The organism is Yoonia litorea (genome assembly GCF_900114675.1).
In the GTDB taxonomy this organism is placed as follows: domain Bacteria; phylum Pseudomonadota; class Alphaproteobacteria; order Rhodobacterales; family Rhodobacteraceae; genus Yoonia; species Yoonia litorea.
The window spans coordinates 340,940-396,442 of the sequence record NZ_FOZM01000003.1 but is presented as its reverse complement, the minus strand read 5'-3'; the positions used below and the strand labels follow the sequence as shown (position 1 = coordinate 396,442).

Below are 55,503 nucleotides of genomic sequence, written 5' to 3'. Positions count from 1 at the left end.
ACATCATCGCCGCGACCGAGGCGACCATTGTCTGATCCTGAAGTCCACCACGAAGAAAGCGGCAGCAAAGGCCGCTACTTCATTCGCCACGAAAGCGGTGAAAGTGAGCTGACCTATTCTATCATGTCCGAAAAGCTGCGCATTGCTGACCATACTGCAGTGGCTGAGGGGCAGGAAGGGAATGGCATTGGCCTGATTATGTTGCGTCGTCTGATCGACGACGCACGCAAGCAGGGGTTCAAAATCGTGCCACTTTGCCCTTTCGTGAATGCTCAGCGTCGCAAGCACCCTGAATGGGCGGATGTCTTTTCGGTCTAAGCCCCGCCCATCTGGAAGACGCAAGGATCGCTGAAAAGTTCAGGTGGCGTGCGGCATAGCCCCTTCGCCACCTGCCACGCGGCAAGCACCTTGGGGACATAATCGCGGGTCTCGGCGAACGGCGGCACACCTTGATAGCGCCGCAGGTTCCCCTCTCCGGCGTTATAACCTGCCAACGCAAGTAGCGGATCATTTCCAAACTCGCCCAAGAGCCAGTCAAGATAAGCGACACCCCCGCGGATGTTCTGGCCCGGGTTGAAACTCTCGGTGACACCAAACCTCGCCGCGGTCGCAGGCATCAACTGCATGAGCCCTTGCGCACCTGCTGAACTGACCGCACCGGCGCGACCGGCACTCTCAACCGAGATGACAGCGAGCACTAAAGCAGGTGAGACATTTGTTCCAACGGTATGGCGCAAGATATCAAGGCCATGAGCATTGACGATCCTCTGCATCGACTGCAACCGCGGCGCAGGCACACGCTGACCAGCCGGCGGGTTCGCAATCTTGTCGAGTGCCATCGTAAACCTTGCAGGGTTCTGCGCGCCAAGCTGCGGAGACATCGCCAACCAGAACCATTCCAGACCGGTCACCGGCGGCAGGGCCGCCAGATCAGGCGAGACGGTTGGCTCTGTCGGAGGATCTGCATAGACAGGATCAAGGCGCGGCGCGTTAGGATCGATCTGTACTGTTATCCGGCTTCCGCTGGTTGCGGTTGGCACCGCGACCCGCTTGAAGGTGAAGTCAGGTTGTAGTCTTTCGACCTCGGCGAATCCGGCCAATGGCCAGCAAACGACGCCGAGCGCCAAGAGAAATCCCTTCAAGTGATTCATTTTTTTCTGCCCGCTCAGCCTGTTGTTTGCTGAAAAGTGGCAGAAAACCGTCATTTTTCCAAATGTAAGTAAACAATAATTAATCTTTTACACGCATTACGTGTGGTCACTAAACGATCAAAAATTTTTTTTCACTTCGGAATGCATAAGTTTTGCTATTAAATCATACACTTACGTTGAAATCGGCGTTTCAGTGAAAATTCCGGCGTGTTTTTTTGGGGATGCCAAACTACCGCCCCATTCATTAGAGTATAAAGCATTGTCCAAGGCGGAAGCGTAACGATCAGAGAGCGTGTTCCGACAAGGAAAGGAATAAACCCTGTGATTGCCCTGAGGAGGGATTTGAAAATGCGTAAGTTTATTGAAAAGTTTCGTAATGACGAAGACGGTGCTGTAACTGTTGACTTCGTTGTTCTGACCGCCGCGATTGTTGTGCTCGGTCTTGCCGTTGGTGGCGCGATCAGCCGTGGTGCTGAAGGCCTGGCAAACGACATCGAGGCAGAACTTGACGGTATGCCAACCAACTAAGAATCTGGCGTGAGCCGGTTTCTGATATTGATGGCCGTGCCTGTAGTGGGCATGGCCATTTTCATTTCGCTTGGCAACTGAAGAAGGCGTCGAAGTGCGGAGTGCCGATACGGGAGCTGAGTTCTGATGCTTCTGGACTGCGTTGTCGTTAAGGGCCCCGAAGGTCGCCTACGCTTCTTCCTTGTTCGCGGCGCCCAAGCGCTTGATCAACTCGGACGAACTGTGACCATCCGACCTGTTCAATCATTGCGTTGCCTTGTATAGAGAATGAAAAATTTAATAGAGTGCGGCCACTGCGGTCGAGCGGTAATTAATTAGAGGTTCATAGATGCGTGCACTTTTCGGTTTGGTGCTGCTTGCCGGCATGGGTCTAGCGGGTTTCGCCGTATATATGGTGAACCAGTCTTTGGAACAGAAAGACGCCGCTATTGCGCGGGAAAGAGAACGCGCCCGGCAGATCGTTCAAACAGTCGAGATCTATGCGCCTGCGCGGGACATCACATATGGTGAGTTACTTCGTGCAGAAGACGTGAAGCTGGTTCGCTATGCGGTCGACGATCTTCCTGAGGGTGTGTACCGGACCGAAGAGGAACTGTTCCCGGAGGGTTTGGATACACCGCGCGTGGTGCGCGTGCCAATGTACGTCAACGAACCCATCCTGTCTGTTAAGGTGACCGAGGCTGGCGCCCCGCGTGGTCTCACAGCACTGCTCGACCCTGGAATGCGCGCCTATCCGCTTCCAAACGGTATGACCAATGCGTTCATCAGGGATCTGCGCGTCGCCGACCGTATCGACTTGTATTGGGTCGGTGAAGTTCGCGGGCAACAGACGTCACGTCTTGTGAAGAGCGGCCTGGAGATCCTCGCCATTGAAGGTCGAGATGTCACACTTCAGGTCTCCCAAACCGATTTTGCTGACCTTCGCATCCTTCAATCTGCGGGTAGCTTGAGCCTGACACCAGTCGCATTGGTCGATGCCGAGGGTGGCGACACAACGATCGAAACGAATATCCGCGATGCCCTTGGGCTCGAAGAGATCGTTGTGGCCCCTGCCCCTGCTCCGGAGCCTACCCCCGAGATATGTACCCGGCGTGAACGCCGGGGGGTAGATATTGTGGTTATCCAGGTCCCATGCGAGTAATGTCCGGAACAGCCTCCGGATTACCGAACCAGCTTTTTGAGCGTCCCACTTGGGGCGCTCTTTTTTCTTCAACCCATGAGTGTTGCGCTTTGTCCACATCTGCTTTGACCGACAACACCTTGATTCTTGCAATAAATGTTCATCTCGCCCATGGTTCCGCCATCATGGGCAGAAAAAGACCCACAACCAGCGTGATCGGAGAGGCAGGTCACTTATGACGCAAAAAAGATTTTTGAAGGCTGCATTAGCAGGTCTGACACTGTCGCTCACCGCGGCAGCACCAACACTGGCCCCGGCCGATACGCTGCGTGTTTTGCGCGGCGCACCGTCCAGCGCCCTCAATGTCCCAATGAACAGGGCCATTATCGTTGAAAGTGAAGAACCATTCACTGAACTTTCCATCGCCAACCCCGGCATCGCAGACATTTCGTCTCTTTCGGACCGGACAATCTACGTTCTGGGCAAAGAGCCGGGTCGTACCACGCTGACATTGCTCGGCGCAGATGGCCGCCTGATCTCGAATGTCGAAGTCCACGTCGCGCCCGACCTTGCTGAGTTCAAGGAACGCCTCTCCCAGATCATTCCTGGTGAAAACATCGAAGTGCGCACGGCCAATAACGGCATCGTCCTGTCAGGGACGGTCAGTTCGATTGCACGTATGGACCGCGCGCTTGATCTGGCGCAGCGCTACGCGCCTGATCGCGTCTCCAACCTAATGATGGTTGGTGGCACGCATCAGGTGATGCTGAAAGTGCGTTTCGCAGAGATGCAGCGCTCCGTCAGCAAAGCATTGTCCAGCTCGCTTTCAATCAGCGGAACAGGGTTTGACAACACGCTCGGCATCACCGGCGGCACTGGCGCCTCGGTCACACAAGGCGGCATCAATACCTCGCTTGCCGGCAATGTTCCGGGTGGCAACGCCAACACCGGCGCTGCGATCTTTAACTTCGGCGCAGGTGGCCTTGAAGTCGGCATCCTGCTGGAAGCATTGGAATCCCGCGGCGTTGTCCGCTCCCTGGCGGAACCGAACCTCGTTGCACTCAGCGGTCAGGAAGCAACCTTCCTTGCAGGTGGTGAGTATCCTGTGCCCGTTCCGGGTGATGGTGGCGTTTCCATCGAATACAAGCCGTTTGGTGTGGAAATGAAGTTCACACCGGTCGTTGTTGACCACGATGTCATCAATCTTCAGCTTGTCGCTGCCGTGTCGGCAATCGACACAGCAAACGCGGTGCAGGCCAACGGCTTCTCAATCGATGCATTCACGCGTCGCGAAACATCGACAACCGTTGAGATGCGCGACGGCGAAAGCTTCGCAATCGCAGGCCTTTTGTCTGATGATTTCACCGATCTGAGCGGTCAGGTGCCTTGGATCGGCGATATTCCGGTGCTGGGCGCGCTCTTCCGCAGTGCTGAATACGCACGTCGCCAGACAGAGCTTGTGATCATCGTGACACCACATCTCGTGACACCCACACGTGGCGAGGCGCTTGCGCTGCCAACTGACCGCGTCCGCCCACCGACGGAACAGGATCTGTTCCTCTTTGGTCGCGTCGCGCGCAATAATGCACCATCTTCCGGTGGCGCAGGTGAAGTAGCCCGTCAGGACTTTATCGGGTCCTATGGCTATGTCCTCGACGAATGATTGGAGCGTAAGTCGATGAAAAAAGTTATGACAACGGCTATCGCCGCAGCAACCCTCGCAGCCTGTACGCCTGCTGACCCGACATTCTCTTCTTTCTTCTCAGAAGCCGGAGCAGAACTCGACTCAGGTGACTTCGGCGAAGCGACAATGAACAATCGCCTGATCCAGACAGGAGAGTTGGATTACACCGTGAACCTCGCCCGCCGCTTTGCCGCGGACGTGGACTCCACAGTGAACTTCGCCTTTGACTCGACGGTTTTGAGCCCTGAAGCACAGGCAACGCTGATGCAACAGGCTGACTGGATCCGCCAGTTCCCTGAAGTGCGCTTCAAGGTTTACGGACACACCGACCTCGTTGGCAGCCAAGCGTATAACCGCGCACTGGGTCTGCGCCGGGCACAGGCTGTTGTCCGTTTCCTGATCTCGCAGGGTGTTGAGCGGAGCCGCCTGGAGGCCGTGGCCTCCTTCGGTGAAACACAACCGCTGATCGTCACCGAAGGCCGCGAACGTCGCAACCGCCGGACTGTGACAGAGGTGTCAGGATTTGTGGAAAACAATCCAGCGCTTCTGAACGGTAAATACGCGCAGGTCATCTTCCGCGAATATATCGCGAGCGCCGTGCCGGCTTCATCACTGGCACCGACGACAATTGGCGGCCAGTAGGCCCGCAAAACACTAAAAGCAAAAACGCCGGGCCCAGCGCCCGGCGTTTTCATTTTCAGACTTTATTTTTGATCGTTGCTAATTTTCGCACAATAGCGGATTTTTTGCCTAATTCTCGACACGGTTGTCGACGATTGTTAACATTGTGACGAGTCTAGATCAAAAAACTTAATGCTGGTGCGGGTTTGTGCTAAGCTCATGCAGTTATTTGATTATTTAAACTATTTCCGACTAAGGACACCGAAAATATGAGCTCAAGTCAGGCCGTGCAAAGCGATACACCCCCGATTGTTGCCTGCACCATCAGCCGTGATGTCCAGAATTTCGATTTGCTGATCGAGGATATGGAGTCCGCGCTCGGAGATTCCTGGGGTGATCTGAATTTTGAAGACGCAAACGCGTTTTTGTCGCAGCCCGAAGCCGCCAATCTCCAATTCGTCACCATCGCGATGGACGCCGAAGATGAAAACAATCTTCATGCGATCACAGAGATCATCAAAGTCGCCAAATCGGCCGGGGTAAAAGTCATCCTCATCGCAGAGGACGTGAGCCCGAGCGCCTTGCACCAGCTTTTGCGCGAAGGTGGTGACGAATTTGTCCCCTACCCTCTTCCGGAGAATGAGCTCGCCAAGGCGATTGAACGCGTCCTGATCGAACCCGAGGTCCCTGTTGCGGCCGCGAACGATCCGAAAGCAAAGAAACTTGGCGACAAACACGGGGTCATCATTCCCGTGCATGGGATCGCTGGCGGCACCGGCGCAACGCTGGTGGCTGTCAATCTGGCGTGGGAGCTTGCCAATATCGACAAGAAGAACCCGCCAAAGGTATGTCTGCTCGATCTTGATTTTCAGTTTGGTACCGCGGCGACCTATCTTGACCTGCCGCGTCGCGAAGCCGTTCTGGAACTGCTGACTGATACTGAATCGATGGACTCAGAGGCGTTCAAACAGGCGTTGTTGTCATACGGTGACAAGCTTGAGGTGCTGACCTCCCCGACTGATATGATCCCTCTGGATATGATCACGCCGGAGGATATCTCGCGTCTGATTGAAATGGCAGCCAGCCACTTCGACTTTGTTGTGATTGATATGCCGTCAACAATGGTCGAGTGGTCCCAAACCGTTCTCGAAATGGCGCATGTCTATTTTGCGACGATTGAACTGGACATGCGATCGGCTCAGAACACGCTGCGCCTGAAGCGTGCGCTGCAAACCGAAGATCTGCCTTTTTCCAAAATCCGTTTCGTGCTGAACCGCGCGCCCGGCTTTACCGATCTGAACGGCAAAGGGCGCGTCAAACGCCTGTCGGAAAGTCTTGGCATTTCGATCGAAGTGCAACTGCCGGACGGCGGAAAACCTGTGCTTCAAAGTGCTGACCACGGCGCACCCATGTCCGAAACAATCGCAAAGAACCCCGTTCGCAAAGAAATTCTCAAGCTTGCAAAATCAATCCATGAGGTTGGCCTCGTGGCTGATGCCGAAGCCGCTTCGTGAGAGGTAACTAGATGTTCTCAAAGTACAAAAAGCCCACCAATCCACCAGCCGGCACCCCCGCGACAACGACCCCTGCTCCGCGGAATGACGGCGGCGGCGGATCAGTCGAAGCACCGCGCAAACCCCTGATGAAGGCGATGCCCGGCAAAAAACCTGCCGAGGCTGGGCCAGTCGACCGCGAAAAGCGCCGCAAGGAACGCTTGGGTGAAATCAAGCTCGAACTGCACAAGGCCCTGCTCGACAATCTGAACCTCGCCGCCCTCGACTCCGCGACAGAGCAGGACCTGCGGGCAGAGATCAATGCGATTGCCACCGAAACGCTTGAAGAGATGGGGATCGTCCTCAACCGTGAGGAACGCCAGACCCTCAATCAGGATCTTTTCTTTGAAGTTACCGGTCTGGGACCGCTCGAAACGCTCCTGAAAGACGACAGCGTCAACGATATCCTCGTCAATGGTCCGCAGCAGATTTTCGTGGAACGGCATGGCCGCCTTGAACTGACAGACATTACCTTCAAAGACGAAAAGCACCTGCTGCGCATCATCGACAAGATCGTGTCCGCGGTTGGTCGTCGTGTCGATGAATCGAACCCCTATGTTGACGCCCGTCTTGCCGACGGCTCGCGTTTCAACGCGATGGTCCCACCGATTGCCGTTGACGGCTCTCTTGTCTCCATTCGTAAGTTCAAAAAGGACAAGCTCGGTATTGAAGAGCTGGTCCAATACGGCGCATTCACCGAAGAAATGGCGGCCTACCTGCAGGCTGCCGTATCTACCCGCCTCAACGTGATCGTCTCAGGTGGTACGGGTTCTGGTAAGACAACAACACTCAATGCGCTTTCAGGCTTCATTGATGACGCAGAGCGTATCCTGACCATCGAGGACACAGCGGAACTTCAGCTTCAGCAGACGCATGTGGGCCGCATGGAAAGCCGCCCGCCAAACGTCGAAGGCAAAGGCGGCGTTTCGCAGCGTGACTGTCTGAAGAACGCCCTGCGGATGCGCCCAGACCGCATTATCGTCGGCGAGACGCGCGGCGAAGAGGTTATCGACATGCTTCAGGCCATGAACACTGGCCACGACGGCTCGATGACCACAATTCACGCCAACAGCGCACGTGATGCCGTGTCGCGTCTGGAAAACATGATCGCCATGGCGGGTATCGAAATGCCGATCAAGGCGATGCGCAGCCAGATCGCCTCTGCTGTGAACCTCATCGTGCAGGCCTCGCGTTTGCAGGACGGCTCGCGCCGCATGACATCGATCACCGAAATCACTGGCATGGAAGGTGACGTGATCTCCATGCAGGAGGTCTTCCGTTATCAGCGAGTGGGCCTCACCCCAGACAACAAGATTATCGGCCACTTCACGGCCACCGGCGTCCGGAGCCATTTCTCAGAGCGGTTCAAGCTTTGGGGCTACGATCTGCCGCCAACTATTTTTGAGCCTATGGTTGCGGAGTAGCATTCAATGATTTCAGCCGAACCGGTCATTTACGTTCTGATCTTTGTGGCGGTCCTTGCCTTGGTGCAAGGTGCCTATCTGGTGATTTTCGGCAAATCCATCAGCATGGACGGTAAGGTTAACCGCCGTCTTGATATGCTCGACAAGGGCGGGAACCGCGAACAGGTTCTCGACCAGCTGCGCAAGGAAATGACGCAGCACATGAAATCGCAGAGTATTCCGATTTACTCGCTCTTGGCGGAAAAGGCCCAGAAAGCGAACATCGCTTATACGCCAGTGCAGATCGTGATGCTGATGGTTGTGATCTCGGCGGCTGCATTCGGGCTGCTGACAGTCTTTACCGGTGCTGCCCTGCCTATTCGTATCGTCATGGCCATCGTCTTCGGGATCGGTGGTGTCTACGTGTGGATCAGCCGTCTGGCCAACAAACGGATGAGCCTGCTTAGCGAACAGCTTCCCGAGGCCGTGGAACTTATGGTCCGCTCTTTGCGGGTGGGACACCCGTTCTCTTCGGCCATTGCGATTGTGGCCAAAGAGGTTCCAGACCCACTGGGCACAGAGATGGGAATGATTTCGGACGAAGCCGCCTATGGCCGTGATATGGGTGAAACCCTCAAAGCGATGGCCGAACGTCTGGACAATCAGGATTTGCGCTTCCTTGCTGTTGCGGTGACGATCCAGCAAACATCAGGTGGTAACCTTGCTGAAATCCTCGATGGTCTTGCCAAGGTGATCCGCGCGCGCTTTCGCCTGTTCCGCCGTGTGGCCGCGATCACTGCCGAAGCCAAATGGTCAGGTAACCTCTTGTCTGCCTTCCCGTTCATCGCGCTTTTCGGGATCAACGTGGTCAAGCCGGACTATTTCGATGAAGTCATGGAAACGTCCCTGTTCATCCCAGCGGCGCTTGTCGTTTTGGCCTTCCTGATCTTGAACCTGGTCGTCATGCGCGCCCTCGTCGATATCAAAGTCTAAGGATCCACCTATGGAATATGTAGAACAGATCCAAACGCTGATCACAGACAACCTTGGCCCCTACGGCCCGCTGATGGTTGTCGGCCTTCTTGGCGTTTTTCTGATCCTGATCACCTTGCCTGTTCTGTTGCGCAAGGAAGTCGATCCACTGGACCGATTGAAGGCGAGTGCCGCTGCAGATGACAAAAAGAAAGGCAAAGGCGACAGGCTGCGTGCAGCGTCAGGCAAGGACCGGCTTGAAAAATATGCGAACTTCCTGGAGCCCCAGAACGCTGAAGAATATTCGGCTGTGCAGCTTCGCCTGCTTCAGGCAGGCTACCGCAGCAAGAACTCTGTGCGTATCTTCCATTTCCTGCAGTTTGCACTGGGTCTTTTCGGCCTTGCCATCGGTGGTGCCTATGCAATGGTCCAGTCGGCGCAGGTCACCGTCACCGCTCAAGACCTCGCACTTTGGGTGCTGGTTCCGGGCGGGATCGGTTACTTCCTGCCGCGTTACTGGGTGACGCGTCGCCTTCAGACACGTCAGCAAAACATCACCAACGCCTTTCCTGACAGCCTTGATATGATGCTGGTCTGCGTCGAAGCGGGCCAATCACTTGATCAGGCGATCATGCGCGTCGCACGCGAAATGCGCGGCGGCTTCCCCGATCTCGCGGAAGAATATGAAATCGTCAGTCAGGAAACGAAGGCCGGTAAGGACAAGACCACAGTACTGAAGGATATGGCCGACCGCTGTGGTGTCTCGGACATCTCCAGCTTTGTCACGGTGCTCGTGCAGTCACAGCAGTTCGGTACGTCGATTGCGGATGCCCTGCGCGTCTATGCATCGGAAATGCGCGACAAGCGCGTGATGCGGGCAGAGGAAGCGGCCAACAAGCTGCCGACAAAGATGACGCTCGCCACAATGATGCTGACGGTTCCACCACTTATGGCGATCCTGATCGGCCCATCCATTTACGCCATCGCGGTCAACCTCGGCCGCTAAGTGATGCGGACAACAGCATTTGTTGTCCTCACGGGGCTGTTGCTCTCGGCTTGTGCAGACAGCAGCCGAGGCAATGGGACAGATGGTGTGTTTGCCCCGGGCGTGGCTGGTGAAAGCGACATTGATGGTCTTCTTGTCGGTCATCGGCTTATGGCGGCAGGCGAGTACGAACTGGCGCTGCAGGCCTATAACCGCGCCGCTGTGCAACAAGGGATCAATGTCGATACCCTGTCGGCCATCGGCTCTGCCAACCTCAGTCTCGGGCGGTTGGGGCAGGCCGAACGTTGGTTGCGGCGCGCTGTCGAAGAGGACCCCACCTTCCCGCCTGCATGGAACAATCTGGGTGTCGTGCTCATGGAACGTGGGCAAGTGGCAGAAGCCAGTCAGGTATTTCAGCGGGCTTTCGCCGCTGACAACGGAAATTCCGATGAAATCCGCGAGAACCTGCGCTTAGCGCTCGCAAAATTGGAAAATACAGGCAATAATGAGCCTCAAGAAAATCAGAATTTCAATCTGATCCGGCGGGGCCCAGGTGATTTCGTGCTGACGTCGGAACCGTTATAGGCAAGAGCAGCAAGAGGACGCAGAACGATGCGCCATCCCATTATTGTGACGCTGAGCGCGGCTGTGATCGCGCTGTCCGCGTGCGAGCAGTCTAGCGAAGAACAGGTTCAGGAAGCTCTCGCAGACATCAATGTTATCGACGAGACAAACCTCAACGACGTGATGCTGACCGTCGCGGATGCTGACGAGGCTGTCCGCTATTTCGCCAACGCGAACGCGAATGACCCCGGACGGATCGACCTTCAACGTGGCCTTGCGCAATCATTGATCCGTGCGGGTCGTCCGACCGAAGGCATCGCCGCTTGGCAGACCGTCGTCGCAAATGAGGAATCCGACAACAACGATCTGGTTGAACTCGCAGGGGCTTATGTGCGGACCAACCAGTGGGATGATGCTGCGGCGACACTGAACACGATCCCGCCCACATTCGAGACATTCAACCGCTACCGTCTTGAAGCCATGGTCGCTGACAGCCGCCAACAATGGAGCAAGGCTGACAGCTTCTATGAAACGGCTGTGGGGCTGACCACGCGTCCGGCGTCAGTCTACAACAACTGGGGCTTCTCCAAGCTGACGCGCGGGGAATATGCAGACGCGGAACGCCTGTTCATCGACGCGCTGCGCTTTGACAGCAATCTCTTCACCGCAAAGAACAATCTGGTCCTCGCGCGTGGGGCGCAGCGGAACTACGCCCTCCCCGTCATTCCAATGACCCAAATCGAGCGGGCACAGCTTTTGCACACAATGGCACTGACCGCGATCAAGCAAAACGACATCACGATCGGAAAATCCCTGCTGGTTGACGCGATCGACACGCATCCGCAGTTCTTCGAAGAGGCAACCCGCGCGCTCGAAGCACTCGAAAACAACGTCGTCAACTGACATGGGCATGACGGCTGAGGCCGCGATCTGGTTCCTGCCGGCTGTTTTGCCAATCACGCTCTACATCGCGTGGAACGACATGCGTGCCATGAAGATCACCAATCGGTCGGTGATCGTTCTCGCCCTGCCTTTCGTGATCCTTGGACCCTTCGCTTTCGGGCTGGAAATGTACCTGTGGCAGTGGCTGCATTTTCCGGTGATGCTTGCCATCGGGATGCTGTTCTGGGCTGCTGGCGCGATGGGCGGTGGTGATGCCAAGATGATCGCCGTGATGGCCCCCTACTTTGTCTTGGGCGACCTCACACTTGTGATGATCATTTTTGCGCTGGTTCTGGTCGCATCGCTCGCGGTGCATAGCCTCTTTCGTTTCACCGGCCTGCGGAATTTCGCGCCTGAGTGGAAAAGCTGGCATGCAGGCCGCTATTTTCCAAAAGGGCTACCGCTGGGCATGACTCTGACCTTTTATTTGGCACTTGCAGTTTTTGATTGATCGCCACGGCTTGGCGCGGCTTTGTTCACTATTTCGCCACAAAAGCAGGTAGTATATACGCGAAGTGTCCCTTTAGGTGACATTCGAACGATTTGATTGGATGGCAGACACACTATGAACATGCAAACATCAGGCGTCACGGCACCTCCAGCACCGCGCGGGCTTGAAGGTATGCTGCTGCCCACAGCGATGATGCGGGATATTCTGATCAAGACGATGTTCCGGATGAACCTTGATCTGGTGTCCACAATCAGCAAGGCGATCTGCCTGCCGATCCCTGTCACGCAAGAGCTTGTTGACCTCGCACGCGGCCAGCTCCTGCTTGAGGCGACAGGCACATTGAACGCAAACAGCGGCAACGAAATGGGATACCAGTTGACCGATGCCGGTCGTGCGCGCGCCCTCGATGCGCTTGGACAGTCCGAATACTACGGCGCGATGCCGGTCCCGCTGGAAATCTACCGCCAGCAAATTCAGCGACAGTCGATCCGCAATATCCAGATCACACGTGACCAGCTTGAAACCGCGATGGGTCACCTTGTCCTGCCAGAGGATTTGTTGTCCAACCTTGGGCCTGCTGTCAGCGCAGGTCGCTCGATCTTGATGTATGGCCCTCCGGGGAATGGTAAATCCTCGATTTCCAACGGTATTCGCGACGCGCTGGGTGACAAGATCTATGTGCCCCGCGCAATTGAATACTCCGGTCAGGTGATCACGGTTTACGACCCGATCGTGCACAGCGCGGCCGAGGATGATGTTGACGACCCCACAAGCCTGCGTCGCACGTCAGGCCGGTTCGATACGCGCTATGTCCGCTGCGAACGTCCGACAGTGATCACCGGTGGTGAACTCTCGCTGTCGATGCTTGATCTTGTCTACAACCCGACAGCCCGCACCTATCAGGCCCCGTTGCAGCTGAAGTCGACCGGCGGCATCTTTATCGTGGACGACCTTGGCCGTCAGCAGGAACCGCCGCAGACCCTTGTGAACCGCTGGATTGTTCCGCTGGAAGAAAACAAGGATATCCTTGCCCTGCAATCGGGCGAGAAATTTGAGGTGCCATTTGACACGCTGGTGGTTTTCTCGACCAACTTCCACCCCAATGCGATCTTCGATAAAGCGGCCCTGCGTCGTATTTTCTACAAGATCAAGATCGACGGTCCAAATCAGGAAGACTACCTCAAAATCTTCGCCATGGTTGCCCGCAAGCGCAAAATGCCGCTCGACGAAGACACGCTCGTGCATCTGCTGAACGTCCGCTACCCAGAGATCGACAACGTCTATGCGAACTACCAGCCGATCTTCCTGATCGACCAGATGATCTCAATCTGTGAATTCGAAGGCATCCCTTATCAGATGTCGCCGGAACTGGTGGACCGCGCCTGGGCCAACATGTTCGTCAAAGAAGAAGAGATCGTCCGCTAGGGCGCTTTGCCATTCTCATTATCGGGGCTTCGCACTAGGCTGTGCGGAGCCCTTTTTCGTGGGAGGACAGCATGACAGGGATCATCGGCGTGGCCGGTTGCGGACGCATGGGGTTCGGGATGCTGACCAATCTGCGCAGGGCAGGTTTCGATGCGCGCGGGTTTGATATTCGGCAGATCGAAGGGGTCGGGCGGGATATTCATGCCTTTGCCGACGGTCTGGAAACGTTGATCACTGTCGTTCGTGACACAGACGAAACCGACGCGGTCTTGTTTGACGATCAGGCACTTGTCACGCGGGCATCAGCCCTGCAGCGGGTCGTGATCAGCTCCACGCTTTCACCTCGTTACGTCAAAGGTCTGCGTGGTCGCATGCCGGGACATATCGCATTGATCGACGCGCCGATGTCAGGGGCACAGGTCAAGGCGGACGCAGGCACGCTGACCTTCATGACCGGCGGTCCGGCAGATCAGGTGCAAACGGCGCTTGCGGCGATGGGCAGCGAAATCCACCATATGGGCGACTACGGGGCGGGCATGACTGCCAAGGTGCTCAACAACCTGCTTGCCGCCTCTCATACGGCGATGACCCGACTGGTGCTGGACTGGGCGGACGCGCAAGGCGTCGATGAAGGCAAGCTGCTTGCGTTAATCAACGCAGCCTCGGGGCAGAACTGGCTGGCGTCCGGTTTTGACGAGATCGAATTTGCAAGAGACGGCTACAGCGAAGACAACAGCATCGGTATCCTCTTCAAAGACGTCGCCGCAGCCCTGGATATCGCTGGCGCGGCCGATACGACACTTCCCCGCGCTGTTCAGGACGCCATCAGACAACTAACCCCGCGCCCCAAGCCACCAGTGCCTTGACGCCCTGCATACCAGCCGCACCTTTACCCCCATGAACGCCCTGCCCCCGATTTTCCAAGACTGGTTCGCCAAACGCGGCTGGGAGATACACCCGCACCAGCAGGACATGCTGGACCGCGCCGATGATCCGGCACTTCTGTTGATCGCACCGACAGGCGGCGGAAAAACACTCGCGGGTTTCCTGCCCACGCTTGCGGCCCTTGCGGGCGGCGGTCACGAGGGGTTGCACACGCTCTATGTCTCACCTCTCAAGGCACTGGCTGCTGATATCAAACGCAACCTGAGAACACCTGTGGAGGAGATGGGTCTGCCCATCCGGATCGAGGACCGCACCGGCGATACCTCCTACACTCAGAAACGCCGCCAACGCGCTGACCCGCCCCATATCCTGCTAACCACGCCTGAATCCCTCGCGCTACTCTTATCCTACGAGGACGCGCCGCGCATTTTTGGCAGTCTGCAACGGGTCGTGGTCGATGAAATCCACGCCCTTTCGGAAAGCAAGCGCGGCGATCAGTTGATGCTCTGCCTCAGCAGGTTGCAAAGTCTTGCGCCACAGATGCGGCGTGTCGGTCTGTCAGCAACGGTTGAGGACCCTGCCGCCATCGCAAACGAACTGGCCAGACACCCTGACCCTTGCGCGATCATCCATGCCGATCCCGGACCTGATCCGGATATTGCGATGCTCGTGACCGAGGAAAATCCGCCTTGGGCCGGTGGTGGTGCAGGCTACGCCATTCCCGCCGTCCTTGAGGAAGTGAAGAAACACACGACCACCCTCATCTTTCATAACACGCGCGCGCAGGCCGAGATCTTCTTTCATAAGCTCTGGCTTGCCAATACCGACGACCTGCCAATCGGCATTCACCACGGCAGCCTTGCCCGCGAACAGCGTGAACGCGTCGAGGCGGCCATGGTCGCGGGTGATTTGCGTGCAATCGTCTGCACAGGGTCGCTCGATCTTGGCATTGACTGGGGCGACGTCGATCTGGTCATTCAGGTCGGCGCACCCAAGAACGTCAAGCGCCTGATTCAACGCATCGGTCGCGCCAACCACCGCTATAACGCACCCTCCAAAGCGCTTCTGGTTCCGGCCAATCGTTTTGAAGTTGTTGAGTGCGTTGCGGCCCTTGAAGCGGTCAAGGAACGAGATCTGGACGGCGACCCCAAAGGCGATGGACCGAAAGACGTTCTCTGTCAGCATATCCTGATCCGCGCCTGCGCAGGCCCATTCGACGAAGACGATCTGTTTGAAGAAATCCGCACCGTCGGTGCCTACAGGACGCTGAGCCGCGCAGCCTTTGACGACTGTCTGGATTTCTGCGCGACAGGCGGCTACGCCCTGCGCGCCTACGATAAATGGAAACGGTTGCTGCAACGCCCTGACGGACAGTGGCAACTGCGTGACCCACGCGCGGCGCAACGCATCCGCATGAACATCGGCACGATTCAGGACACGGACACGCTGAAGGTCCGTCTGCGGGGTAACTTCAAACCCCTTGGCGAAGTCGAAGAAGCCTTTGCCGCCACTCTTACTCCCGGCGACACCTTTCTGATCGGCGGACAGGTCGTCCGGTATGAGGGGCTGAAGGAAATGACGGTCGAGGTCTCGCGCCGCTCTGACAAGACGCCCAAGATCGCGACCTTCATGGGCACGAAGTTTGCCAATAGCACGCAGCTGTCGCACCGTATCTTGCGGATGTTTGAACAACCGAACTGGCCGGAACTTCCACGGCACACGGCAGAGTGGCTTACCTTGCAGCGTGAGGTTTCAAAACTGCCCGAGGCTGACCGTATCCTTGTCGAAACCTTCCCACATGAAGGCAGGCACCATATCTGCGCCTACGGGTTTGCAGGCCGCAATGCGATGCAGACGCTGGGCATGCTGATGACCCAACGGATGGAGGAAGTGGGTCTTCACCCGCTTGGGTTTGTGGCGACCGATTATGCCACGCTGATCTGGGGGCTTGATCCGGTCACCGACCCTGCACCGCTTTTTGATGGCAGCAATCTCAGGGATGATTTCGAGACGTGGCTGTCCGGAAATGCCGTGATGAAAAAGACGTTCCGCGGCGCCGCCACGATCGCGGGTCTCATCGAAAGGAACTTGCCGCAAAGTCGGAAATCGGGAAAGCAGGCCACGTTTTCCTCGGATATTCTTTATGACACCTTGTCGAAGTATGACCCCGATCACCTCATGCTCAGGATTACCAAGGAAGAGGCCATGCGCGGTCTGGTGGATTTTGGACGGATCGAAGAGATGCTGTCACGCACGGCAGGGCGGATCGACCATATGCCCCTCGACCGTGTTTCGCCGCTGTCCTTCCCGATGTTTCTGGAAATGGGGCGTATTCCGGTTGCCGGTGCTGCGCAGGACCGCATGATCGAAGAAGAGGCAGCAAGGCTGATGCAATCGGCCGGTGTCAACGCAATTTAGACTTGCCCTCGCGCGCCACACGCGCAAAGAACAGAGCATGAACAATCTTCGTTTTACGTTCTGCGACATGGCGCTGATGGCGATGCCATCTGGCGCGCTTTTCCTGCCCGAAGAGGCTGTGCTGTGCGTCTCTGATCTGCATTTGGGCAAGTCTGACCGGATCGCGCGGCGCAGCGGACGGATGTTGCCACCCTATGAGGTGCAGGAAACACTCTCCAAACTCGAAGCGGATATTCTGGAATGCGCACCGCAAATGGTGATCTGCCTTGGCGACAGCTTTGATGATCTTGAGGCGGCCAATGCGCTGACAGAGGATATGCAGCTCTGGCTGGCCCGTCTGCAGGCCGGACGCCGATGGGTCTGGATAGAAGGCAACCACGATCCGGGCCCTGTTGATCTGGGCGGCGCACATATGGGCGAGATTACCGTCGGCACACTGGCATTCCGCCACATTGCAACAGGTGCCCCCGCCGAAGTCTCTGGACACTACCATCCCAAGCACCGCGTGGCGGGCCGCAGCCGCCCTGCGTTTCTCTATGATGCGCAGCGGCTGATCATGCCCGCCTATGGTACCTACACAGGCGGGCTTGCCAGTCATACCGCCGATCTGCGCAAGCTCTTTGATGCACCACCCATGGCCATTATGACCGGGCGAAAGGCCATCGCTGTCCCGACGGCCTAGGGTGTCAGACCTTCGGGTTCAGGCAAACCATTGGCGCGGCAGCACGCGGTCAGCGTATTTGCCAAAAGGCAGGCAATCGTCATCGGACCAACGCCACCCGGCACTGGTGTGATCGCACCTGCAACGGCGGCACAACTTTCAAAATCCGCATCACCGACCAGACGCGTTCCGCCCTCAGGCTTTTCGACACGGTTGATGCCCACATCAATCACAGTCGCACCCGGCTTGATCCAGTCGCCGGTGACCATCTGTGGACGGCCAACCGCTGCAACAACAATATCAGCCTGACCGACAACGGCAGGAAGGTCTTTCGTGCGGCTATGGGCAATCGTGACGGTGCAGCTATCGCCCAGCAGCAACTGCGCCATCGGCTTGCCAACGATGTTCGAGCGGCCAATCACCACTGCATTCATACCCGACAAGGAGCCGTGATAATCACGCAGCATCATCAGACAGCCCAATGGCGTGCAGGGCACCATACTTTTCTGTCCAGTGCCTAAAAGCCCGACGTTGGAAATATGAAACCCGTCAACGTCTTTGGCCGGATCAATGCTGTTGATCACCAGATCGCTGTCGAGGTGGCCCGGCAGAGGCAACTGCACCAGAATGCCGTGCACCGCAGGATCGTTGTTGAGTTGATCAATCACCGCCAGAAGGTCTGCTTCTGATGTGTCCACATCCAGTCGGTGCTCGAAGGATGCCATACCGACCTCGACGGTCATCTTGCCCTTGGACCGGACATAGACCTGACTGGCGGGGTCTTCACCGACCAGAACCACCGCAAGTCCCGGTGTGATGCCATGCGCCTCTTTCAGCTTGGCCACACCATCGGCCACTTGTCCCCGCACCTTTGCGGCGAAGGCTTTTCCGTCAATCACTGTCGCTGTCATCGCATCTTCTCATGTTCAAAATACCACCGCCGGAGGCATCCTGCGGATCACGCAAAAATCGGCGGCACATTAGCTGCGCCGCCGCTGCAATCAAGTCTAGAACAGACCTTCGATCTGGCCTTCGGCATTCAGCATGATCGATTCAGCCGATGGCACACGTGGCAGGCCTGGCATTGTCATGATCTCACCGCAGATCACGACCACGAACCCGGCACCGGCACTCAGACGCACTTCACGGACCGGCACGGAGTGCCCCGTCGGCGCACCACGGCGGGTTGGGTCAGTGGTAAAGCTGTACTGGGTTTTCGCCATGCAGATCGGCAGATTGCCATATCCCTGCTCTTCCCACTGCTTGAGTTGATCGCGGATTTTGCCGTCAGCCAGAACCTCATCAGCGCGGTAGATGCGCTTGGCGATCGTTTCGATTTTTTCGAAAAGGCTCATGTCATCGGGATAAATCGGTGAGAAGTTCGCTTCGCCCTTATCAGCGATCTCCGCCACACGGGTGGCCAGTTCCTTGGTGCCTTCCGACCCCAGCGCCCAGTGCTTGCACAGGATCGCCTCGGAGCCTTGGGTCGCAACATAGTCCTTGACCGCCTGCACTTCGGCATCTGTATCAGTGACGAAGTGGTTGATCGCAACTACGACGGGGACGCCAAAGCCTTTGACGTTTTCGATATGACGACCAAGGTTTGCGCAACCCTTCTGGACCGCCTCAACGTTTTCGGCACCCAGATCAGCCTTCGCCACACCGCCGTTCATCTTCATCGCGCGGACTGTCGCCACAACGACCACGACCGACGGGGCCAGTCCGGCCTTGCGGCACTTGATGTTCATGAACTTCTCAGCACCCAGATCGGCCCCGAAACCGGCTTCAGTGACCACATAGTCGGCCAGCTTGAGCGCCGTCGTCGTAGCGGTGACCGAGTTACAGCCATGCGCGATGTTGGCGAATGGCCCGCCGTGAACGAACGCCGGGTTGTTTTCCAGCGTCTGCACTAGGTTCGGCTGCATCGCATCCTTGAGCAGTACAGTCATCGCACCGTCGGCCTTGATGTCGCGGCAATAGACAGGGCTGCGGTCACGGCGGTAGGCAACGATGATGTCGCCCAGACGCTTTTGCAGGTCCTCAAGGTTGCGGGCAAGGCAGAGGATCGCCATGACCTCTGAGGCCACGGTGATATCAAAACCGGCTTCGCGCGGGAAACCGTTGGCCACGCCGCCAAGGGAGGCTGTGATCTGGCGCAGGGCGCGGTCATTCATGTCCAGCACGCGGCGCCATGCGACGCGGCGGATATCGATTTCGAGCTCGTTGCCCCAGTAGATGTGGTTGTCGATCATCGCGGACAGCAGGTTGTGCGCCGAAGTGATCGCGTGGAAATCACCTGTGAAATGCAGGTTCATGTCTTCCATTGGCACGACCTGCGCGTAACCACCACCAGCGGCGCCGCCCTTCATGCCAAAGCACGGACCGAGTGACGCCTCGCGGATGCAGATCGCGGCCTTCTTGCCGATTGCGTTCAGACCGTCACCCAGACCAACAGTTGTCGTCGTTTTCCCTTCACCGGCAGGGGTGGGGTTGATCGCGGTCACAAGGATCAACTTGCCATCGTCGCGATCCTGCACGCTGTCGATCAGGCGCTGGCTGACCTTGGCCTTGTCGTGGCCGTAGGGCAGCAGATCATCACTGTCGATGCCCAGCTTCGCACCAATTTCCTGAATAGGGCGTTTGCTGGCCGCGCGTGCGATCTCGATATCAGATTTATATTCCATTGGTGACTTCCCTGCGATTTGGCTCAGGCCATTCTTGTTCAAATCAGCTTCTAACCGCTGGATACAGCGGCATGCACGGTGATTACGACATTTTCGCCCTTGGAATCGTCGCCTGCGCGGCGGGCTGTTTCATATCGGAACCGTGATGACCGCAACGGAACAATTCCAACCACGCCGTGTTGTGTCGGTGAACGTATTAAACAGGAGGACCAACAATGACCACATTGAAGACACTTCTCGTCTCGACGGCGACCGCCATCCTGCCACTGGCAGCTGTTGCTGGCGGTCACGGCGCAACACCAAGCTTTTGCGAAAACGCATTCTTCCCGGGGGACCAGAATACGGACGGTTTTCTCGACCCGACTGAACTGGCCGAAAACGCACAGGCCGTTTTTGCAGAGATTGACGTCAACAAGGACGGCGCGCTGACACGCGAAGAGTACGTGGCCTGCACCGAGAAAGCCTCACCCTATCTGGAATGGGACGCAGAGACGATCCGTTCTTTGGATGAAAACCTCGACGAGGTGATCACCGCACAGGAGTATTTCGGTGAAGCCGAGAATATCCACGCCGAAACATTCCCCCAAAGCGGCGACAACAGTGACATGGCGACCTCTTTCGAGCAACCGTTTGTCTATCTGGGTGAAGGCTCCGGCGCTGCGGAATTCGACGTCGAGAACCGCGACATCTGGATCGGTCTGGCGGCTGTCAACTTTAATGCAGCCGATGCCAATTCCGACCGTCAACTGACCCGCGACGAATGGGTCGCGCGTGCAGACGACTACCAGATCGACATCAGCGAGATTAACCAGAAATTCGATATGGCCGATGCGACAACCGACGGCATGTTGAGCCTCGAAGAGTTTGTCGAAAAGTGGAACGACAGCTACGAGGAAGCGGCAACAAACGCAACGAACGACGGCTTTACTGATGCCGCGAAAGGCGTACCGGCCTACTACTTCTACATCGAAGCGATGTCCTAAGGCATCCGTTGGCGCGTCAACCGGCGCGCCACGCTCTTTGATCGGGGACATGCAGTCTGACTGCGTCCCCGATTTTTATTTTCCCTTCCCGCTCAACCCAGGCTGTCACGCCGCGCTTGTCTTTTGCGGCAGCCTTGAACTTGTCACCGGCACCCGCGTGGGCAGCGTTGATCGGTTTGGCTGGCAGGTGGCAGGGACGGTTTTCCATATCGACAACAAGTGTCGCGCCTTCGGCGATCTGCAACCGTGACGACGGCGGCAGATGGGTGAAGTCCGGGATACCACTGATCACGAGAGACGCACCAACCAAGGCAGGGTCAAGCGCATCCAGACCGCAGTCAGCCGCGATTTCCGCCAACTCCTCAGCAGATACAACAGAAAGCTGACGCGTATTCCGGATTTCCGTGCCCTTGGGATACTGGCTGACGACACGGCTACAGGATGGCCGGGTCAGACCGCCGTGCGCCTCTCCGGGGATACCGGCAAAGGTCAGCTCCGCCGTGTCCATTTTCGTGGATGACAATGCTTTGTCGCGATCAGGGACATGCCCGATCCAGACGATGGTGCCTGTAAATCCGGTCGGGGCAAGTGCGGGCATAAAGGTCTCCGTGCAGCAACAATGAACGATGGTTACCGCGCGGCGTGATAGTCAGACAACCCGAAAGATGCGCCAATGAAAAACGCCGCCCCGAGGGGCGACGTTATGGTGTCGGTTAGGTTGAGGGTTCAGGCTCCATCCCGCCATCAGAAGCACGCGGCTTCTTCGGTTTGGTTTTCGGAATGGCCGTAACCGAAGGCGTGCCACCCGATGGCGGCGTGTCATCGGCGTCAGGGCTGATGTGGGGTGGTTCACCCTTCATCACGCGCTTGATCTCGTCGCCCGTCAGCGTCTCGTATTCAAGCAGACCTTGTGCCAGTCGCTCGAACTCTTCGTGCTTCTCGGTCAGGATCTTGTGCGCTGTCTCATAGCCTTGCTGGATGAACGATCGCACTTCTTCTTCGATCAGTTCTTTGGTGCTGGCCGAAACCGAAAGGCCCGCGGTATTGCCTGAATAGCCTTCGTGCGCTTCGGCGTAGTCGATGTTGCCGACCTTGTCGGACATCCCCCAGCGCAGAACCATCGCGCGGGCCAACTGGCTTGCTTGCTGAATATCACCGGCCGGACCGTTCGAGACCTGATCCTCGCCATATTTGATGATCTCTGCCGCTTTACCGGCCATCGTCATCGCCAGACGCTGGTGGCATTCATCCTTGAACATGTTGAGGCGGTCCATTTCAGGCAGGCTCATTACCATACCCAACGCACCACCACGCGGAATGATCGTGGCTTTGTAGACCGGATCACACTTCGGCAGGGTGATGCCGACAATGGCGTGACCTGCCTCGTGATAGGCGGTCATTTCCTTTTGCTCGGCGGTCATGACCATCGAACGACGCTCCGCGCCCATCATCACTTTGTCCTTGGCGGATTCAAAGTCGATCATGGTGACGAACCGGCGTCCGACACGCGCAGCCATCAGAGCCGCTTCATTCACAAGGTTCGCAAGGTCCGCACCAGAGAAGCCCGGTGTACCGCGCGCGATGATGCGCAGGTCCACATCTGGCCCCAGCGGGATCTTGCGGGCATGCACGCCGAGGATCTTTTCGCGCCCCTTGATGTCAGGGTTCGGCACAGTGACCTGACGGTCAAAGCGGCCCGGACGCAGCAAGGCAGGGTCGAGCACGTCACGGCGGTTGGTCGCCGCAACGATGATGACGCCTTCGTTTGCTTCAAATCCGTCCATCTCGACCAGAAGCTGGTTCAGCGTCTGTTCGCGTTCGTCGTTGCCGCCACCGTAGCCTGCGCCACGCGACCGGCCCACGGCGTCGATTTCGTCGATAAACACGATACAAGGTGCGTTCTTCTTGGCCTGTTCGAACATGTCGCGCACACGCGACGCACCAACACCCACGAACATTTCAACAAAGTCAGAACCCGAGATTGTGAAGAACGGCACGCCAGCTTCGCCCGCGATTGCCCGCGCAAGCAGCGTCTTACCCGTACCCGGAGGGCCAACAAGCAACGCGCCTTTTGGGATTTTGCCGCCAAGCCGTGAGAATTTCTGCGGGTTGCGCAGGAATTCCACGATTTCTTCCAGCTCTTCTTTAGCTTCGTCGATGCCAGCCACATCATCAAACGTGACGCGGCCATGCTTTTCCGTCAGTAGCTTCGCGCGGCTTTTGCCAAAGCCCATCGCGCCACCACGGCCGCCACCCTGCATCCGGTTCATGAAGTAGATCCAGACACCGATCAGCAGCAGGAACGGCAAGAGGCTGACAAGGAACGACTGGAACGCAGAGGTTTCCTGACTGCGCGCTTCAACCGGAACGCCAGCCTCGATCAAAAGGTTCGTGATTTCAGCATCTTGCGGCATGATCGTCGTAAACGACCGACCACCTTCGGCATAACGGACGCTTTCGCCATCGATCACCACATCAGTGACGCGGCCACCTTCGACGGCTTCGACGAATTCCGAATAGCTCCGCGCCTGGCTGTTTTGCGTGCCAGGGGGGCTGCTGAAGAGATTGAAAAGCGCAAGGACCATCAAAAACAAGACGACCCAAAAGACCATATTACGCGCGTTGCCCAAGGGAAAAACTCCTTTGAAATCGGGGATTGGAGCGACAGAGTCGCCACACAAGCGTTTCCTCTAAAATAGAGGTGAAACCCTAATCTTCAATGGCAAAGGCCGTAGAATGGAAATCCGCGACAATCCGTGCCGACCAGCCGTTTGCCAGCCCTGCGACCGGTGCGGCGACCAATGTCTCCTTGTCCCAAATCGCTGGCGAGGCCATCAGCGACCTGCGTGGCACACCCGTCTCGCGCCATTGGGGACAGCTTTGCAATCCATCCGCCAAAGCGCGCACCTGCAAACCAGTGCCAGATGGCCCTGAAATCGTCCAGCGGCTGTCCCAGATCAACGTCCTGTCCTGACCATCGGTGCGCGGGGAAAGCGGAGAGGTTGCCGTCGCTGCCGCCTCCCGAATGAGGCGCACGCGCCCGTCTTTCTCTTGCAGCCAGATGACGCCAGCCAACGTTACGGTCTGACCCGCACATGCCTCGGCTGCGGCCTGCCGTAGGGCATCAAAGCGCGGGCGATAGTTGGCACCATTGACCCAAGCAAGTGCCGCTGTCAGCACCCGTCTTGGCGTATCGCCAGCCGCGAGGTCAAGCACAGCACCGTCAAGGACAAGATCAGCACCCTCTTGCACCACATGTCTGGTCGCGAAATCCTTGGCCGCGGCAATGAGTGTCGCCTGCGCTGCCTGCATATGCTCGACCGTTTGCAACAGCCGCTTCGGGGTCAGCCCCAGATCCTGCAACTGTGCATACATCTGCCTGACTTTGACACGGGCATACCGCGGGTCGGTGTTGCTTGGATCATCCGACCAAGACAGGGCTTGTTCCTTCAGCCATTCGCGCAAATCTGCACGTGTCATACCAAGAAGCGGCCGTGCGATCAGCACACCGTCACGTCGGGACAAAGGTGCCATGCCCGTCAACCCGTCCACGCCTGATCCGCGAGCAAGTCGCATCAGGACGGTCTCGATCTGATCGTCCTCTGTGTGACCCATCCAGACCGCTTGTGCTCCGACCGACTGCGCATAATCACGCAAAAGCGCCCAGCGCCCAGCTCGCGCAGCAGCCTGCAGATTGCCGGTTTGATCCCATGCCCAATGTTGAACCTCGTGCCGCAGGCCCAAAGCCTCGGCCTGCGCCGCGACCAAGGCAATCTCGGCATCAGCCTCCTGCCGCAACCCATGATGGACGGAGACAACAACCAAACAGTCGGCGGGCAGTTGTGCCGCAACCAGATGCATCAATGCTGTGGAGTCACTACCACCCGAAACCGCCAGAACAACGGGGCCGTCAGCAGGGTCGTAGGCCGCGACGCCCTCGGCAAACCTGTCAGCGAGCGTCTGGCTTACTGGCATCCCAAGGCTTGCATCTCGGCCTGCGCGACCGACACCATCGGATCACCGGGGAAGCGCACGTTGACCTCTGCCAGTGTCAGGCAGGCATCCTGCGTTTGCCCGATGCGCCCCAAAGACGCCCCCAGTTTGTAAAGTGCCTCTGGTGCCAGCGGTCCGGCAGGGTCACCGGAGAACGCTTCAAGGTATGCCCGTGCGGCATCTGTAATCTGGCCAAGTCCCTCAAGCGCCTCACCACGCAGGAATTGCACCTGTGCCGTGAGCGGGCTGCCAGGATAGTTCGCCGTGAAGTTGGCAAGCAGATCTGCAGCGGCCTGATAATCGCCATTGGCAAGCGCTGCCTGCGCTGTATCGAAATCGCCCTGTTCACCCACGGCAAGCGCTGGTGCGGCGGGGTCCTGTGCCGGTGGCAATGTCGGGTTTGCCTGCGGTTCAAGACCCGCCAGCGGTGTTTCGGCCAACTGGCCAATGTCGCAAGAAGGCTCCAACTCGCAAAGCCGGAAGTTCAGATCACCAATGCGGTTGTTTGCGTCAGCGGTGATCCGGTTGATCCGGAATTCCTGCTGCTCGGCATTCGCGGTCAACCGCTGCAACTCCGCTTCGATCGCATCAAGGCGTTCCAGCGGCGTATTGCCAGCCACACCGGCATTCAGCCCGCCGGTCGTGGACAGCTCGCGTTGCAGGCGCTGGACCTCCACATAAAGCACCGTCAACTGCTGACGTATATCTGCCAAGGTCTCGTTCTGCGCAAAAGCAGGAAGCGGAGTCAGCAACAGAGCACAAGCAACAGCAATACGATGCAACATGGAAGGTCCTTCGGTCTTGATCAGCTAGTAATAGCCGAGAATGACAGCACCGTAACCGCCCGACGGTTCTGCGCATAGCAGGATTCGTTCGAGCAGATTTCGATCGGGCGCTCTTTACCGTAGCTTGTGACCTCAAGACGGCCAGCCGGCACCCCGCGCGAGACAAGGTATTCGCGCACAGCGTTTGCACGGCGGAAGCCCAAGGCAAGGTTATATTCACGTGTGCCCTGCTCGTCTGCGTGTCCTTCGATCACAGCGCGATAGTCAGAATTGGCGAGAAGCCACTGCGCCTGACCGTCAAGAATGGCGCGGCCTTCGGGTGTGATGGTGGACTGATCAACAGCAAAGAGAACGCGATCCCCAATTGTCTGGTTAAAGAAAGCCGGGCTGCTGGGGTCGCTGGCAGCGCCGCTCAGTCCGGCGTTCGCACCTGCAGCGCCCTGCCCGTTCAGCCCGCCGCCGCCAAGCCGGTCGGGATTGGTGCAGGCTGCCGTGGTCAAAATCAGCAAGGCTGCCGCCGTTTTGGTCAAAAATGTCATCGGTTTCATCCTGTATATGAACTGCGCGTTATTGTTATTGGCCCCAATCTAGCACGGGATTTCCGCTTGGGGAATCACACATCTTTATGGCTGCAATGGTCCCCACGACGGATCGGATGCGCCGCCCTGCAACGGAACCGCCCTCAGATTGCGGCCTGAGATATCGACGGAATAGATCGAACTTGCGCCGGTAGCCCCTTGGGTTTCGCGGCTGAACATGATCACGCGTCCGTTCGGCGACCAAGTCGGCCCCTCATCTAGAAACGATGACGTCAGCAAGCGTTCTTCTGATCCGTCAAGGCGCATCACGCCGATATGGAAGCGTCCGGCGTTCTGCTTGGTAAAGGCTACCAGATCACCACGCGGCGACCAGACAGGCGTGCCATAGCGCCCCGGTCCGAAAGAAATCCGCCGCGCCTCGCCGCCATTGGCCGACATGACGTAAAGCTGCTGTGTGCCCGACCGGTCGCTTTCAAACACGATCTGCGATCCATCCGGTGACAGGCTCGGCGCCGTTTCGATTGACGGGGCAGAGGTCAGGCGCAAATGCTGACCGGTGTTGAGGTCAGTGCGATAGATGTCGGTATTCCCGCCGTTGGACAGGCTATAGATCACCGATTGACCGTCGCGTGAAAACCGTGGCGAAAAGGCCATCTCGCCGGGTGCGGTTGCAAGCTGCTGGCGCCCGACGGTTGCAACGTTGAGCACGTTGATGCGCGGGAAGCCTGACTCGAAGCTGGTATAAAGAACCCGGTCCCCGTTGGGCGAAAAGCGCGGGGCAAGCACAATACTGCTGCTGTCTGTCAGGAACTGCACATTCGCCCCGTCATAATCCATGATCGCAAGCCGCTTTTGCCTGTTATCCTTGGGTCCACTCTCAGCAACGAATACAACGCGGCTGTCAAAATAGCCGCCTTCGCCGGTGATCCGGCTATAGACGGCGTCAGCGACCTTATGGGCCACGCGACGCCAACCGCTTGTCGTTCCTGCAAATTGCAGCCCCTGTCCAAGCTCCTGACCAGAGAACACATCGTAGAGACGGAACTTCACAGTCATCTGTTCACCGCTGACCGCAACCGCGCCCACAATCAGGGCTTGGGCATTGATCGCGCGCCAATCGGCAAAAGCGACGGGCTGGGCAAAAGACGTGATCTGCGAAATGAACGCCGTCGACGGAACCTCACGGAACAAACCCGTACCGGCAAGGTCCTGCACGACCAAACGCGAGATATCGCTGGCGACACCTTCCGCGCCTGGCGTTTCCACCTCAAAGCGCGGCGCAGCAAAGGTGATAGGTTCGATCACACCGTCGGTAATGGTCAGGCGCAGCGGTCCTCCCTGCGCCAACACAGGTCCGGCCAACATCAGCGCCAGTAGCACACTCAAAAATCGTTTCATCATCTTTGCCTCACTTCACCTGTCGGACCTGCGGCCCAACCTGTCCTTTCTGTGCCAAATGTGCAGGGGGAAAAACACATGATGTGTCACCTGCGCATGGTTTCGCCTATCTCAGTCGCATCCCACTGGGATCAAATGTAATCACCACATCCTGCCACTGGTCGTATTTCTCAGCCGGAAGATCGTAGCCTCCCGACTGGCACCGCAAGATCGCGCGGCGTGCGGCCTCAAAGGCTGTCTGGGTCGCAGATGCGTCGCCATCGGATGACAACAGCCTGACATCCCCGCCGCGCACTGTTCCATCCCGCTCGAGACTGAAGCCCACTTCGACGGTCACACGTGCGGCAACAGACCCGGGGTCCACGTTCCAGCAGCGGTTCACCGCAATACGGAAACTGTCACGCTCTGCTCCTGTCATAGGCGGACCGGCAGGCACCGCAGGCGCAGACGGCTGTGTCGTCTCCAATGCCTGCTCCAACGCGGCCGCCACATCATCAGCCACGGGCGCAGGATCAGGGTCCGGCGTTTCAGCCACGGCCGTTGCGTTCTCGCGCGGCGGGGTCGGACGGTTGGGACGTGTCATGGGGCGCACTGATGTTGAAGGCGCCAGATCGTCGATCACGATCTGGGTCGTCGTTTCCTCTGGGGCTGTTGCCTCCTGTTCGTCGGCACGCACGTCAGCCGAGGATGTCTCGTCGGGAACCACGGCGTCACGCACAACGTCATCGACGGTCGCATCAGGCGGCGGTGGCGCCGTGATCTGCGAGGCAACCGTCGGCGCACGCGGCGGCGTGGGCGTGTCGCTTTGTGGCAGATCAGGCAGAGGCGGCGGCGCTTCAGGTGTCACGGGCGTCGCAGGAAGGTCATCAGCAACATCCGTCTCGACCGGCTGAGGCGGCGGTGGCGGCGGCGTTTCGCTTTCAGGCGGCGTCACCGGCTCTGGCACCGGCGCAACCTCGCTTGGCGGCTCGGGGGCCGGCGCTTCGGGCGGGGCGGGGTTGATCGCAGGGATAACAGGCGCGTCAGGAGGATTGGCCCCGGGCACGGGTGTCCTTGCCGCCCGCATCTGGTCGAATTCCTCACCCGAAATCACCGAGACATCCATCGTCTCGATCCGCAACGGTTCGGCATTCATCCCCCAGCCGACAATCAGCCAGCCGATCAGACCGATATGGCCTGCTGTCGAAATGAATGTGCCCGGGGTCGCCATGGCTTATCCGCCTGCACCATCCGTTGGCATGGTGTCCGTGACCAGACCGATGTCGGAAAAGCCGCCGGCGTTCAACAGCCCCATAATCGTGGCCACGCGGTTCCAGTCATTGCGCCCGTCCGCACGCAGGAAGATCTTGTCACTTTCCCGCTCGGCTGCAATCGCCTGCAACCGGGTCACCAAGGTCGCCTCGTCGGTTTCGGTTTCCTGGATCATCACGCGGCCATCGTCGGTGATGGTGACCGTCAATGGCTCTTCCTCATCACCTGGCAAAGCCGTCGCCGCCGTTTCCGGCAACTCCACAGGCACGCCCACGACCGACAGCGGGGCGGCGACCATGAAGATGATCAAAAGCACCATCATCACGTCTACAAAGGGGGTGACGTTGATTTCCGACATCGGCTTGCCACGGCGGGCACGTCTGCGACGCCGTCTGCCGCCGTCACCGCCGCCGCTTTCCAGAATACCACCGCCCATAATCAGCTATCCAACTGGCGGCTGAGGATCGTGGCGAATTCGTCGGCAAAGGCCTCGTAGCCGCCGACGATCTGGTCACTATCTGCAGAAAACTTGTTGTAGTAGATCACCGCCGGGATCGCCGCCAAAAGACCAAGACCCGTGGCCAGCAGCGCCTCGGCAATGCCGGGGGCCACAACGGCGAGGTTGGTCGTCTGCGCTTCGGCGATCTCGATAAAGGCGTTCATAATGCCCCAGACCGTCCCGAAGAGTCCCACAAACGGTGCGGTCGACCCCACCGTGGCCAAAATCGGCAACCCTTTTTGCAACCGTGACGCCTCTTTCGCGATCGCCACATCCATGGACCGGTCGATGCGTGCGGTGGCATTGGCAATCAACCCGCCATCGTCGCGATGGGACCGTCGCCATTCAGACATGCCTGCGGCAAAGATTTTCTCCGATGCGCCATCAGGATCAGTGCCGATCTGTTCGAAAAGCCCGTCGAGCGGCTCACCCGACCAGAATGCCCTGTCAAACACGGCCGCTTCAGCCCGTGCTTTGCGGTATTGCAATGTCTTGTCGATGATCACAGCCCAGCACCAGACGGAAGCTGCCACCAACATGATCATGACGATTTTAACGGTAATCGTGGCGCGCGCGAACAACGCCCACATGGTAAATTCGTGTGCTGCTTCCATTTGCCTGCTCTGTCTGCGGCCCTTTGAGGGCTCTGGTATGGCAAGAGATTACGCTACCTGGCGGCAGAAATCCAATACATCCCTCATCACATCTGCGAAATGAGCTGGCAGATCAGTGGACAAATTGGCGGATCACCGCTGGCAGACGGGCCACGGCCCCCTCTGTTGTCATGCAGATGATGGTAACGACCGCCGAGAAAAGGACCGTCTCGCCACGTTTGACGTCCTGCTTGACGATGAGGCGTGCGCCAGAGCCAGGCTGCATGGTGGTCTCGACACAGAGTTCGTCGTCATAGCGGGCCGGTGACAGATAGTCGGCTTCGACGCGGCGGACGGCAAAGACCAGACCGTCGGCTTTCATCTGCGCCTGATCAATCCCCAGTTCGCGCACCCACTCGCTGCGCGCGCGTTCAATGAACTTGAGATAGTTGGCATAATAGACAATGCCTGCAAGATCGGTGTCTTCGTAATAGACGCGAAGTGCAAAACGATGGGTCATTGCGGCACCTGAATGCGCGCGGCAAGGCGCAAGGCATGTGACGGGTCATTGGCGAAGGACGGCATCACCGGATCATAGGCTGCACGGATCACGTCGGCCACCTCAGGCCGCAACACCGTTTTGCCGTCAATGGCCGCCAGAGGCGATTGATCAGTGAAGGCGAGATCAGACCACAGCAGGATTGTCTGCACCGCCTGACTAAGCGCAAGCGTGTCAGCCGAGACAGCCTCAAGATGCGCATCCATGCGCAAGAACACGAAGGCCGCGCGAATTGCGCCAGCCTCGTCAAACCGGAAGATACGATATTGATTGGCCTCCGCCTGATCCAGCTTTGCAACAAGCGGTCCCAGATCAGGCACCAGACTGTCAAGATGCGGCACCTCCGTCAGTTCCGCCCAGTCGCGGCAGAAAAAAACCATCAGGTTCGCGCCAAGCTCCGGATCGGTCTCGGCCATCTTGTGACCGGCAAGGGCCACAACAGCCTCGATCGCGCCTTTAAAGACGGAGAGTGTTTCGTCCTGAACGCCAAAAACCACCGGCACAATAGGGCGGCCCCAACGGGCAAACACATAGCCGCCGTCTGATCGGGTGAAATACGTATCCATCATCATTTTGCCTCAAATACTCCCGCCGGAGGCTCCGGCGTTTCACCCGAAGAGATCGCTCTGCCCTTTTGGCGCGCTCAGTCCCAGGTGCGCCCAGGCATCCCGCGCCAGCATCCGCCCACGCGGCGTGCGCTGTATCAGTCCCTTTTGCAAAAGGTAAGGCTCGATCACGTCTTCCAGACTGTCACGGCTTTCTGAGAGGGCGGCTGACAGGGTCTCGATTCCGACAGGGCCGCCGCCATAGCTTTCCGCAATCAGGCGCAAATACCGCCGGTCGGCATTATCAAGACCCAGATGATCCACACCCAGACGGGTCAGCGCCCGATCCGCGATGGCTTGTGTCACCGTCCCGTCCCCTTCGACGATGGCAAAATCCACGACCCGCCGCAGCAAACGGCCCGCGATGCGCGGCGTGCCGCGGGCACGACGGGCGATCTCGCGGGCACCTTCCGGCGAGGCTGGCGCCCCCAAGAGACGCGCACCACGGGTGACGATCTCGTTCAGCTCATCTTCTGAATAGAACTCAAGCCGCGTGGGGATGCCAAAACGATCCCGCAATGGTGTCGTCAACAACCCCATGCGTGTTGTTGCCCCCACAAGCGTAAAGGGCTGCAATTCAATGCGGACGGTTCGCGCGGCTGGCCCTTCGCCGATGACCAGATCAAGCTCGAAATCCTCAAGTGCGGGATAGAGCACCTCTTCCACAGCCGGGTTCAGCCTGTGGATTTCGTCAATAAAGAGGACGTCCCGCGCTTCGAGATTGGTCAGGATGGCCGCAAGGTCGCCAGCCTTGGCCAGAACCGGGCCAGAGGTCATGCGGAAATTGACGCCAAGTTCGCGCGCCATGATTTGCGCCAAGGTGGTTTTACCAAGCCCGGGTGGGCCATGAAACAGTGTATGATCCATCGCCTCGCCGCGTCTGCGGGCGCTTTCAATGAAGACCGACAGGTTCGCCCTTGCGGCTTTCTGACCGATAAAAGCGTCCAGCGTCTGCGGACGCAAGGCGCGGTCGGCATCCTCTGGCTGGGGGTCAGGGCGCAATGTGGGATCAGGCTGGGTCATATGTCTGACTACCCTTTCGGCGCAAGCAGCTTCAAGGCTGCACGGATCAGGGCTGATGTGTCAGCGTCGGGGTTTTCGCCAACCGCCTCTGCCACGGCGCTAGCCGCCTCACCGGGTGCATAGCCCAGATTGCCCAGTGCCGAGAGCGCCTCGGCCTGTGCCGGGTTGGCTTTCGGGGTCTGCCGTGCGGGGCGCGGAGACGGCGGGGTATCGGCTTCGATCACCTCATCGCCCAGCGCCTCTGACACAGTGCCCCCCATCGCCATGACAGACGGCGCTTTGTCCTTGAGTTCGATGGTCACGCGTTGCGCGGTCTTGGGTCCAACGCCCTTGGCCTTTGCCACCGCGTTCCAATCCCCCAAAGCGATGGCGCGGCTCACACCATCGGCCCCCAAGGTGCCAAGGATCGCCATAGAGGCCTTGGCCCCGATCCCCTGCACAGACATCAAAAGGCGGTGCCACTCTTTCTCGACAAGCGATGTGAAACCGAAAAGCTGCAGATTGTCTTCGCGCACCAAAAGGTCGGTATAAAGCGCAACCGCCTCGCCAGTTGGCGGCAGACCGGCCATCACGCGGTCGGTGACATAAACAATGTAGCCCACACCGCGCACATCAATCAGAACGTGGTCAGCGGCGCGATAATCCAGACGGCCCGCAATCTTGCCGATCATGCGCCCGCCCTCGCCAAGGCTTTCTCAAGCGTGCCCTGCGATTGGGCGTGAAACGAATGACAGATCGCAATCGCAAGCGCATCGGCGGCGTCAGGCCCCGCAAGCTTCACACCGGGGAGCTGGATTTTCACCATATGCTCGATTTGTTGCTTGGCGGCGTGACCGACACCGACAACTGATTTCTTGACCGCGTTCGGGGCATATTCGCCAATCGGCACTCCGGCCTGTGCGGGCACCAGCAGGGCGATGGCCCGCGCCTGCCCCAGCTTCAGGGTTGCAACCCCATCCTTGTTCACAAAGGTCTGTTCGACCGCCGCACAGTCAGGCTGATAGGTTTCAAAGATATCGGTGAGCTGCTCATGCAGCGACAAAAGGCGTGGCGCAAGATCACCGGCGGCAGAGTGACAAATGCCATTCGCCACATGGCTGATCCGCGATCCTGACACGTCAATGATTCCCCACCCCATGTTCCGCAGGCCCGGATCGATCCCCAAAACGCGCATCGCTCGCCTCTGTTTTTTGTTCTGTTGCAAAAGCGGTAGCACAAAAGGCGAACAAAGACCAAGAGTGTTACGCAAAGGCAGCTATCAGGCGGCCGCGCCAAAACGGCAAAGAGCGTCACTTCCACGCTGAATCGCGACATTCCCTGAGGTAAGAAAACAAGGGGTTTGCGGCATCCCGTGCTTAAAAATGAGGCATGCTGAAAACGCATATGACCCATGCCAAAATGGCACTAGTCACGGTCATTGCCGCCGCCTACATGCGCCGCATCAGATTATCGCTGCAAAGCAGCATTCAACAAAGGAACATGGCCATGGCCGTTTACGACACATCCCGCCCCGCTGTTGGCCTTTCTGTAGGCCGCATCTCAACCGCTATCGTTTCTGCATTCGGCGTTGTCGCCGCATGGAACGACGCCCGCGTCACACGCAAGGCGCTGTCCAAGCTGACAGCACGTGAGCTGGACGATATCGGTCTTTGCTACGGTGATATCGACGACATCGCGGACCGTATCACCCGCTAAGCCTGAGCTTAAAACGCAAATGGCCGCGCCTTGGATCAAGGCGCGGCCATTTTGCGTTCTGTGGTGCGATTATTCTGGCAGGATCGTCTGCAAGAGGCTTGCAACAGCCAGTGTCGCCGGATCAGGTTGCATGACCCATGCACCTGCCTGTTCCATCGTTGACCCTGCCTGCAGGCCAGCAACGCGTTCCGCGTAGGCTGTTTCGCCCAGGTATGCGAAAAGGAACCCTTTGAAGAGGAAGCCAATCGCCAGTACGACCAACAGGCCTTTCAGCGGAAACCGTGGGCGATAAGCGCGAGGGCGCGCAACAATCAGCCCGTCTGCATTCACTTTACGCACAGCACCACGCGCCATCTTGTCGTGACGCCGGGAAATTTCTTTCAGTCTTTTGTCAAATGGGACGTTAGGTTGCACCGCCGGACCCTCCAGATTTGATAATCACTCATACAATAGATGTATGATCTTAACGATTTCCGCACCGAACAAGGCTTTCTTCAACACAATTGGAGAAATGCACCCCAAATCGGTCATTTTTTGCCAAAAACGAGCGTCGTCCAGTCAACAATAGAGGTTCTTTCATGCAGATTGAACCCGTTTCGTTGATAAACGGACATCACTTCCTCTGCTTGCTCGTTCAAAAGGCCGGAAAGAATCACATGGCCGCCCGTGGCGGCATGGGCTGCAATATCAGGGGCAAGCCCGATCAACGGCCCTTTGAGGATGTTTGCGAAAATCAGGTCATAAGGCCCGTTTTCGGCCAATTCTGGCGCATCAAGCCCCGGAGCGACGATACAATCCACACGCCCCGCCAAACCGTTGGCTTTGACATTCGCCTCTGCCACCTCGACGGCAACCGGATCAATGTCACTTGCAATAATGGTGTCATCGACGGTTTTGGCTGCGGCCATCGCCAGCACGGCCGTCCCACAGCCCACATCAAGGATGCGCCCACCGCTGAACCCTGCGGATAGCAGGCGGTCATAGGCTTCAAGGCAGCCTTTGGTGGTCCCGTGGTGTCCGGTGCCAAAGGCCATTGCCGCATCAATCAGTAAAGACACACGGTCTTCGGGCACTTTGTCGGCATCATGGCTGCCGTAGACAAAGAAACGGCCCGCTTCGACCGGTGCAAGCTCGCGCTGTACCTTCGAAACCCAATCCTGATCGGGAATTTCGGAAATTCCGAAGGGTTTGGCATGATGCAGCGCAGACAGAACCGCCAAAGCCCCCGCATCGGGGTGCTCCAGAAAATAGGCCGCAACCTCCCAAAGACCTGAGCCGTCCTCGATCTCGAACACGCCGACACCTGTAGGTTCGGGGTCCAACGTCTCAAGGGCGTCTGCCAAAGCATAGGCAGGGTCTTCGCCGTGAATGGTCGTTAATGCCGTGAATGTCGTCATGCCGGGGCCTCTTGGGGTAACGCTGTCGGGTTATGGCCCAGACCCGCGCCCGTCAAGCAACTGGTCGTTTCAACGCGATCCGCTCTGCGACCGCTTCGGCCCAATCGGCATAGACAGTCGGCCCTGGGTGGAACCCGTCTGCGGCCATTTCGCAGGCGACAAGGTCACGTGAAAATTTCACGAAAGTCACCGCCTCAGCTTGAACGGCGGCCTGTTCCTGTGCTGCGCCAAAACGCGTCGCACGCGCACCCAGAACCCACCGCATCGGCTGTGGAAGTGCCGGAAACTGGCCAAGTGGCGGCATCCCGGAGACCAACACCTGTCCCACACCCTTTGCGGATTTGAGCCTCTCCCAAAGCTGCTGCTGTGCGCTCACAAACGCCGGCAGCGAGGTTCCTTTTGTCACGTCATTCACACCGAATGCTGTAACCGCCACGTCAAACGCGCCCGGAATGTCATCGATCCATGCAAGCCCGTCGGCGGTCCGCGCGCCTGATTTCGCAACCAGCGTGTAAGCGATCTGATGACGCCGCGCCAAGCGACTGACCAACTGTCCCAGCAAGGCCCTGTCTTGCGACCTCACCCCCACACCCGCGGCAGAGGAATCGCCAATGACCAGCAGGCGCAACGGCGGTCCCTCGCCCGCCTGCCCGATCCTTTCGCCTGTGGCCTCCGGCAAGACCTGCACCCCGCGCCGGACGAAAAACGCCTGCCCCAAAAGGACAGGCGCAAGAAGTGTCAAAGCGATGAGGTCAGGTCTCACCGGCGCATCCTCAGACGTTCACACCAATCGGGCAGGTCACGCCTGTGCCGCCCAACCCGCAATAGCCATTCGGATTCTTGGCCAGATACTGCTGGTGGTAGTCCTCAGCAAAGTAGAACTCAGGGGCCTCAATAATCTCTGTCGTGATGGCGCCGTAGCCCGCCTGCGTCAGGCGCGGCGCGAATGCCTCTTTCGAGGCTTCGGCTTGCGATTTTTGCGCAGGTGTAAAGGTGTAGATGCCGGAGCGGTATTGCGTCCCGCGGTCGTTACCCTGCCGCATACCTTGGGTCGGGTCATGCCCCTCCCAAAAGACGCGCAGCAGGTCTTGGTAGCTGATGACAGCCGGATCATAGACCACGCGCACCACCTCGTTATGACCCGTCTTGCCCGAGCAGACCTCTTCATATGTCGGGTTCGGTGTGTAGCCGCCAGCATAGCCCACCATTGTGGATTGCACGCCGTCCAGTTTCCAGAACATCCGTTCCACGCCCCAGAAACAGCCCATGCCGAACATCGCCTCTTCCATACCGACAGGCGTGTTTGCCAGAAGCGGGGTGCCATAGACATAATGTGTCTGTGCTGTCGGGATCGCAGTATCGCGGCCTGGAAGGGCCTCTTCAGCGGTTACCATCTGAGATTTGTCGCGATTCATAAAAAACATCCGGCAGGCCTCCTTTAGCTCTGCTTGAGGATATAGCGTTGAGCGCGGATTTTACTACTCTGCCGCTGCAACCAACCGGGTCTGGAACACGGTTTCGTGACCCGGGGCCGGATGACGCGGGATCAGAAGTGACAGCAAAAGCGACACGATCGCCATCCCTGCGGCCATCAGAAACACCAATCCGGGCGACTGCAACCAGATGTAGCCAAGCATCGCCGGCAGGAACACTGCAGCAATGTGGTTGATCGTAAAGGCCACCGCCGCCGTTGGCGCAATATCCTGCGGATCAGCGATTTTCTGGAAATAGGTCTTAATCGCCAGCGCAAGGCTGAAGAAGATGTGGTTGATGATGTAAAGCGCCGTCGCCAGCACCACACCCCAGCCAAAATAGTAAATGCCACCGTAGGCAAAAAAGACCGCGCAGAGGCCAACGTATTCAAAGATCAGCGCGCGCCGCTCGCCAAAGACCTGCACGATACGCCCCAGCAACGGGGCGGCCAGCATGTTGATCAGAAGCGTGATCATGAACAGCTTGGTGATGTCGTCCACAGCAAAGCCGAATTGCTCGACCATCATGAACCCTGCGAAAACAACAAATATCTGGCGCCGCGCGCCTGACATGAACTGAAGCGCATAATAAAGCCAGTAGCGTTTGCGCAGCACCATCTTCTTGGTTTGCGGATGCGGGCTTTCAAACTGGGGATAGGCCAGCAGACAGATCACGGCGACCACAGCCGTGAACCCGCCAGAGAGCCAGTAGACCGTGCTGTAGGTCAGCCCGAGGCGTTCCCATGTCAAAACAATCAGCAGGTAAACCAGAAGGGTCGCGCCGGACCCTGCCGATAGAATCCAGCCAAGCGTCTGCGGCGCGCGCTTCTTGTCGATCCATTGCAGCTGCAGCGACTGGTTCACGGTCTCATAATAGTGAAAGCCAATCGACGACAGCATCGTCACCGTCAGGATACCGGCCATATGCGGATATTCCGCCGTCACCGCTGTGGCCGCTCCCAACATGACCAGTGCGACCAGACCCAGCACCTGCTCGCGGATGAACATGATCAGCGCAATGACACCGATGGCAAAAAATCCGGGGATTTCGCGCACCGTATGCAGCCAGCCGATATCGGCCCCGTCAAAGCCCGCAACCTCGATGACGAAATTGTTGAGCAGTGCCGACCATGTGGCAAAGGCAACAGGCATCGCCATTGCCATAACAAACAGCAACGATGTCGGGCGACGCCACAGCGGAAGCTGATGTGCGTCTTCAAGGCGGACGATCTTCATAAGCCGGAATTACGCCCAATGACCACTAAAAGCGAGCGGAGAATCTGTCCGGCCGGTGCTGTCGCGCGCGCAATCCCCTGTGCCTGACTGCACAACCACGCAGCGCACGACATATTTGTTGCCTGTTTTTTCAGCAAAGGTAAGGTGATGCTCAAGGATGCGGCGGTGCGTATTCCCCTTCACATCCTTGCGTGAAAGCGTTTTGCGCATCTGGTGCGATCAGATCTCGCACGTCACAAGTCAAAGGAGCTCGCCTTGTTTAAACGTCTTACCGCTGCCGCCCTGGCCGCCTCGCTCACGATTTTCGGGTCCGCCACGACTGCCACTGCACAAACTGAAATTCCCTTTGCGCTGGATTGGAAATTCGAAGGTCCATCAGCGCCCTACTTTCTTGCCATCGACAGCGGCCTATTTGCAGAACAGGGCCTTGATGTCAGCATTTCCGAAGGCAACGGCTCGCTTGACGCGATCCCGAAAGTGGCCACAGGCGCGTTTCCCATCGGTTTTGCCGATATCAACAGCCTGATGCGCTTTCTCGACCAGAACCCCGATGCACCGGTGAAGGCGGTGATGATGGTCTATGACAAGCCGCCATTCGCCATCGTGGGCCGGAAATCCTTGGGCGTGGAAGCCCCTGCCGATCTCGAAGGCCGTGTGCTGGGTGCGCCGCCACCCGATGGTGCCTGGGCGCAGTTCCCGATCTTTGCGGCTGAAAACAACCTCAATGTTGATGCCATCACGGTTGAGCCTGTCGGCTTCCCCACCCGCGAACCCATGCTGGCCGAAGGTCAGGTGGCTGCCGTCACGGGTTTCTCCTTCTCATCAACACTGAACCTCAAGCGTCTGGGTGTCGAGGCTGACGACATCAGCGTAATCCTGATGGCTGATCATGGCGTGCAGCTTTACGGCAACGCGATCATCGTCAACACCGACTTTGCCGCCGAAAACCCTGAGGTCGTCACCGGCTTCCTGACGGCGGTTGCCGCTGGCTGGAAAGCTGCGATTGCCGATCCGGCCACAGCCGTGGAGTCGCTGATCGAGCGGAACCCAGCCGCTGACGCCGGTCTTGAGACAGAGCGTCTGCAAATGGCGATCGATGCCAACGTCCTCACTGACTTCGTGATGGAAAACGGCATGGGTTCTGTCGATGCAGACCGCATGGCCGCCGCGATCGAGCAGACAAAGTCTGTCTATGACTTTGTCGGTGAGCCTGAAATGTCGCTCTACTTCGATGGCAGCTACCTGCCGGCAGCCGACGCGCTGATGCTGCAGTAATAAAGGACAGGCGCCTGCCCTATTAGGGGCGGGCGCCGCCGCACATGAATCACCTCATAGAGATCAAAGGCGTCACCCACGCCTATCAGACACCCAACGGCCCACTTCCGGTCCTGGACGATCTGAACCTTGCAGTGCCGGAAGGCGAATTTGCCGCCGTTGTCGGCCCTTCGGGCTGTGGAAAATCAACACTGACGCGGCTTGTCACCGGCCTGATGAAACCCGATCAGGGCGAAGTCTGGCTTCATGGCCAGCTCGTGAAATCGCCCCGCAAGACCGTGGGGATGGCCTTCCAGAATCCGGTCCTGCTGGAATGGCGCACGATCCTCGACAATGTGATCCTGCCGCTGGAAATCGTTGCCCCCTCAATGCCCCGCGCCGACAGAGAGGCGCGCGCGATGGAATTGCTGGACCTTGTGGGCCTGACCGGATTTGAGAACAAGCGCCCCTCAGAGCTGTCAGGCGGGATGCGCCAGCGCGCCTCACTGTGCCGTGCGATCGTGCACAAACCCGAAGTCCTGATCATGGACGAACCTTTTGGTGCACTTGATGCCTTCACACGCGAAGATCTGTGGCAGACCATGCATGCCCTGCGAGCACAGGAACCTTTCACAGCCGTCCTGATCACCCATGACCTGCGTGAAAGCGTCTATCTTGGCGATCAGGTCATCGTGCTGTCGGGACGCCCCGCAACGACACAATTTGTCCTTGATGTGGACTATCCTGATGATGGCGGGTTGCGCAAAATCGACGGGCTTTACACACCGCAATGCGCCGAGATGCTGGCCACATTGCGCGACCAGATCAAAATCGCGCAGGGCCGCGATCCCGAAGCGGGGCTACACTGATGCAGACCTTTCAGAAAATCGCCACACCGATCCTTGCCATTCTGATCTTCGTCATCCTGTGGGAGGCGCTGGTCTGGGTGAACGATTGGCCCGATTTTGTCATGGCCTCCCCCTCTGACCTGCCAGCGGCCTACAGCCGGTTCTGGGAGCTGTTCCTGACCGGTGCTTGGGACACGCTTTGGCGCACCGTTCTTGGGCTGTTGCTGGCGGTCGTCGTCGGGACAGCCATCGGTATGGTGATGGGCTTTTCGCGGATTGCCCGCGATGCGCTTTATCCGCTTCTGGTGGGGTTCAACGCGGTGCCAAAGGCGACGCTAGTCCCGGTTCTGGCCCTTCTGTTTGTCGGCCAGCACAATTTCAACACCGTGATGATGGCCTTTCTGATTTCGTTTTTCCCGATTGCAGTTTCGGTGGGGATTGGCCTGTCAACGCTCGAACCGGAATACCGCGACATCCTGCGGTCCTTGGGGGCAAGCCGCTTTACCATCTTCCGCAAGATCGCACTGCCAAAAACACTGCCGGAATTTTTCGGCGCGTTGAAAGTTTCGGTCACGCTGGCGTTCATCGGCACCAATCTGGTCGAAATCATCTCACCTCACGGCAAAGGGCTTGGCGCGCTGTTTCTCTCAGGGCAGACAAACTCGAATTACCCTTTGATGTTTGCGGTGCTGATCGCCTTGGCCGTGCTGGGCATCCTGCTTTACTACGCAGTCGTCGCACTTGAGAAAATCTTTGCAGGCTGGGCCGAACGACCACAGCAATAGGCAAAGCTTGCCTCTCGGGACATCACGGCGGCATGATGGCTATACCGGATCGGAGGGCCGTTTATGCGACATCTTCTTGCTGTCTTGATGCTTTTTGCCATCCCAACGATGGCAACCGCGCAGGATCAACGGCGCGAGGCGATCCCAACGGCCCCGGTCGGGGAAGAGATATCCCTGACCGGCACGATCACGGGGGCAGAAAGCGTCGATTACATCGTCAGCGCCGATCAGTCACAGATCATTTCCGTTGATCTGCTCCGCGAAAGCGGCAGCGCCTACTTCAATATCCAGCCAGAGGGCGAGGCGGTGGCGCTTTTTGTCGGCGCGCGCGACGGGAATGTCGCCGATATTCCTGCCCCGAATGACGGGGCCTACATCATCCGCGTCTATCAGATGCGCGCGACGGCACGACGCGGGGAAACGGCTGACTATACGCTGACCGTCGGCATCGGCGCGCCGGAGTTCGCAGACGGTTTGACCGGTGGACCCGACTATTGGGCTGTCACCGGCCTGAGCGCTGGGGGAACGCTCAACCTGCGGTCCGGGCCTGCGACGCGCTACGATGTGGTTGGCACGCTCAGAAATGGTGATGTGCTGGAAAACCGCGGCTGCAGGCTGAGCGGAGAGACCCGCTGGTGCAGCATCCGCGCAACCGGCAGTGGCCTGACGGGGTGGGTTGCAGGGCAGTACCTTTCTGAAACCGCACCCCCCAGCCTGCCAGTCACAGACGGAGACGGGCCAATCGGTATCGGGATTCCCTTTGATGCGACAGGGCGCGTGAGCTGCAATGTGCCTGCAACGGCAGCAGAGGCCACCTGCCCTTTCGGTGTGATCAGACAAGGCCCGGGCAACGCAGGCGTCTGGATTACGCTGCCGGGGCGCGTGGAACAGCAGCTTTTGTTTGAGGATGGCGATCTGGTGACAGGCTCGCCATCGGCCGATTTTACGGTCGAAAAACCTGCCGATACGTACATCGTAACCTTTGGTCCGAACCGCTTTGTAATCCCCGAAGCGGTGGTTTTCGGCGACTGATCAAAGGGGCCACAGCTGCGCTGCGACACCCCACCGCAGCGCCACAGCAAGCGGCCATTGATCCACATCAAAGAATCGAAATGCGATTCCCTTAAAACCCATCATGCGAACAGAACACCTTCCCTGATGGACCAATTATGTCGACCTCTGAAAACCAGCCGCTTTACGCCCCACGGGAGCCGATCTTCCCGCGTCGCGTCAAAGGGTTCTACCGCAACCTGAAATGGTGGGTGATGGCTGTCACCTTGGGGATCTATTATCTCACACCATGGATCCGTTGGGACCGGGGTCCGTCACTTCCTGATCAGGCGGTGCTGCTGGATATGGCAAACCGCCGGTTTTATTTCTTCTGGATCGAGATTTGGCCGCACGAGTTCTATTTCGTCGCGGGCCTACTGATCATGGCTGGTCTGGGTCTGTTTCTCTTTACCTCGGCTCTGGGCCGCGTCTGGTGTGGCTATACCTGCCCGCAGACGGTCTGGACCGACCTTTTCATCCTTGTTGAGCGCTGGATCGAAGGCGACCGCAATGCGCGGGTGCGGCTTTGGAATGCGAAATGGGACTTTCGCAAGGTCCGCCTGCGGCTCACCAAGTGGACGGTTTGGCTACTTATCTCCGTAGCTACGGGCGGCGCATGGGTATTTTACTTTGCCGACGCCCCAACTTTGGCTGTCAGCCTCGCCACGCTCAGCGCTCCTCCCATCGCTTGGGCGACCATCGGCGTGCTGACAGCCACTACTTTTATTTTCGGCGGTTTCATGCGCGAACAGGTGTGCAACTACATGTGCCCCTGGCCGCGTATTCAGGGGGCCATGATGGACCCTGAAACACTGACCGTCGCCTATCGCGACTGGCGCGGGGAACCCCGCGGCAAGCAACGCGATCCGAACACCGGTGATTGCATCGACTGTATGGCTTGTGTGAATGTCTGCCCTGCGGGGATCGACATTCGTGACGGTCAGCAGATGGAATGCATCACCTGCGCGCTGTGTATCGACGCCTGCGACGACATCATGGCCAAGATCGGCAAGCCACGCGGCCTGATCGACTATCTGGCACTGTCCGATCAGGAAGAAGAGGCCAAAGGCAAACCCGCCAAGAAGCTCTGGCAGCATGTCTTCCGCCTGCGCACCGTCATTTATACGACCCTTTGGGCAGCCATCGGGATCGGATTGGTCTTTGCGCTCTTTGTGCGCGCCGATATCGAGATGAATGTCGCGGCTGTGCGTAACCCGACCTTCGTGACACTCTCTGACGGGTCGATCCGCAACATTTACGATATTCGCCTGCTCAACAAACACGGTGAGGATCGTGTGTTCCACCTCTCGCTGCGCTCTGACGAAATCCTGCGTATCGAGCTGGAAGGCACCGCCGAGCGGAACGTCAACGTCCCTGCCAATGAAACCTTCCTGCAACGCGTCTATGTCACCGCACGCCCGCAGGACGCAGCATCAACGCAAGACGTCGTTCCATTCCGCTTCTGGGTCGAGGACATCGTCTCTGGCGAACGCGCTTACAAGGACGCCATTTTCAACGGGAGGCCCCAGCAATGACACGTGAATTTACCGGCTGGCATATGCTTGGCCTGATGCTGGCCATGTTCGGCACCATCATCACCGTGAACCTGTGGTTTGCCTATAACGCTGTCGCCACCTTCCCCGGCGTCGAGGACCGCAACGCCTATGTCGCAAGCCAGAAGTTCGAGATCGAGCGTCAGGCACAGGATGCACTGGGTTGGGATGTGACCTCACGCCTTGAGGACGGCATCCTGAGTGTGACCATCAAGGATGCAGCAGGCCAGCCGGTGCAGCCACAGGTGGACCGCGCGATTTTCGGACGTCCGACCCACGTCAATGATGACCAGACCCCGGCCTTTGTCTGGAACGGTACCGCATTTACCGCGCCGGTGGTTGCAGGCAAAGGCAACTATAACCTGCGTCTGGAACTGATCGCCGATGACGGCACCCATTTCCGCCGCAGGTTTCCACTGAGGGCCGAATGAGCGACACCGCCGCCTGTCCGGCCTGTATCGGCCTGCCCGAAGGTCAGTTGGACAAAGCCCGGTCCAACGGGATCAACCAGATCATCCTGTCACTTCCCGGTATTCACTGCGTGGCTTGCATCAACGGCGTCGAAAAGACGCTGCGCGAACTTGACGGGGTGGCCAATGCCCGCGTGAACCTCAGCATGAAGCGGGTGACGATCGGCACGGACTTCCCCATCCCGCCCGAAGAGCTGATCGACACGCTGGAACTGGCCGGCTACGAGGCACGGGTTCTCGACACCAGCCTGCTGGGCGCCGAAGGCGACGCCTACGGGCGCAGCCTGATGACACGGCTTGCCGTCTCGGGCTTTGCCAACATGAACATCATGCTTTTGTCGGTCGCGATCTGGTCAGGGGCCGTGGGCGCAACGATGCACCTCTTTCACTGGCTGACAGCCGTGATTGCCATTCCGGCCCTGATCTATTCTGCGCAACCCTTCTTTGTCAGCGGCTGGCGGTCGCTGCGCGTCGGCAAGCTCAACATGGACGTGCCGATTGCGCTGGCGATTTTGCTGGCCTCCGGCATCTCGCTTTATGAAACGATCTACGGCGGGCATCATTCCTATTTCGACGCGGCTGTCACGCTGACGTTCTTCTTGCTGATCGGGCGCTATCTTGATCATCGCAGCCGCAAGGCCGCTGCCTCTGCCGCGGCACAGCTGGCTGCTTTGGAAGTGCCTCGCGTCATGCGCCTGCGGGATGGCGTGCGGCAGATGGTCGACTTTGGTGAACTGGCCGTCGGCGATATGGTGCAGGTCCTGCCAGGGGGCCGCATCCCTGTTGACGGCACGGTCACAGAAGGGGCCGGACAGATCGACCGGTCACTGCTGACCGGAGAAAGCAAACCCGCCGCTGCCAGCGTGGGCAGCACCGTGACCGCTGGCGAAATCGCCATGAACGCACCGCTGACAATCAAGGCGACGACCGTTGGCACCGACACGACCCTGCGCAAGATGGTCACAATGGTCGATCAGGCCGAAGCCATGCGCAACCGCTACACAGCCGTCGCTGATCAGGCCGCAGCGATCTACGCGCCTGTCGTGCATCTTCTGGCGCTTTTTGCATTCGTCTTCTGGATTTTCTGGTCCGGCGATTTCCGCCTGTCCATCAACATTGCCGTCGCCGTGCTGATCATCACCTGCCCTTGCGCCATGGGGCTTGCCGTGCCGGCGGTCTCGACCGTCGCCGCAGGGCGTCTGTTCCGAGCAGGGTTATTGGTCAAGGACGGTACAGCGCTTGAGCGTATGGCCGAAGTGGACACGGTGGTTTTCGACAAGACCGGCACGCTGACGATGCCCGCCGCGGCGCGGGATGCGCTTGACGATACCGCGCAAGCCATCGCGCGGGCGTTGACCAAAGACGCCACCCACCCTGTCAGTCAGGCCATTGCGGCCTCGCTGGTGGATGTTGCACCTGCGGCAGTGACCAATCAGCAAGAGCATGCTGGCAAGGGCCTCAGCGCCATCTGGAACGGCAAGACCGTGCGGCTGGGATCGGGTGCATGGCTGGGGATGGGCAATGGCACTTACCTGCAGATCGGCGACCAGCGACCCCAGAAAATTCACCTGCGCTCTGAGCTGCGCGAAGGTGCGGCAGAGCTCGTTCGGGCTTGGCAAAAGGCCGGACTGACGATCCACCTCGTCTCTGGTGACGACGCCAATGAGACAGCGCGCATCGCCGCCGCCCTCAACGTCGATCATTGGCAGGCCGAAACACGGCCAGAAGATAAGGTCGCCTACATCGAAAGCCTGAGCGCCCAAGGCGGAAAGGTGCTGATGGTGGGCGATGGTCTGAACGACACAGGGGCGCTCGCCGCAGCCTACGCCAGCGTCTCGCCAGCGACGGCGGCTGATGCCTCGCGCGCGGCCTCAGATATTGTTCTGCTGAATGACAGCTTGACGCCGCTGATCGAACTGCCACTGCTTGCACGGGCCGCCCTCAAGCGCATCCGCGAGAACTTCACGATCTCCACGATCTACAATGTCATTGCCGTTCCGGTCGCGCTGGTCGGACTGGCAACACCTCTGATTGCCTCGATTGCAATGTCGGCCTCATCCATTACGGTGCTGCTGAACGCACTGCGCCTGAAAGGCAAACGACTATGAACGTGCTGGTGTTTCTGATCCCTGTGTCGCTCTTTCTGGGCGGATTGGGTCTTGCTGCCTTCTTGTGGAGCCTGCGGGCCAACCAGTATGAAGACCTCGAAGGCGATGCTTGGCGTATCCTGTCAGAGGATGACGACACGCCGAGGGCTGACGACTAGGCTTGCTGCGCTGCGGCGAAATTTGTCCCGAAAAAATGCGAAAAATCTGTTCCGGTCTTGTTGACTCACCCAGATGTGATCCTTAGCTACGTCGCGTTAGCACTCGACCCTAGTGAGTGCTAACATGGGAGAAACACGAACTGGAGAAGTTCTGAAATGGCATTTAAACCACTTCACGACCGTGTCTTGGTCCGTCGCATCGAAAGCGACGAAAAAACAGCTGGCGGTCTGATCATTCCTGACAACGCCAAAGAAAAACCAGCCGAAGGCGAAATCGTCAGCGTAGGCGAAGGTGCCCGTAAGGACAGCGGCGAGTTGATCGCAATGTCCGTGAAGGCCGGTGACAAGGTTCTGTTCGGCAAATGGTCCGGCACCGAAGTCCGCATCGACGGCGAAGAGCTGCTGATCATGAAGGAAAGCGACATCCTGGGCATCATGTAAGCCCGGATTGATCGTCAAACTTTCCAAACCACCACATATTCAAGGAGCACATGAAAATGGCTGCTAAGGACGTCAAATTCGACACAGATGCACGCAACCGCATGCTCAAAGGTGTCAACACCCTCGCTGACGCAGTGAAGGTTACTCTGGGCCCAAAGGGCCGTAACGTTGTTCTGGACAAATCGTTCGGCGCACCACGCATCACCAAAGACGGTGTCTCTGTTGCCAAAGAGATCGAGCTTGAAGACAAGTTCGAGAACATGGGCGCACAGATGGTCAAGGAAGTTGCATCGCGCACCAACGACGAAGCTGGTGACGGTACAACAACCGCAACAGTTCTGGCCCAGGCCATCGTCAAGGAAGGCATGAAGTCTGTTGCCGCCGGCATGAACCCAATGGACCTCAAGCGCGGCATCGACATGGCAACTGCAAAAGTTGTCGAGGCCATCAAGGCCGCTGCCCGCCCGGTCAACGACTCTGACGAAGTTGCGCAGGTCGGCACAATCTCTGCCAACGGCGAAGCTGAAATCGGTCGCCAGATCGCTGACGCGATGCAGAAAGTCGGCAATGAAGGCGTGATCACTGTCGAAGAAAACAAAGGTCTGGAAACAGAGACCGATGTTGTTGAAGGTATGCAGTTCGACCGCGGTTACCTGTCGCCATACTTCGTCACCAACCCTGACAAGATGACAACAGAGCTCGAAGACGCGATCATCCTGCTGCACGAGAAGAAGCTGTCTTCCCTTCAGCCAATGGTCCCACTGCTCGAGTCCGTGATCCAGTCCGGCAAGCCGCTTCTGATCATTGCAGAAGACGTCGAAGGCGAAGCGCTGGCAACTCTGGTTGTCAACAAGCTGCGCGGCGGTCTGAAGATTGCTGCAGTCAAGGCACCTGGCTTCGGCGACCGTCGTAAAGCCATGCTGCAGGACATCGCGATCCTGACAGGTGGTCAGGTCATCTCCGAAGACCTCGGCATGAAGCTGGAAAACGTCACAATCGACATGCTGGGCTCTGCCAAGCGCGTTGCGATCACCAAAGACGAAACAACCATCGTCGACGGTGCAGGCGACAAGGCCGAGATCGAAGCACGCGTCAACCAGATCCGTGGCCAGATCGAAGAGACAACATCCGACTACGACCGTGAAAAGCTGCAAGAGCGTGTTGCGAAACTCGCAGGCGGTGTTGCTGTGATCCGCGTCGGCGGCATGTCCGAAGTCGAAGTGAAAGAGCGTAAGGACCGCGTTGACGACGCCCTGAACGCAACCCGTGCTGCTGTGCAGGAAGGTGTTGTTGTCGGTGGTGGTGTTGCTCTGGTTCAGGGCGGCAAGGCACTCGAAGGTCTGGAGGGTGCAAACTCCGACCAGAACGTGGGTATCTCCATCATCCGCAAGGCGATCGAAGCACCTCTGCGTCAGATCGCTGAAAACTCCGGCGTTGACGGTTCCGTTGTTGCTGGCAAGATCCGCGAAAGCGACGACAAGTCCTTCGGCTTCAACGCACAGACCGAAGAATATGGCGACATGTTCAAGTTCGGCGTGATCGACCCGGCCAAGGTTGTCCGCACTGCGCTGCAGGATGCTGCATCTGTTGCTGGTCTTCTGATCACAACCGAAGCCATGGTTGCTGACAAGCCATCCAAAGAAGGCGCAGGCGCCGGTGGCGGCATGCCCGACATGGGCGGCATGGGCGGCATGATGTAAGCCAGCCTTGCCTTAGGCAAAACGAAGGGCGGTTCCGGTCGGAGCCGCCCTTTTCTTTTGCGGTGATCCGGTATCACATGGGGCAAAGCTGTAGGGGGACCTCATGGAACGGATCGGTGTCATCGGCTTGGGCCGGATGGGAAGCGCCATTGCGCAAAGACTGGTGGCTCAGGGGTATTCTATCGCTGGATGGACCCGCAGCGGGCGGGCAATCGAAGGTGTGATCTCTGCCCCCGATCTTCCAAGCCTCGTTGCATCAAGCGACACGCTCGTCCTCAGCCTGCTGGACGATGCGGCTGTGGCCTTTGCGCTGGATGCCTGTCTGGAATGTGATCTGGACGGCAAACTGATCATCGAGACCAGCACAGTCGTTCCGAAAGTTCTGCAGGACCGCTTTGCCGCGATCACAGGTAAAGGGGCTGCAGCGGTGGATGCACCGATTTCAGGCGGGCCTGAGCTGGTGGCAGCGGGCTCCTGCGGCGTGTTCATCGGGGGTGATGATGCCCATGCCAAGCGGGCTGAGGCTGTGATCGCCGGATATTCAAACCGCGTCTTCCATGTTGGGCCGTTGGGCACCGGCCTTGTGATGAAGACGATCAACAACAGCATGATCCAGCTCTACTTTGCCGGGCTGCGCGACATGATGCCATTGGCCAAACGTGCCGGGCTCCCGCTTGAGACCGCGATGCGCATCCTTTGCGGCGGGCCGGCCGGGATGCCCATGGCAGCAGACCGGTTGCCGAAAATTCTCGGCGAGGACAAAACCGTCGGATTTGCCATGTCGGCGGCAGCAAAAGACTGCGACGTGTTCCAGCGCGTCGTGCAGTCGCACGGCCTTGAGTCCCCCGCTCTGGCCGTTGCGAAAGTCGGCTGGGACGAAGTGCTGGCCGCAGGGCTCGGGGACGAAGACCCCGCAAGACAGGTGTCGTGGGCTTATGAGAATGGCTAGGCAGAGGTGCTTGCCGTGAACGGTGGTCCCGATTTCGCGCGTGAGTTACGCGCAGGCGAAGAAGATCAGGTCGATGCCCTGCTGCAGGCGGCTTTCGGCGGGCAGGAAGAGGCCACACTGGTGCGCAGGCTGCGCAAGGCACGCTGCATGGCTGGCGAGACCGTCCAGACGTGGGATGGCGAGATCATCGGCTATTATGCACTCTCGTCTATGGTCCGTCCCAAAGGCTGGCTTTGTCTGGCTCCGGTGGCGATCAAGCCCGAACTGCAAGGGCACGGCTACGGGAAACGGATGATCGGGTTTCTGAGCGAATGGGCGCGGCTGACCAAAACGCCTGTCGTGGTGCTGGGTGACCCTGCATTCTATGAACGGGCCGGATTCTCGCGGGCGAAGGCTACACAACTTTCCAGCCCTTACCCGATCGACCACACGATGCTTGCAGGCATGGATCAGCCTGCCAAACCTCAGGCGCTGGTGTATCCCGCCCCGTTTGGCGCGCCTTGAACCTATGAGACTTTTCCTGCTTGTCACCCTCACCATGTGCGCCTTTGCAGCCAACTCGGTGCTCAACCGGATTGGCGTGGGTCTGCAGGGGATGGACCCGATGGATTTTGCCACCGTTCGCACTGCTGCGGGCGCCGCGATGCTGTGGGGGCTTGTGGCGCTGCGCCACGCGCCAAGGCCACCTGTCCTGACGGCCAAGCGGCTTTTCGGGGCGCTTGCGCTTGCCGTCTATATGATCGGTTTTTCATGGGCGTATCTCACGCTCGATGCTGGTCTGGGCGCGCTCATCCTCTTTGGCGTTCTGCAGATCGTCGTATTCGGCTGGGCCGTGATCGAAGGCGGGACGATCCCCGCGCTGCGCTGGATCGGTGCTGGCATCGCGCTGGTGGGACTGTGTGTGCTGCTTTGGCCGACAGGGGCCGCAAGCGTCCCTCTGAACGGCGCGATTGCGATGTCGCTCGCAGGGGCTGCATGGGCCGCGTACACATTGCTGGGACGGGCAGAGGCAGACCCGCTGGGTGCAACCGCCAGCAACTTTCTGCTGTGCCTGCCGCTGGTGGCGCTGGTGCTTGTCTGGTCGGGGATTGGCCCGCTCAACATTGCAGGGACGATCACGGCCATCATCGCCGGAGCGATCACATCAGGGCTTGGCTACGCACTTTGGTATCGGACGTTGCCTGCACTGCCGACCACCGTTGCGGGGATTGCGCAACTCAGCGTGCCTGTCATCGCCGTGGCGGCCGGTGTCGTCTTTCTGTCGGAGCCTTTGACCGCACGTCTGGTCTTTGCCGGGGTGCTGGTCCTGGGCGGGATCGGCGTTTCCCTGCTGGCGCGACGCTAGGTTTTCAACCCATAGGGTCTTTTGCAAGGCCGCTGGCATGTTACCTATAGGGCATGAGACCGCTTCTTGCCGCCCTGATCGCTTTTTTGCCTGTGACCGCCGCTGCGGCGGATGCGCAGGAAGACTGCGTTGTGCTGTTGCACGGGTTGGCACGGACTGAAATCTCGCTGACGCCGATGCAATTCGTGCTTGAGGAAGAAGGCTATTACGTCGTCAATTCAGGCTATCCATCCACCGAAGCAAATATCCAGACACTTGTGGACGAACACGTCGGCGATGATGTGGCCGCCTGCGGGGATCGGCGGATCAATTTTGTCACCCATTCAATGGGCGGGATATTGGTGCGCGCGTGGCTGACCAATAACCGGCCAGAGAAGATGGGGCGCGTGGTGATGTTGGGGCCACCTAATGGCGGATCGGAGCTTGTCGATATTTTCGGCGATATCGAACCATTTCAGTGGGTCAACGGCCCTGCTGGTTTGCAGCTGGGCACAGAAGAGAGCAGCCTGCCCAATCAGCTTGATGCTGTCCCATATGAAATCGGCGTGATTGCAGGCAACAGAACACTCAATCCGGTCTACTCTGCCCTCATCGAAGGGCCGGATGACGGCAAGGTTTCTGTCGCCTCCACACGGCTTGAGGGAATGCGGGACCATATCGTCCTGCCTGTCACCCATACCTTCATGATGAACAACCCACTGGTGATCGAAGAGGTGCTGGTCTTTCTCAGAGAGGGGCGTTTTGACCGCTCCCTCAGCCTGACAGGCATTATCTTTGGCACGGATTAAGTCAGCAATGGTCGCCAAAAGACCACACCAGTGACGCAAACTGTTCTGATGGTCTAAGGCAGGGCCTCAGGCGGCGGGGCCGGTGACGCGATTGACGTGCCCCATTTTGCGACCCGCCTTGACCTCAGCTTTGCCGTAAAGGTGGATGGCTGCCCCTGTCTGCGCAATTTCCGGAACACGCGCCACATCGTCGCCGATCAGGTTCTCCATCACCACATCGCTGTGACGTTTGCCATCACCCAATGGCCAACCGGCCACGGCGCGGATGTGCTGCTCGAACTGGCAGATGGTACAGCCGTTCTGCGTCCAATGGCCGGAATTATGCACGCGCGGGGCGATTTCATTGACGATCAGCCCTTTCGGCGTGACGAAAAGCTCCACCCCCATCACGCCGACATAGTCGAGCGCATTGAGGATGCGAGCCGCAATCAGCACCGCATCGGTGCGCTGCGACGGCGACAGGCTTGCGGGCACCGTGGTGGTATCAAGGATGCCGTTCTTGTGCACGTTCTCGCCCGGGTCATAGCAGGCGACGGCCCCGTCAGCCCCGCGCGCGCCGATGACAGACACTTCGCGGGTGAAGTCAACAAATCCTTCCAAAATCGCAGGTGCATCGGCCATATCCGCCAAAGCCCCCGGCGCATCTGCAGGCGACATGATCCGCGCCTGCCCTTTGCCGTCATAGCCGAAGCGACGGGTTTTCAGGATTGATGGTGTGCCGATTGTGGTCAGCGCTGCCTCGAGGTCATCGGCACCGGCGATATCCGCAAAAGGGGCCGTCTGCAGACCGAGATCCTGCAGAAAGCTCTTTTCGGTCAGGCGGTCCTGACTGGTGGCCAGTGCCTTGCGTCCGGGGTGGATCGGCGCAAGCGTTTCCAAAAGATCGAGCGCACTGGTGGGGATATTCTCGAACTCGTAGGTGATCACATCAACCGCATTGCCAAAGGCGGTCAGTGCGGCCTCATCCTCGTAAGGGGCTGTGGTCACACGGTGCGCGACATCTCCGGCGGGGGGGTTGGCACCCGGTTCGTAGATATGGGTTTTCAGCCCCAACCGCGATGCCGCGACTGACAGCATCCGCCCCAGTTGACCGCCACCCAAGATCCCGATCGTGGCCCCTGTCGGCAGCGGCTCACTCATCGACAGGCTCATCAGCAATCGAGGCCGACAAGGCAGCGCGCCACGCATCCAGCCGCACGGCAAGAGCCTGATCCTGCAAGGCCAGTATGCCTGCCGCCATCAGCCCGCCGTTCTTGGCACCGGCAGCCCCGATCGCCATCGTCGCAACCGGAAACCCGCGCGGCATCTGCAGGATCGAATAGAGGCTATCGACACCTGACAGAGCTTTGGTCTGCACCGGCACACCGATGACCGGCACCCGCGTCTTGGAGGCCATCATGCCCGGCAAATGCGCAGCACCCCCTGCTCCGGCGATGATCACCTGAAGCCCGCGGTCCACTGCCGTTTTGCCATAGTCCCACAAGCGGTCTGGCGTTCGGTGGGCTGAAACGATCTTGGCCTCATAAGGCACTTGCAGTTCATCCAGCACGTCAGCGGCTTCGCGCATCGTAGGCCAGTCCGACTGGCTGCCCATGATGATACCGACAAGGGGCTTGGTCATGTCTTGTGTCTCACCTTGCAAAGGAAGCGGCACTATAGCCACGCGGGCCACTGCGGCAATGGTGTTCAGGCGATAATATCAGGCAAAATCCGGTCTTCGAGCAGTGTTATCCGGTCTTTGAGCGCAAGTTTCTGTTTCTTGAGCCGTTTGAGTGTCAGCATATCCGCCGAGCCGCGCTCATGCAGCGCCTCGATTGCCTCATCAAGATCGCGGTGCTCGCGCTTGAGCATCTCAAGCTTGATGCGCAGGACTTCGGCCTGATCCATTTGTGCTGACTGGTTCATCCGACCTCTTTCGGGACTTCTTGCCGGTCCATAGTGAACAGTGTGACGCGTCTTTCAAGCCTTATGTGCCCTTGATCAAACCACGGCTACACCCCATATTTTGTTCAAAGGGTCGCCATAACGGGGCCTGCAACCGACAGTCGCTTTGTAAAGGACATGTCTTATGACAAAATTGGCTTTGGGAACCCATCCGTTCCTTTTGGGATTTGAACAGCTTGAACGGCTGGTCGAACGGACCGCGAAAAGCGGCAATGACGGGTACCCGCCCTACAATATCGAACAGACCTCGGAAAACTCCTACCGGATCACGCTTGCCGTGGCAGGGTTTGCCGAAAAAGATCTGGCCATCACGGTCGAGGACAGCTCTTTGGTGATCCGTGGCCGTCAGTCAGATGACAGCGAAGGCCGCGTGTTCCTGCATCGCGGGATCGCCGCACGCCAGTTCCAGCGGTCATTCGTATTGGCCGATGGTGTCGATGTTGGCGAGGCGGTCATGGAAAACGGTCTGCTGCATGTCGATCTGACCCGCGCCATTCCAGAGCGCATTATCCAGACCATCAAGATCAAGAAAGGGTAACGTATGGATACGAAATTCGACCTTGAAAAAATCAGCCAGAACATCGTCTACGTGAAACCCGTGGTCACAGCGGACCTGCCGACAGAAGTGCAGGATCAGGTGGGTGATCTGGATCAGATTTACGCGGTCCACAACGCCTCTGGCGAACAGCTTGCACTGGTGGCTGACCGGAAACTGGCGTTTCATCTTGCCAGAGAACACAAGATGGAACCGGTGACACTGCATTGAACAAAAAGGGCGGCCTTCGGGGCCGCCCTTTTGCTTTTGGTTAATCAGCCTTTGATCAATCCGAGGCTTTCCAGTTTCAGAATGACCTGATGGGCGCAGTTATCGACCGGCACGCTTTCGGTCTCGATCCGCAACTCGGGGTTCTCCGGCACATCGTAAGGGTCTGAGATGCCCGTGAACTCCTTGATCTTGCCTTCGCGCGCCAGCTTGTAGAGCCCCTTGCGGTCGCGCCGCTCGCATTCCTCGATCGAGGTTGCGACATGGACCTCAACGAATGCACCGAACTGCTCGATATCCTCGCGCACCGCACGGCGCGTGCTGGCATAAGGCGCAATCGGTGCACAGATAGCAATGCCACCGTTCTTGGTGATTTCAGAGGCCACATAACCGATCCGGCGGATGTTCAGATCGCGGTGTTCCTTGCTGAAGCCAAGCTCTGACGACAGGTTCTTGCGCACGATATCACCATCCAGAAGCGTGACCGGACGGCCGCCCATTTCCATCAGCTTGACCATCAGCGCGTTGGCGATGGTGGATTTGCCCGACCCCGAAAATCCGGTGAAGAACACCGTGAAGCCCTGCTCTGCCCGTGGCGGGCGGGTCTTGCGCAACTCCTCGACAACCGCAGGGAAGGAAAACCATTCAGGAATCTCCAGCCCCTCAGACAGGCGGCGACGCAGTTCGGTGCCAGAGATGTTGAGGATGGTGACCTCATCCTTGTCGTGGATTTCATCGGCAGGTTCATACTGCGCGCGGTCCTGCACATAGACCATGTGCTTAAAGTCGACCATTTCGATGCCCATCTCGTCCTGATGCTCGCGGAAAAGATCCTGCGCATCGTAAGGACCATAGAAATCGTCACCGGCAGAGTTCTTGCCGGGGCCCGCGTGATCGCGGCCAACGATGAAGTGGGTGCAGCCGTGGTTCTTGCGGATCAGACCATGCCAGACGGCCTCGCGCGGGCCAGCCATGCGCATGGCGAGGTTCAGCAGGCTCATCGTGGTCGTTGAAGCTGGATATTGGTCCAGAACAGCCTCGTAGCAGCGCACGCGGGTGAAATGATCAATATCGCCGGGCTTCGTCATGCCAACGACAGGGTGGATCAGCAGGTTTGCCTGTGCCTCTTTCGCGGCGCGGAATGTCAGTTCCTGATGCGCGCGGTGCAACGGATTGCGGGTCTGGAAAGCAACGACCTTGCGCCAACCCAACTTGCGGAAAAACGCACGGAGTTCGTTCGGCGTGTCGCGACGCGCACGGAAGTCGTAATGG

61 protein-coding genes (2 of these 61 only partly in view) are annotated in these 55,503 nt (G+C 58.4%); 35 read left to right on the top strand and 26 right to left on the bottom strand.

All coding sequences use genetic code 11. The features are described 5' to 3' along the window. Together BM316_RS15130 and BM316_RS15125 are read left to right on the top strand one after the other, a co-directional pair. Positions 1-35 carry the final stretch of a 3-oxoacid CoA-transferase subunit B gene (locus tag BM316_RS15130; RefSeq protein WP_090210254.1) on the top strand. Its footprint begins 589 nt before the window's first position, so only the last 35 of its 624 coding nucleotides appear in the window; its start codon lies beyond the left edge, outside the window; its stop codon occupies positions 33-35. Beyond that, positions 28-318: a GNAT family N-acetyltransferase gene (locus BM316_RS15125; RefSeq protein WP_090210252.1), complete on the top strand. Its 291-nt coding sequence runs from the start codon at positions 28-30 to the stop codon at positions 316-318. The genes BM316_RS15130 and BM316_RS15125 overlap by 8 nt, the downstream gene beginning before the upstream one ends. On the opposite strand, the gene BM316_RS15120 is transcribed toward BM316_RS15125, so the two are convergent. Beyond that, positions 315-1,151 carry a lytic transglycosylase domain-containing protein gene (locus tag BM316_RS15120; protein WP_090210437.1) on the bottom strand — a complete coding sequence of 279 codons (837 nt, stop codon included), beginning with the start codon at positions 1,149-1,151 and terminating at the stop codon, positions 315-317. The two genes, BM316_RS15125 and BM316_RS15120, sit on opposite strands and share 4 nt — an antisense overlap. A gap of 348 nt (positions 1,152-1,499) precedes the next feature. Here BM316_RS15120 and BM316_RS15115 point away from each other — a divergent pair, with 348 nt between their 5' ends. The 15 genes from BM316_RS15115 to pdeM all read left to right on the top strand — a co-directional run bounded on the left by BM316_RS15115 (position 1,500) and on the right by pdeM (position 17,384). Continuing rightward, positions 1,500-1,679 (top strand): Flp family type IVb pilin, encoded by a 180-nt coding sequence (locus tag BM316_RS15115; RefSeq protein WP_090210250.1) that lies wholly within the window; start codon positions 1,500-1,502, stop codon positions 1,677-1,679. A gap of 328 nt (positions 1,680-2,007) precedes the next feature. Next, complete coding sequence (gene cpaB, locus BM316_RS15110) at positions 2,008-2,820, top strand: Flp pilus assembly protein CpaB (RefSeq protein WP_090210248.1); 813 nt, start codon at positions 2,008-2,010, stop codon at positions 2,818-2,820. A gap of 214 nt (positions 2,821-3,034) precedes the next feature. After that, positions 3,035-4,462, top strand: a complete 1,428-nt coding sequence (locus BM316_RS15105) for a type II and III secretion system protein family protein (protein WP_090210246.1) — start codon at positions 3,035-3,037, stop codon at positions 4,460-4,462. 15 nt (positions 4,463-4,477) lie between these two features. Next, the gene (locus BM316_RS15100) at positions 4,478-5,125 is read left to right on the top strand and encodes an OmpA family protein (protein WP_090210244.1); all 648 of its coding nucleotides are present in this window, start codon (positions 4,478-4,480) and stop codon (positions 5,123-5,125) included. A 248-nt stretch (positions 5,126-5,373) separates the two neighbouring features. Beyond that, positions 5,374-6,618 carry a CpaE/TadZ family protein gene (locus tag BM316_RS15095; protein ID WP_090210242.1) on the top strand — a complete coding sequence of 415 codons (1,245 nt, stop codon included), beginning with the start codon at positions 5,374-5,376 and terminating at the stop codon, positions 6,616-6,618. A gap of 11 nt (positions 6,619-6,629) precedes the next feature. Next, positions 6,630-8,081, top strand: a complete 1,452-nt coding sequence (locus BM316_RS15090) for a TadA family conjugal transfer-associated ATPase (protein ID WP_090210240.1) — start codon at positions 6,630-6,632, stop codon at positions 8,079-8,081. A 6-nt stretch (positions 8,082-8,087) separates the two neighbouring features. Then, positions 8,088-9,053 (top strand): type II secretion system F family protein, encoded by a 966-nt coding sequence (locus BM316_RS15085; protein WP_090210238.1) that lies wholly within the window; start codon positions 8,088-8,090, stop codon positions 9,051-9,053. 10 nt (positions 9,054-9,063) lie between these two features. Further along, complete coding sequence (locus BM316_RS15080) at positions 9,064-10,038, top strand: type II secretion system F family protein (protein ID WP_090210236.1); 975 nt, start codon at positions 9,064-9,066, stop codon at positions 10,036-10,038. 3 nt (positions 10,039-10,041) lie between these two features. Next, the gene (locus tag BM316_RS15075) at positions 10,042-10,602 is read left to right on the top strand and encodes a tetratricopeptide repeat protein (protein WP_090210234.1); all 561 of its coding nucleotides are present in this window, start codon (positions 10,042-10,044) and stop codon (positions 10,600-10,602) included. Positions 10,603-10,629: 27 nt separating this feature from the next. After that, complete coding sequence (locus BM316_RS15070; RefSeq protein ID WP_090210232.1) at positions 10,630-11,484, top strand: tetratricopeptide repeat protein; 855 nt, start codon at positions 10,630-10,632, stop codon at positions 11,482-11,484. Positions 11,485-11,491: 7 nt separating this feature from the next. Further along, complete coding sequence (locus BM316_RS15065) at positions 11,492-11,974, top strand: prepilin peptidase (protein ID WP_242649927.1); 483 nt, start codon at positions 11,492-11,494, stop codon at positions 11,972-11,974. A 114-nt stretch (positions 11,975-12,088) separates the two neighbouring features. After that, positions 12,089-13,399 carry a DUF8689 domain-containing protein gene (locus BM316_RS15060; RefSeq protein ID WP_090210228.1) on the top strand — a complete coding sequence of 437 codons (1,311 nt, stop codon included), beginning with the start codon at positions 12,089-12,091 and terminating at the stop codon, positions 13,397-13,399. A 71-nt stretch (positions 13,400-13,470) separates the two neighbouring features. Further along, positions 13,471-14,265, top strand: a complete 795-nt coding sequence (locus BM316_RS15055) for an NAD(P)-dependent oxidoreductase (RefSeq protein WP_090210227.1) — start codon at positions 13,471-13,473, stop codon at positions 14,263-14,265. 31 nt (positions 14,266-14,296) lie between these two features. Next, positions 14,297-16,702, top strand: coding sequence for a ligase-associated DNA damage response DEXH box helicase (locus tag BM316_RS15050; protein ID WP_090210225.1), 2,406 nt, complete (start codon positions 14,297-14,299; stop codon positions 16,700-16,702). A 37-nt stretch (positions 16,703-16,739) separates the two neighbouring features. Next, positions 16,740-17,384, top strand: a complete 645-nt coding sequence (gene pdeM, locus BM316_RS15045) for a ligase-associated DNA damage response endonuclease PdeM (RefSeq protein WP_090210223.1) — start codon at positions 16,740-16,742, stop codon at positions 17,382-17,384. Here the strand turns inward: pdeM and folD are convergent. Together folD and BM316_RS15035 are read right to left on the bottom strand one after the other, a co-directional pair. Then, positions 17,381-18,274, bottom strand: coding sequence for a bifunctional methylenetetrahydrofolate dehydrogenase/methenyltetrahydrofolate cyclohydrolase FolD (gene folD / locus BM316_RS15040; protein WP_090210221.1), 894 nt, complete (start codon positions 18,272-18,274; stop codon positions 17,381-17,383). The two genes, pdeM and folD, sit on opposite strands and share 4 nt — an antisense overlap. Before the next feature lie 96 nt (positions 18,275-18,370). Then, positions 18,371-20,047, bottom strand: a complete 1,677-nt coding sequence (locus tag BM316_RS15035; protein ID WP_090210219.1) for a formate--tetrahydrofolate ligase — start codon at positions 20,045-20,047, stop codon at positions 18,371-18,373. A 215-nt stretch (positions 20,048-20,262) separates the two neighbouring features. Between BM316_RS15035 and BM316_RS15030 the strand changes: the two genes are divergently transcribed. After that, on the top strand, positions 20,263-21,030 hold the full coding sequence (locus tag BM316_RS15030) for an EF-hand domain-containing protein (RefSeq protein ID WP_090210217.1): 768 nt from the start codon (positions 20,263-20,265) through the stop codon (positions 21,028-21,030). Positions 21,031-21,046: 16 nt separating this feature from the next. Here BM316_RS15030 and BM316_RS15025 read toward each other — a convergent pair whose 3' ends face one another. From BM316_RS15025 to ruvC, 14 genes are all read right to left on the bottom strand, one after another. Continuing rightward, positions 21,047-21,628: an MOSC domain-containing protein gene (locus tag BM316_RS15025; RefSeq protein WP_090210215.1), complete on the bottom strand. Its 582-nt coding sequence runs from the start codon at positions 21,626-21,628 to the stop codon at positions 21,047-21,049. A gap of 115 nt (positions 21,629-21,743) precedes the next feature. Beyond that, entirely contained in the window at positions 21,744-23,660 is a 1,917-nt protein-coding gene (ftsH, locus tag BM316_RS15020) for an ATP-dependent zinc metalloprotease FtsH (RefSeq protein WP_446001690.1), read from the bottom strand. 79 nt (positions 23,661-23,739) lie between these two features. Continuing rightward, the gene (gene tilS, locus BM316_RS15015) at positions 23,740-25,005 is read right to left on the bottom strand and encodes a tRNA lysidine(34) synthetase TilS (protein ID WP_090210211.1); all 1,266 of its coding nucleotides are present in this window, start codon (positions 25,003-25,005) and stop codon (positions 23,740-23,742) included. Further along, complete coding sequence (gene ybgF, locus BM316_RS15010; RefSeq protein ID WP_090210209.1) at positions 24,996-25,808, bottom strand: tol-pal system protein YbgF; 813 nt, start codon at positions 25,806-25,808, stop codon at positions 24,996-24,998. The genes tilS and ybgF overlap by 10 nt, the downstream gene beginning before the upstream one ends. A gap of 20 nt (positions 25,809-25,828) precedes the next feature. Then, positions 25,829-26,347, bottom strand: coding sequence for a peptidoglycan-associated lipoprotein Pal (gene pal, locus BM316_RS15005; protein WP_090210435.1), 519 nt, complete (start codon positions 26,345-26,347; stop codon positions 25,829-25,831). A gap of 84 nt (positions 26,348-26,431) precedes the next feature. Further along, positions 26,432-27,748 (bottom strand): Tol-Pal system beta propeller repeat protein TolB, encoded by a 1,317-nt coding sequence (gene tolB, locus BM316_RS15000; RefSeq protein WP_207493721.1) that lies wholly within the window; start codon positions 27,746-27,748, stop codon positions 26,432-26,434. A gap of 103 nt (positions 27,749-27,851) precedes the next feature. After that, positions 27,852-28,955 (bottom strand): cell envelope integrity protein TolA, encoded by a 1,104-nt coding sequence (gene tolA, locus BM316_RS14995; protein WP_090210207.1) that lies wholly within the window; start codon positions 28,953-28,955, stop codon positions 27,852-27,854. 3 nt (positions 28,956-28,958) lie between these two features. Next, positions 28,959-29,432 (bottom strand): ExbD/TolR family protein, encoded by a 474-nt coding sequence (locus BM316_RS14990; protein WP_090210205.1) that lies wholly within the window; start codon positions 29,430-29,432, stop codon positions 28,959-28,961. 2 nt (positions 29,433-29,434) lie between these two features. Next, positions 29,435-30,109 (bottom strand): protein TolQ, encoded by a 675-nt coding sequence (tolQ, locus tag BM316_RS14985; protein WP_207493719.1) that lies wholly within the window; start codon positions 30,107-30,109, stop codon positions 29,435-29,437. A gap of 112 nt (positions 30,110-30,221) precedes the next feature. Then, a complete protein-coding gene (ybgC, locus tag BM316_RS14980; protein WP_090210202.1) occupies positions 30,222-30,608 on the bottom strand; it encodes a tol-pal system-associated acyl-CoA thioesterase in 387 nt (128 codons plus the stop codon). Further along, positions 30,605-31,219 carry a hypothetical protein gene (locus tag BM316_RS14975; RefSeq protein ID WP_090210200.1) on the bottom strand — a complete coding sequence of 205 codons (615 nt, stop codon included), beginning with the start codon at positions 31,217-31,219 and terminating at the stop codon, positions 30,605-30,607. The genes ybgC and BM316_RS14975 overlap by 4 nt, the downstream gene beginning before the upstream one ends. Positions 31,220-31,255: 36 nt before the next feature. Further along, positions 31,256-32,275: a Holliday junction branch migration DNA helicase RuvB gene (gene ruvB, locus BM316_RS14970; RefSeq protein WP_090210198.1), complete on the bottom strand. Its 1,020-nt coding sequence runs from the start codon at positions 32,273-32,275 to the stop codon at positions 31,256-31,258. Between the two features lie 8 nt (positions 32,276-32,283). Beyond that, positions 32,284-32,946: a Holliday junction branch migration protein RuvA gene (gene ruvA, locus BM316_RS14965; RefSeq protein ID WP_090210196.1), complete on the bottom strand. Its 663-nt coding sequence runs from the start codon at positions 32,944-32,946 to the stop codon at positions 32,284-32,286. Further along, complete coding sequence (gene ruvC / locus BM316_RS14960; protein ID WP_090210194.1) at positions 32,943-33,449, bottom strand: crossover junction endodeoxyribonuclease RuvC; 507 nt, start codon at positions 33,447-33,449, stop codon at positions 32,943-32,945. The genes ruvA and ruvC overlap by 4 nt, the downstream gene beginning before the upstream one ends. A 311-nt stretch (positions 33,450-33,760) precedes the next feature. Here ruvC and BM316_RS14955 point away from each other — a divergent pair, with 311 nt between their 5' ends. Then, positions 33,761-33,970: a DUF1127 domain-containing protein gene (locus tag BM316_RS14955; RefSeq protein ID WP_090210431.1), complete on the top strand. Its 210-nt coding sequence runs from the start codon at positions 33,761-33,763 to the stop codon at positions 33,968-33,970. Between the two features lie 69 nt (positions 33,971-34,039). On the opposite strand, the gene BM316_RS14950 is transcribed toward BM316_RS14955, so the two are convergent. The 5 genes from BM316_RS14950 to BM316_RS14930 form a co-directional block, all read right to left on the bottom strand. Beyond that, positions 34,040-34,324, bottom strand: coding sequence for a hypothetical protein (locus BM316_RS14950; protein ID WP_090210192.1), 285 nt, complete (start codon positions 34,322-34,324; stop codon positions 34,040-34,042). 173 nt (positions 34,325-34,497) lie between these two features. Beyond that, the gene (locus BM316_RS14945) at positions 34,498-35,367 is read right to left on the bottom strand and encodes a 50S ribosomal protein L11 methyltransferase (protein WP_090210190.1); all 870 of its coding nucleotides are present in this window, start codon (positions 35,365-35,367) and stop codon (positions 34,498-34,500) included. 52 nt (positions 35,368-35,419) lie between these two features. Continuing rightward, complete coding sequence (locus BM316_RS14940) at positions 35,420-36,130, bottom strand: SGNH/GDSL hydrolase family protein (protein ID WP_090210188.1); 711 nt, start codon at positions 36,128-36,130, stop codon at positions 35,420-35,422. Positions 36,131-36,140: 10 nt separating this feature from the next. Further along, on the bottom strand, positions 36,141-36,791 hold the full coding sequence (msrA, locus tag BM316_RS14935) for a peptide-methionine (S)-S-oxide reductase MsrA (protein ID WP_090210186.1): 651 nt from the start codon (positions 36,789-36,791) through the stop codon (positions 36,141-36,143). A gap of 54 nt (positions 36,792-36,845) precedes the next feature. Beyond that, entirely contained in the window at positions 36,846-38,075 is a 1,230-nt protein-coding gene (locus BM316_RS14930; RefSeq protein WP_090210184.1) for an MFS transporter, read from the bottom strand. Positions 38,076-38,330: 255 nt separating this feature from the next. Between BM316_RS14930 and BM316_RS14920 the strand changes: the two genes are divergently transcribed. The 14 genes from BM316_RS14920 to BM316_RS14855 all read left to right on the top strand — a co-directional run bounded on the left by BM316_RS14920 (position 38,331) and on the right by BM316_RS14855 (position 51,524). After that, positions 38,331-39,350, top strand: a complete 1,020-nt coding sequence (locus tag BM316_RS14920; RefSeq protein ID WP_090210430.1) for an ABC transporter substrate-binding protein — start codon at positions 38,331-38,333, stop codon at positions 39,348-39,350. 44 nt (positions 39,351-39,394) lie between these two features. Further along, positions 39,395-40,198: an ABC transporter ATP-binding protein gene (locus tag BM316_RS14915; RefSeq protein WP_090210180.1), complete on the top strand. Its 804-nt coding sequence runs from the start codon at positions 39,395-39,397 to the stop codon at positions 40,196-40,198. After that, positions 40,198-40,962, top strand: a complete 765-nt coding sequence (locus tag BM316_RS14910) for an ABC transporter permease (protein WP_090210179.1) — start codon at positions 40,198-40,200, stop codon at positions 40,960-40,962. The genes BM316_RS14915 and BM316_RS14910 overlap by 1 nt, the downstream gene beginning before the upstream one ends. Before the next feature lie 63 nt (positions 40,963-41,025). Further along, complete coding sequence (locus tag BM316_RS14905) at positions 41,026-41,994, top strand: SH3 domain-containing protein (protein WP_090210177.1); 969 nt, start codon at positions 41,026-41,028, stop codon at positions 41,992-41,994. A 137-nt stretch (positions 41,995-42,131) separates the two neighbouring features. After that, positions 42,132-43,547 (top strand): cytochrome c oxidase accessory protein CcoG, encoded by a 1,416-nt coding sequence (gene ccoG / locus BM316_RS14900; RefSeq protein WP_090210176.1) that lies wholly within the window; start codon positions 42,132-42,134, stop codon positions 43,545-43,547. Next, positions 43,544-43,996: a FixH family protein gene (locus BM316_RS14895; RefSeq protein ID WP_090210174.1), complete on the top strand. Its 453-nt coding sequence runs from the start codon at positions 43,544-43,546 to the stop codon at positions 43,994-43,996. The genes ccoG and BM316_RS14895 overlap by 4 nt, the downstream gene beginning before the upstream one ends. Continuing rightward, the gene (locus tag BM316_RS14890) at positions 43,993-46,143 is read left to right on the top strand and encodes a heavy metal translocating P-type ATPase (RefSeq protein WP_090210173.1); all 2,151 of its coding nucleotides are present in this window, start codon (positions 43,993-43,995) and stop codon (positions 46,141-46,143) included. Before BM316_RS14895 ends, BM316_RS14890 begins: the two co-directional genes overlap by 4 nt. Continuing rightward, positions 46,140-46,301: a cbb3-type cytochrome oxidase assembly protein CcoS gene (ccoS, locus tag BM316_RS14885; RefSeq protein ID WP_090210171.1), complete on the top strand. Its 162-nt coding sequence runs from the start codon at positions 46,140-46,142 to the stop codon at positions 46,299-46,301. The genes BM316_RS14890 and ccoS overlap by 4 nt, the downstream gene beginning before the upstream one ends. Before the next feature lie 156 nt (positions 46,302-46,457). Further along, on the top strand, positions 46,458-46,742 hold the full coding sequence (gene groES / locus BM316_RS14880; RefSeq protein ID WP_090210170.1) for a co-chaperone GroES: 285 nt from the start codon (positions 46,458-46,460) through the stop codon (positions 46,740-46,742). A 56-nt stretch (positions 46,743-46,798) separates the two neighbouring features. After that, entirely contained in the window at positions 46,799-48,442 is a 1,644-nt protein-coding gene (gene groL, locus BM316_RS14875) for a chaperonin GroEL (RefSeq protein ID WP_090210428.1), read from the top strand. Positions 48,443-48,545: 103 nt separating this feature from the next. Next, positions 48,546-49,391 carry an NAD(P)-dependent oxidoreductase gene (locus BM316_RS14870; protein ID WP_090210168.1) on the top strand — a complete coding sequence of 282 codons (846 nt, stop codon included), beginning with the start codon at positions 48,546-48,548 and terminating at the stop codon, positions 49,389-49,391. Positions 49,392-49,406: 15 nt separating this feature from the next. Further along, positions 49,407-49,895, top strand: a complete 489-nt coding sequence (locus BM316_RS14865) for a GNAT family N-acetyltransferase (protein ID WP_090210166.1) — start codon at positions 49,407-49,409, stop codon at positions 49,893-49,895. 4 nt (positions 49,896-49,899) lie between these two features. Further along, positions 49,900-50,736, top strand: a complete 837-nt coding sequence (locus tag BM316_RS14860) for a DMT family transporter (protein WP_090210164.1) — start codon at positions 49,900-49,902, stop codon at positions 50,734-50,736. Between the two features lie 53 nt (positions 50,737-50,789). Beyond that, on the top strand, positions 50,790-51,524 hold the full coding sequence (locus BM316_RS14855; RefSeq protein ID WP_090210162.1) for a lipase family protein: 735 nt from the start codon (positions 50,790-50,792) through the stop codon (positions 51,522-51,524). 66 nt (positions 51,525-51,590) lie between these two features. On the opposite strand, the gene BM316_RS14850 is transcribed toward BM316_RS14855, so the two are convergent. From BM316_RS14850 to BM316_RS14840, 3 genes are all read right to left on the bottom strand, one after another. Next, a complete protein-coding gene (locus BM316_RS14850) occupies positions 51,591-52,664 on the bottom strand; it encodes a 5-(carboxyamino)imidazole ribonucleotide synthase (protein ID WP_090210160.1) in 1,074 nt (357 codons plus the stop codon). Then, entirely contained in the window at positions 52,657-53,145 is a 489-nt protein-coding gene (gene purE / locus BM316_RS14845) for a 5-(carboxyamino)imidazole ribonucleotide mutase (protein ID WP_090210426.1), read from the bottom strand. Before purE ends, BM316_RS14850 begins: the two co-directional genes overlap by 8 nt. Positions 53,146-53,210: 65 nt before the next feature. Continuing rightward, a complete protein-coding gene (locus BM316_RS14840) occupies positions 53,211-53,429 on the bottom strand; it encodes a YdcH family protein (protein ID WP_090210159.1) in 219 nt (72 codons plus the stop codon). A gap of 163 nt (positions 53,430-53,592) precedes the next feature. Here BM316_RS14840 and BM316_RS14835 point away from each other — a divergent pair, with 163 nt between their 5' ends. Next, the gene (locus tag BM316_RS14835) at positions 53,593-54,006 is read left to right on the top strand and encodes an Hsp20 family protein (protein ID WP_090210157.1); all 414 of its coding nucleotides are present in this window, start codon (positions 53,593-53,595) and stop codon (positions 54,004-54,006) included. Positions 54,007-54,009: 3 nt separating this feature from the next. Next, a complete protein-coding gene (locus tag BM316_RS14830; protein ID WP_090210155.1) occupies positions 54,010-54,234 on the top strand; it encodes a DUF1150 family protein in 225 nt (74 codons plus the stop codon). A gap of 44 nt (positions 54,235-54,278) precedes the next feature. On the opposite strand, the gene BM316_RS14825 is transcribed toward BM316_RS14830, so the two are convergent. Then, positions 54,279-55,503: the 3' portion of a bifunctional sulfate adenylyltransferase/adenylylsulfate kinase gene (locus tag BM316_RS14825; RefSeq protein WP_090210153.1), read on the bottom strand. Its footprint extends 485 nt past the window's final position; only the last 1,225 of its 1,710 coding nucleotides appear in the window; the start codon falls outside the window, past its right edge; its stop codon occupies positions 54,279-54,281.

What these genes read in the sequence shown, in the direction of transcription:
- BM316_RS15120 (WP_090210437.1), bottom strand. Translation starts at nt 1,151, where the DNA reads ATGAATCACTTGAAGGGATTTCTCTTGGCGCTCGGCGTCGTTTGCTGG.
- BM316_RS15115 (WP_090210250.1), top strand. Translation starts at nt 1,500, where the DNA reads ATGCGTAAGTTTATTGAAAAGTTTCGTAATGACGAAGACGGTGCTGTA.
- cpaB (WP_090210248.1), top strand. Translation starts at nt 2,008, where the DNA reads ATGCGTGCACTTTTCGGTTTGGTGCTGCTTGCCGGCATGGGTCTAGCG.
- BM316_RS15105 (WP_090210246.1), top strand. Translation starts at nt 3,035, where the DNA reads ATGACGCAAAAAAGATTTTTGAAGGCTGCATTAGCAGGTCTGACACTG.
- BM316_RS15100 (WP_090210244.1), top strand. Translation starts at nt 4,478, where the DNA reads ATGAAAAAAGTTATGACAACGGCTATCGCCGCAGCAACCCTCGCAGCC.
- BM316_RS15095 (WP_090210242.1), top strand. Translation starts at nt 5,374, where the DNA reads ATGAGCTCAAGTCAGGCCGTGCAAAGCGATACACCCCCGATTGTTGCC.
- BM316_RS15090 (WP_090210240.1), top strand. Translation starts at nt 6,630, where the DNA reads ATGTTCTCAAAGTACAAAAAGCCCACCAATCCACCAGCCGGCACCCCC.
- BM316_RS15085 (WP_090210238.1), top strand. Translation starts at nt 8,088, where the DNA reads ATGATTTCAGCCGAACCGGTCATTTACGTTCTGATCTTTGTGGCGGTC.
- BM316_RS15080 (WP_090210236.1), top strand. Translation starts at nt 9,064, where the DNA reads ATGGAATATGTAGAACAGATCCAAACGCTGATCACAGACAACCTTGGC.
- BM316_RS15075 (WP_090210234.1), top strand. Translation starts at nt 10,042, where the DNA reads ATGCGGACAACAGCATTTGTTGTCCTCACGGGGCTGTTGCTCTCGGCT.
- BM316_RS15070 (WP_090210232.1), top strand. Translation starts at nt 10,630, where the DNA reads ATGCGCCATCCCATTATTGTGACGCTGAGCGCGGCTGTGATCGCGCTG.
- BM316_RS15065 (WP_242649927.1), top strand. Translation starts at nt 11,492, where the DNA reads ATGACGGCTGAGGCCGCGATCTGGTTCCTGCCGGCTGTTTTGCCAATC.
- BM316_RS15060 (WP_090210228.1), top strand. Translation starts at nt 12,089, where the DNA reads ATGAACATGCAAACATCAGGCGTCACGGCACCTCCAGCACCGCGCGGG.
- BM316_RS15055 (WP_090210227.1), top strand. Translation starts at nt 13,471, where the DNA reads ATGACAGGGATCATCGGCGTGGCCGGTTGCGGACGCATGGGGTTCGGG.
- BM316_RS15050 (WP_090210225.1), top strand. Translation starts at nt 14,297, where the DNA reads ATGAACGCCCTGCCCCCGATTTTCCAAGACTGGTTCGCCAAACGCGGC.
- pdeM (WP_090210223.1), top strand. Translation starts at nt 16,740, where the DNA reads ATGAACAATCTTCGTTTTACGTTCTGCGACATGGCGCTGATGGCGATG.
- folD (WP_090210221.1), bottom strand. Translation starts at nt 18,274, where the DNA reads ATGACAGCGACAGTGATTGACGGAAAAGCCTTCGCCGCAAAGGTGCGG.
- BM316_RS15035 (WP_090210219.1), bottom strand. Translation starts at nt 20,047, where the DNA reads ATGGAATATAAATCTGATATCGAGATCGCACGCGCGGCCAGCAAACGC.
- BM316_RS15030 (WP_090210217.1), top strand. Translation starts at nt 20,263, where the DNA reads ATGACCACATTGAAGACACTTCTCGTCTCGACGGCGACCGCCATCCTG.
- BM316_RS15025 (WP_090210215.1), bottom strand. Translation starts at nt 21,628, where the DNA reads ATGCCCGCACTTGCCCCGACCGGATTTACAGGCACCATCGTCTGGATC.
- tilS (WP_090210211.1), bottom strand. Translation starts at nt 25,005, where the DNA reads ATGCCAGTAAGCCAGACGCTCGCTGACAGGTTTGCCGAGGGCGTCGCG.
- ybgF (WP_090210209.1), bottom strand. Translation starts at nt 25,808, where the DNA reads ATGTTGCATCGTATTGCTGTTGCTTGTGCTCTGTTGCTGACTCCGCTT.
- pal (WP_090210435.1), bottom strand. Translation starts at nt 26,347, where the DNA reads ATGACATTTTTGACCAAAACGGCGGCAGCCTTGCTGATTTTGACCACG.
- tolB (WP_207493721.1), bottom strand. Translation starts at nt 27,748, where the DNA reads ATGATGAAACGATTTTTGAGTGTGCTACTGGCGCTGATGTTGGCCGGA.
- tolA (WP_090210207.1), bottom strand. Translation starts at nt 28,955, where the DNA reads ATGGCGACCCCGGGCACATTCATTTCGACAGCAGGCCATATCGGTCTG.
- BM316_RS14990 (WP_090210205.1), bottom strand. Translation starts at nt 29,432, where the DNA reads ATGGGCGGTGGTATTCTGGAAAGCGGCGGCGGTGACGGCGGCAGACGG.
- tolQ (WP_207493719.1), bottom strand. Translation starts at nt 30,109, where the DNA reads ATGGAAGCAGCACACGAATTTACCATGTGGGCGTTGTTCGCGCGCGCC.
- ybgC (WP_090210202.1), bottom strand. Translation starts at nt 30,608, where the DNA reads ATGACCCATCGTTTTGCACTTCGCGTCTATTACGAAGACACCGATCTT.
- BM316_RS14975 (WP_090210200.1), bottom strand. Translation starts at nt 31,219, where the DNA reads ATGATGATGGATACGTATTTCACCCGATCAGACGGCGGCTATGTGTTT.
- ruvB (WP_090210198.1), bottom strand. Translation starts at nt 32,275, where the DNA reads ATGACCCAGCCTGATCCCACATTGCGCCCTGACCCCCAGCCAGAGGAT.
- ruvA (WP_090210196.1), bottom strand. Translation starts at nt 32,946, where the DNA reads ATGATCGGCAAGATTGCGGGCCGTCTGGATTATCGCGCCGCTGACCAC.
- ruvC (WP_090210194.1), bottom strand. Translation starts at nt 33,449, where the DNA reads ATGCGCGTTTTGGGGATCGATCCGGGCCTGCGGAACATGGGGTGGGGA.
- BM316_RS14955 (WP_090210431.1), top strand. Translation starts at nt 33,761, where the DNA reads ATGGCCGTTTACGACACATCCCGCCCCGCTGTTGGCCTTTCTGTAGGC.
- BM316_RS14950 (WP_090210192.1), bottom strand. Translation starts at nt 34,324, where the DNA reads ATGGCGCGTGGTGCTGTGCGTAAAGTGAATGCAGACGGGCTGATTGTT.
- BM316_RS14945 (WP_090210190.1), bottom strand. Translation starts at nt 35,367, where the DNA reads ATGACGACATTCACGGCATTAACGACCATTCACGGCGAAGACCCTGCC.
- msrA (WP_090210186.1), bottom strand. Translation starts at nt 36,791, where the DNA reads ATGTTTTTTATGAATCGCGACAAATCTCAGATGGTAACCGCTGAAGAG.
- BM316_RS14930 (WP_090210184.1), bottom strand. Translation starts at nt 38,075, where the DNA reads ATGAAGATCGTCCGCCTTGAAGACGCACATCAGCTTCCGCTGTGGCGT.
- BM316_RS14915 (WP_090210180.1), top strand. Translation starts at nt 39,395, where the DNA reads ATGAATCACCTCATAGAGATCAAAGGCGTCACCCACGCCTATCAGACA.
- BM316_RS14910 (WP_090210179.1), top strand. Translation starts at nt 40,198, where the DNA reads ATGCAGACCTTTCAGAAAATCGCCACACCGATCCTTGCCATTCTGATC.
- BM316_RS14905 (WP_090210177.1), top strand. Translation starts at nt 41,026, where the DNA reads ATGCGACATCTTCTTGCTGTCTTGATGCTTTTTGCCATCCCAACGATG.
- ccoG (WP_090210176.1), top strand. Translation starts at nt 42,132, where the DNA reads ATGTCGACCTCTGAAAACCAGCCGCTTTACGCCCCACGGGAGCCGATC.
- BM316_RS14895 (WP_090210174.1), top strand. Translation starts at nt 43,544, where the DNA reads ATGACACGTGAATTTACCGGCTGGCATATGCTTGGCCTGATGCTGGCC.
- BM316_RS14890 (WP_090210173.1), top strand. Translation starts at nt 43,993, where the DNA reads ATGAGCGACACCGCCGCCTGTCCGGCCTGTATCGGCCTGCCCGAAGGT.
- ccoS (WP_090210171.1), top strand. Translation starts at nt 46,140, where the DNA reads ATGAACGTGCTGGTGTTTCTGATCCCTGTGTCGCTCTTTCTGGGCGGA.
- groES (WP_090210170.1), top strand. Translation starts at nt 46,458, where the DNA reads ATGGCATTTAAACCACTTCACGACCGTGTCTTGGTCCGTCGCATCGAA.
- groL (WP_090210428.1), top strand. Translation starts at nt 46,799, where the DNA reads ATGGCTGCTAAGGACGTCAAATTCGACACAGATGCACGCAACCGCATG.
- BM316_RS14870 (WP_090210168.1), top strand. Translation starts at nt 48,546, where the DNA reads ATGGAACGGATCGGTGTCATCGGCTTGGGCCGGATGGGAAGCGCCATT.
- BM316_RS14860 (WP_090210164.1), top strand. Translation starts at nt 49,900, where the DNA reads ATGAGACTTTTCCTGCTTGTCACCCTCACCATGTGCGCCTTTGCAGCC.
- BM316_RS14855 (WP_090210162.1), top strand. Translation starts at nt 50,790, where the DNA reads ATGAGACCGCTTCTTGCCGCCCTGATCGCTTTTTTGCCTGTGACCGCC.
- BM316_RS14850 (WP_090210160.1), bottom strand. Translation starts at nt 52,664, where the DNA reads ATGAGTGAGCCGCTGCCGACAGGGGCCACGATCGGGATCTTGGGTGGC.
- purE (WP_090210426.1), bottom strand. Translation starts at nt 53,145, where the DNA reads ATGACCAAGCCCCTTGTCGGTATCATCATGGGCAGCCAGTCGGACTGG.
- BM316_RS14840 (WP_090210159.1), bottom strand. Translation starts at nt 53,429, where the DNA reads ATGAACCAGTCAGCACAAATGGATCAGGCCGAAGTCCTGCGCATCAAG.
- BM316_RS14835 (WP_090210157.1), top strand. Translation starts at nt 53,593, where the DNA reads ATGACAAAATTGGCTTTGGGAACCCATCCGTTCCTTTTGGGATTTGAA.
- BM316_RS14830 (WP_090210155.1), top strand. Translation starts at nt 54,010, where the DNA reads ATGGATACGAAATTCGACCTTGAAAAAATCAGCCAGAACATCGTCTAC.